Source organism: Streptomyces sp. LZ34 (assembly GCF_053890475.1).
Genome location: NZ_CM132680.1, coordinates 3,382,838 through 3,438,665 on the forward strand (window position 1 = coordinate 3,382,838; position 55,828 = coordinate 3,438,665).

Sequence of the window (55,828 nt, forward strand, 5' to 3'; positions counted from 1 at the left end):
AGGAGTACGCGATTCCGCCCGGCGCCAGCCGGGCGGAGTTGCTGGACGAGCTGCAAGAGATCACTCGAGACGACCCTGGAATGGAGGGTGCCCGACTCCGACGCATCGCGGAAATCGTGGAGCTCTTGGACGGCGAAGAAGCGGCCTACGCGTGGTGGCGCCACGCAGCGCAGGCCGGCGACGAAGTAGCGGTCGCTGTCGTCGAGGAACTGCACGCGGAGCAAGAACTCTCGGGAGAACGACCCAGCGTTTTCCCGCTGATCGGTTCGCTCGGCCCTGCACAGGGGTCTTGGCCGAGCGAGACGTGACGAAACAAGTACGCGGGCTGTAACACGAGGTTACGGCGCGCGCTTCGGGGGAGGGGCCCGGTCTCGACCACAGGGGGGATTCGAGACCGGGCCCCGCCGTATTTCTTTCCCAGCTACGCCCATACTCTCTGACGGAATCTCCTCCCCGGCCGCGTCTCCTCTATGAAACCCATCGAGGAGGCAAGTCAGTGCATAGGAATCGCGGAATCCGGCGCAGGCGATGGACGGCCGGACGGAAATACGCGAAGCATGCGAAAAAAGGGCTCGGTATCGCGTTCGGCGCCACGATCAGTTCGCTGGTCAAGCTGGGCTGGGAGCATGTACGCCGGGAGTACGGCCTGTGAGGCATCCGTGGCGGAGAGGCGCTTCGGAAGATGGCACCCGAAGCAGTGACACGGGATCGGCTGGCAGCCGTTGCACGGGCCGCGCTGGGCGGCGGGCGGCGGCTGGAGGCGGTGGAACGGGTCGCGGGCGGCAGCACGAAGGGCGTGTACCGCCTGACGATGGACGACGCGACGACGGCGATCGCCTACCTGTGGGACGAGGCCGAGAACTACTGGCCGTCGGCCGAGGGTGACGACGACCTCACCGAGCCGTTCTCGCCCGGCGTCGGGCTCGACCTGGTCATGGACCGGCTCGCGGAGGCGCTGGAGGCGATGCGGCGCCACCGGGCACCCGCGTACGGCAAGGTGGCCGTGGTCGACAGCGGAGGGACCTCACGCGGAACGTCATGCGAGGGGGTCGTTCTCAAGCGCGCGCTGCGGGACCTCGCCGAAGCGGCCTCGCGCGACCCGAGGGTCGCCGGCGCCCGCGACCGGTTGGAGGAGCGACTGCGGAAACTGGCGGCGCGGGTACGGCCTCGCGCGGAGTACGCGGTCGTGCACGGCGAGCTGGGACCAGGACATGTGCAGGTGGACGCGGACGGGCGTCCCGTGGTGATCGATATCGAGGGGCTGATGTACTTCGACGTCGAGTGGGAACATGTCCACCTGCGGATCCGCCTCCACGACGCGTACCGGCCACTGGCGGTGGGCGGACTGGACGAGGGCCGGCTCGCCCTCTACATGCTCGCGCAGCGGCTCTCGCTGACGGCTGGCCCGCTGCGCCTGCTCGACGGAGACTTTCCCAACCGGACGTTCATGGCGGGCATCGCCGAGTACAACCTGAAGCAGGCGCTGGCACTGGTTGGTGTCTGAGCGCCCCCGGCCTCTGATTCGGCGGCGACGGCGGACGGGCCATGGGTCTGTCGACCGGCCACAAGTCGAAGGCTGTCGCGTAGCCGGCGTCGACCAGGTGTCGGTCTGGCAGGAGGTCGCGCTCGGCGAGGTGTGCGTGGATCGGGGCGCCCAGGCGCACGTCCTGGACGGTGGAGTCGGTGGTGGCGACGTGCGTGAGCAGGGCCGCAAGCAGGCTCAGCCCGTCGGCGCCGATCTGCTCGATCAGCTCGGTCTGCTTCGTCTTCCCCCTTGGGCAGGCGGGTGTCTTCGAACCGGATCGCGCCCTTCGGAAACGCGGCCCGCGCCACCCGGGCCGTCTCCTCAGGGACCCCCGTCGATCTTCCCGGCGTGCAACGACACCGACGCCCTCCTTCGGCCCAGTGGCTTCGTTCGCTTCAAGTAGCAGCGAATGCCTGCCGGTTTGGGCAGCGGCTCCGGCACTCAGGCAACCGCAGGCTCGTTCCCGGCCGCACGACGGCGATTCCAGTACGCGACGGTCAGTACGGCCAGCAACGGCCCCCACAAGACCAGCGGCGCGTAGCAGAAATAGAACCAGGCAGCCTCCCAGCCACTGGCCCGGCTTGGGGCGTCGGCCGAAAGGGCGTCGCCTCGGATCGTGGTGCCCCTGATCTCGGAGACGATGAACAGGAGGGTGAACAGGAGGGTGAGGATCGTGGCCCCGATGGTGGCCGGGATGACCGCCGCCTTCATCGGGACCCGGCGGCCGCGCAGGAACGGAATCCAGCGCGGGAACACCTCGCCCCAGCGGGCGATCAGGCCGAACGCGGTAAATGCGAGGACTTCGGACAGGACCGACAGGAAGACGAGGTACGCCCGCTCGCCGATCCCGATCCCGTCGTCGAATGCGGCCGGGAGCCGCCAGATGCCGGCAGGCAGGACGGTGAACGGCACGGCGTAGGCCGCGAGTTTTATTCGTCGAGACACTCCGCCGACGGGCTCGTGGGCCGTCCGCCATGCGGCGCGGAGTCGTCCGGGGCGGACGGCAGACGGTTCTTCGGCGTGCCGGGGCGGCTGCATGTTCGGTCCTCGGTTCCGTGGGCGGGGGCTGACCCGTTCGGTAATGAAGATCCCAGTCGCGGGGTCGTTGGGAATCGCTCTGCGGGCGGACTCGGCTCCGCCGTACGTCGACGGAGAGGTGCGACCGAAGGATGACGGCAGGCAGCGTGGAGCCGTCACGAAGCCCTCTGCCGGAGCCGCTCAGGATTGCCCGTTCGTCCCCTCCTGGTGGAACAGGCACGGAGCGGGATCGACCACAGAGCAGAAATTGGGCCAGAACCACGGCTCATGAACAGAGCCGGCCCAGGATTCGCCAACAGTGTCCTTTAACTGGCGGGTACGACAACGGCCCCGCGCCTCAAGTGGCCGCCTCCCAGGGCCATCTGGCCCGTCTCCGCACCTCGGTCACCCCTCGCCCAGCTCCGCGTACCGCGCCGCGAGCCGCTGCGCGCCCGCCTCCGTCAGGGTGCCGTGCAGCCGCAGGCGGGCGACGCCGCCGTCCGGGAAGATGTCGATGCGGACGTGGGTGGCGGGCGGGGCCGCGGGGAGCCGGAAGCGGTGGATGGTGTCGGGCTGGAGGGCGGTGCGGGGCAGGAGTTGGGTCCAGCCGGGGGCCGTGTGGTCGGCCGGGTCGGCGCCGGAGGTGGCGTCGAGGGCGTAGAGGGCCGCCCAGCCCGGCGCGTTGCCCTTGTAGCAGCCGGTGTCGATCTCGACGGCCCGGATCCGGGCCTGTTCGGTGAGCCGGTAGCGGACCCAGTCGTGGCCCTGGTCGCGGCGGCGGCGGGTCTCCCAGCCCTCGTCCATCTTGCGGGAGCGGCCGGGTTGGATGGAGTTGGCGGGCGGGGAGTAGAAGCGGTCGGAGGCGTCCTCGGCCGCGCCGCCGTTCTCCAGGGCGGCCACGTCGAAGGTGCCGAGCGCGGTGAGCCAGCCGGGGTCGGGGGCGGCCTCGCCGTGGACGCGGAGGCGGGCGATCCCGCCGTCGGGGTGCTGCTTGAGCCTGAGGTGGGTGAAGCGGCGTGCCACCGCGACCGCGAAGCCGTTGGCCGCGTGGCCGCCCACGGGGGTGCGGGGGACGAGTTCCGTCCACTCCACGTCGTCGGCGAGCAGTTCCTCGGGGGACGGGGTGCCCTCCAGCGACGTCGCCTCGACGCCGACCGACTGCGGGTAGTTGCCGCGGAAGTGGGCGGTGTCGACGACGATGCCGTGGATGACGCCGGGCGCGCCGAGGCGGATCAGGGCCCAGTCGTGGTCGTCGGCGGCGGGGTGCGGGTGCTCGGCCGAGGCGCCGCGCCGCCGGCGGGTCTCCCAGCCGTCCATGACCTTGCCCTTGTGGCCGAAGGCCTCGGGGTCGAAGTGCGGGGCCTCGGGCCGCAGCAGGTTCTCGCGCTCGGCGAAGAACTCGTCGTTGGCCGCGATGACGCTTCCGCCGAGCCGCCGGTCGGCCAGGTCCGCGAGGTGGGTGAAGGGGAGGTCCGCGGCGCGGTAGTCGGCGTACGGGTCGCCGCCGCCGTACGGGCTCGCGTCGCCGGTGAAGCGGGGGATCGGCGCGGTCATGAGCTGTGCTGCCTTTCGAGGAGTCGGCCGGTGGGCTCGGTGGGTTCGGCCGGGGCGCCGTGGTCGGCGATCTTCCGGCCGCGCAGCCAGGTGGACCGTACGACGCCGTGGAGGGCTTTCCCGGCGTACGCGGTGACCTGATTGCGGTGGTGGAGCGCGGCCGGGTCGACGGTGAAGGTCGCCTCGGGCGCGAGGACGGCGAAGTCGGCGTCGCGCCCGGGCTCGATGGCGCCCTTGTGCGCGAGGCCCACCAGTGCGGCGGGGGCGGTGGACATCCAGCGCGCGAGATCCGGGAGCGTACGGCCGCGCCGCCGCGCCTCGGTCCAGACGGCGGGGAGGCCGAGCTGGAGGGAGGAGATGCCGCCCCAGGCCTGCCCGAAGTCGCCGACCTTGAGGTCCGCGGTGCACGGCGAGTGGTCGGAGACGACGCAGTCGATGGTGCCGTCGGCCAGGCCCTGCCACAGCGCGTCCTGGTTGGCGGCCTCGCGGATGGGCGGGCAGCACTTGAACTCGGTGGCGCCGTCGGGGACTTCCTCGGCGGTCAGGGTGAGGAAGTGCGGGCAGGTCTCCACCGTGACCTCGACGCCCTCGCGCCGGGCGGCGGCGATCAGCGGGAGGGCTTCGGCGGAGGACAGATGCAGGATGTGCACGCGGGCGGCGTGTTTCCGCGCGAGCTCGATCAGTCCCGCGATGGCCCGGTTCTCGGCCTCGCGCGGGCGCGAGGCGAGGAAGTCGGCGTAGCGCGGGCCGCTGGGGCTCGGGGCCCGGTCGATCAGCTGGGGGTCCTCGGCGTGGACGATGAGCAGGCCGCCGAAGCCCGCGATCGCGCCGAGCGCCGCGTCGAGTTCGGCGGGGGCGAGCTGGGGGAACTCGTCCACGCCGGAGTGGAGCAGAAAGCATTTGAAGCCGAGGACACCGGCGTCGTGCAGCGGCTTCAGGTCCCGTACGTTGCCGGGGACGGCGCCGCCCCAGAAGCCGATGTCGATGTGGGCCGAGGCGCGGGCGACGGCGCGCTTGATCTCCAGCGCCCGGACGGTGGTGGTCGGCGGGACGCTGTTGAGCGGCATGTCGACGAGGGTGGTGACGCCGCCGGCCGCGGCCGCGCGGGTGGCGGACGCGAACCCCTCCCACTCGGTGCGGCCGGGGTCGTTGACGTGGACGTGGGTGTCGACGAGGCCGGGGAGGAGGACGTCGTCCGCGAAGTCCTCCAGGCGGGCCGCGGGTGGGACGGCGGTGTCGTACGGCAGGACGGCCGAGATCGTTCCGTCCGCCGTGGAGACGGCGACCGATGCCGCGCGCATCCCCTCCGGGGTCACCACGCGGGTTGAGCGCAACACCAGGTCCGGATCCGCGTCTGACACCCGCGCCCTCCGTTTCTCGGCAGATCTCGGCAGACTCTTCAGATCAGCATGATTCTTCCGCGAAGCGGAAAGAACTTTCTGTTACAGGAGTCTTCACTGAGCCGCCCGCCGGGTCAAGACCCCACCGACCGTGGCCCCGGCACAAGACGATCGTCCATAGAATGGAAGGCGATTTTCGGAGCGCAGAACGTGGCCGGCCGGGGGCAGGTAGGCTGCCCGTTGGCCGGTCGGCCGGGGCGAGTCAGCCGCGCGAGGGCCGGCCTCATCCGCCGCGAAAGGAACCGTCGACGTGCCGTCCGCCGAGCCCAAGACAGCCGCTGCCAACTCCGGCGGCGTCCAGTCCCTCGAGCGCGCCTTCGATCTGCTCGAGCGGATGGCCGACGCCGGGGGCGAGGTCGGGCTGAGCGAGCTCTCCGGCAGCAGCGGGCTTCCGCTGCCCACCATCCACCGCCTGATGCGCACCCTGGTCGCCTGCGGCTATGTACGCCAGCAGCCGAACCGCCGCTACGCGCTGGGCCCCCGGCTGATCCGGCTCGGCGAGAGTGCCTCCCGGCTGCTGGGCACCTGGGCCCGGCCATACCTGGCGCGGTTGGTGGAGGAGACCGGCGAGACCGCGAACATGGCACTGCTGGACGGCGACGAGGTGGTGTACGTCGCGCAGGTGCCCTCGCGCCACTCGATGCGGATGTTCACCGAGGTCGGGCGGCGGGTGCTGCCCCACACGACCGGCGTGGGCAAGGCGCTGCTCGCGGACACGCCGGCCGATGAGGTGCGCGCGCTGCTGGCCCGGACCGGCATGCCGGCCGCCACCCAGAAGACGATCACTTCGCCGGATGTCTTCCTGGAGGCCCTGGGCCGGGTGCGCGAGCTGGGCTACGCGGTGGACGACAACGAGCAGGAGATGGGCGTGCGCTGCCTCGCGGTGGCCGTGCCCGACTCGCCCACGTCGGCCGCCATCTCGATCTCGGGCCCGGCCGGGCGGGTGACGGACGAGGCCACAGAGGACATCGTGCCGATCCTCAAGGAGGTCGCGGCCGAGCTGTCCTCCGCGCTCGCCAGCGCGGGGTCTGCCTGACCGGACGGGCCACGCCCGACAGCGTCGGTACGGGGGCGCCGCCGGTGCCGTACCGAGCCGCACCGACGGCGCATCCCGTCCCTCAGCCCCTCCCCCCTGCCTGCGGCACGTCGCCGAAGAGGTCGATCGCCGCACGGACCCCCTTCAGCGCCGGCGCCAGTGCGCTCACCGAGCCGAGCGCGCCCGCGATGAGCAGCAGCGCACGGCGCAGCCGGGACACCTCGGGCACTCCCTCTCGCGCCATGGCGTCCAGCGCGGCGAGCTCGTCGTCCGCTATGGCCCGGTCCGGCAAGTCGGCCGGGTGGGCCGCGAGTTCGCGCCGCAACCGGGCGGCGGCCCGGCGCAGCTCCGCCGCTCTGGGATCCTCCTCGGTGCCGGCCACTCGCCTGTCTTCCACGACCGCGGAGCCCTCCACTGACCAGGCGCCAGGTGTCACCCGGCGCCTCATGTGATCGTCGGACATCACTGCCCTGCTCGCCCTCGCGCCCCTTTGCACGAAGCCTGCCCCCTTCTCCCCATGGCCCCTGGACGCGTCGATCGGACGCGAAGGGCCGCGGATCAGTTAACGCCACTCTGTGCGCGACACGCCATACGGAGAGCGAAAATCAGACCGGGTGCGATAGAGGAGAGAAAGAGGAGACAAGAGGGGGATCACGAAGGGATGAGCGGCAAGCAATGCCCACAGATCACACATCGCATGATAAATCGCAGGTCGTCGGGTTGCTGCTGGCCGCCGGCGGGGGCAGGCGGCTGGGCGGGCGGCCGAAGGCCCTGCTGGTCCACCGAGGCAGACCGCTGGTCGAGCATGCGGCGCGGGCGCTGCGGGAGGGCGGCTGCGACCGGGTGCACATCGTCCTGGGCGCGGCCGCCGAGGCCGTACGGGCGAAGGCCGAGCTCCCCGGGTGCACGCTGGTCGACAACCCGGACTGGGCCGAGGGCATGGGCTCCTCGCTGCGGGCCGGCCTCGCCTCGCTGACCGGTACGGGGGCGGGGGCGGCGCTGGTGATGCTCGTGGACCAGCCGGGGATCGGGGCCGCGGCGGTGGCCCGCGTGGCGGCGGCGTACGACTCGCCGTCGTGCCTGGCCGCGGCGGTGTACGGCGGGCGGCGGGGCCATCCGGTGCTGTTCGGCGCCGAGCGGTGGGCGGATGTCGCGGCGAGTGCGGTGGGCGATCGCGGGGCACGCGCCTACCTGAAGGCGCATCAGTCGGGGGTCACGCTCGTCGACTGCTCCGATATCGCCCGGCCCGACGACATCGACACCCCGGAGGACCTGGAGCGGCTGGAGTGAGCGACAGGTGAAGTGAGCGCGTGTGTCCAACAGAACGTTGAAGTTCCGCCATGAGGAAATTAGTATCCACTAGACAGAAGACAACAGGCAGAAGTCTATGTATGCCACCGTGTGTCGCCCGAGGAGTGACCGCCCATGTCCGCACCAGCACCGTCCCCGCTGGCCATCGTCGACGCCGAGCCGCTCGAGCGGCAGGGAGAGGTGCTGACCGACTCGGCCCTGGCCTTCCTGGCCGAGCTCCACCACCGCTTCACCCCGCGCCGCGACGAGCTCCTCGCGCGCCGCGCCGAACGCCGCGCCGAGATCGCCCGAACCGGCACCCTTGACTTCCTCGCGCAGACCGCACACATCCGCGAGGACCCCGACTGGCGCGTCGCCCCCGCCCCGGCCGCGCTCGACGACCGCCGGGTGGAGATCACCGGCCCCACCGACCGCAAGATGACCATCAACGCCCTCAACTCGGGCGCCAGGGTCTGGCTCGCCGACTTCGAGGACGCCTCCGCGCCGACCTGGGAGAACGTCGTCCTCGGCCAGCTCAACCTCAGCGACGCCTACGAGCGCCGCATCGACTTCACGACCCCCGAGGGCAAGGCGTACGCGCTGCGCCCCGCCGAAGAGCTCGCCACCGTCGTCGCCCGGCCGCGCGGCTGGCACCTGGACGAGCGCCATCTGCGGGCCGGTGACCGCGCCGTGCCCGGCGCCCTCGTCGACTTCGGGCTCTACTTCTTCCACAACGCCCGGCGCCTGCTCGACCAGGGCAAGGGCCCGTACTTCTACCTCCCCAAGACCGAGTCGCACCTCGAGGCCCGCCTCTGGAACGACATCTTCGTCTTCGCCCAGGACTACCTCGGCATCCCCCAGGGGACCGTCCGCGCCACCGTGCTCATCGAGACGATCACCGCCGCGTACGAGATGGAGGAGATCCTCTACGAGCTGCGCGACCACGCCTCCGGGCTGAACGCGGGGCGCTGGGACTACCTCTTCTCCATCGTCAAGAACTTCCGTGACGCCGGGGCCGACTTCGTCCTCCCCGACCGCAACGCCGTCACCATGACCGCCCCCTTCATGCGCGCCTACACCGAGCTGCTGGTCCGCACCTGCCACAAGCGCGGCGCCCACGCGATCGGCGGCATGGCGGCCTTCATCCCCTCCCGCCGCGACGCCGAGGTCAACGCCGTCGCGTTCGACAAGGTCAGGGCCGACAAGGACCGCGAGGCGAACGACGGCTTCGACGGCTCCTGGGTCGCCCACCCCGACCTGGTCCCGATCGCCCGCGCTTCGTTCGACGCGGTGCTCGGCGACAAGCCGCACCAGAAGGACCGGCTGCGCGAGGACGTCCGGGTCACGGCGGCCGAGCTGATCGACATCGCCTCCCTGGACGCCAAGCCCACCTCGGCGGGGCTGCGCAACGCGGTCCAGGTCGGCGTCCGCTACATCGAGGCCTGGCTGCGGGGCCTGGGCGCGGTCGCCATCTTCAACCTCATGGAGGACGCCGCCACGGCCGAGATCTCCCGCTCCCAGATCTGGCAGTGGATCAACGCGGGGGTCGTCTTCGAGAACGGCGAGAAGGCGACCGCCGGTCTGGTCCGCGCCATCGCGGCGGAGGAGCTGGCGGCGATCCGCGAGGAGATCGGGGCGGCGGCGTTCGCGGCGGGCAACTGGGAGCAGGCCCACGATCTGCTGCTCAAGGTCGCGCTGGACGAGGACTACGCCGAGTTCCTGACGCTGCCGGCGTACGAGCTGCTGCACTGAGCCCCGGACGGGCGGGTGCGCCCGGGCCGGCTTTCCGGCCCGGGCGCACCGTCACGCGTCGCAGTGGGCGGACGGGAGCCTGCCGTCGTCGCCCGCGATGATCACCTCCGCGGTGCCGTCGTCACCCCCGGCGTACGCGGCCGTGCAGACCAGCTGGCGCACGGCCGTTTTCTTGAGGTCGCGCACCGCGAACGGAACGCTGACCAACACCTGGTTCGGGCTCGACTTCATTCCCACAAACCCCAACCCCTTCGCTGCCCGGGGCAGCTCCGTGTGGAGCCCGGCCGCGCGCGCCTCCGCGCTCGGGCCGGCGAGCAGCACCGAGAGGACCTTCTGGCCGGGCACCGGCCCGGCGTACTTCCCGTCCTGGTCCAGGAAGATTCCCCTGGACACCGGCGTCAGACGGCCCTCCGGGGAGACGAAGAACAGGAGCAGCCGCTGCTCCGCGGCGGGGAAGACGGTCACGGTGGCCGGACCGCCCGCCTCGATGACGTCGCTCTGCCGCACCCCGCAGCCGGTGAGCAGCGCGGCCGCGGCAACGCACGTCGCCGCCGCGAAGCCCAGGCGCTTCACACCGTCACCTCTTCGCCCGTCAGCGGTATCTCCACCGTGAAGACGGCACCCCCCTGCGGGCCGTTCGCCGCCCGGATAGTACCGCCGTGCAGCCGTACGTTCTCCAGGGTGATGGCGAGGCCGAGGCCGCTGCCCTCCGACCGGGTGCGGGCGGAGTCCGCCTTGTAGAAGCGGTCGAAGACATGCGGCAGCGCCTCCGGGCGGATACCGGGGCCGCTGTCGGCGACCTCGGTGACCAGCCGGACCCCCGCCGCCCCCGCCGCCCCGGCTGCGTATGGCTCCGTCCGCAGCCTCACGGCGACCGGCGCGCTCCCGTGCCGGAGCGCGTTGCCGACGAGATTGGCGACGACGACGTCGAAGCGGCGAGGGTCGAGCCGGGCCCGGATGCCGTCGGGCAGCTCGGTGACGACCTGTTCGGGGTCGGTCCAGTGGCGGCTGGTCAGGCTCTTGCGAATGGTCTGCGCCACGTCGACCTCGTCGGTGTTCAGCTCGGCGGCCCGGGCGTCGAAGCGGGAGATCTCCATCAGGTCCTCGACGAGGACCGCGAGCTTGCCGGTCTCCGCGCTGATCAGCCGGACGGCGGCCGCGGTGTCGGGGGCCAGCCGGGCCGCGTCCTCGTCCAGGACCTCGGTGACCGCGAGCATCCCGGCGAGCGGGGTGCGCAGCTCGTGCGAGACGTCCGAGGCGAAGCGGCGGGCGCGCGCCTCGGCGTCCTGGAGTTCGCCGACGGACCGCTCCAGCGCGACGGCGGACTCGTTGAAGGTGCGGGCGAGGTCGGCGAGTTCGTCGCCGCCCTTGACCTGGATCCGGGTGTCGAGGCGGCCCCGGCCCATGCTCTGCGAGGCCTTCCGCAGGTCGCGCACCGGGCGCAGCACGCTGCGCGCGGCCAGCAGCGCGGGGATGAGCGCCACCGCGAGCCCCGGCAGGGCCCCGTCGCGGGCCGCGGTGACCATGGCCCGGACATTGGCCTCCTCGTCGGTCAGCGGCATCACGGCGTACAGCACCAGACCGGTGGGGCGTACGGTCTTCCCGGTCTGGAAGACGGTCGGGATGGCGACGGTCAGCCAGGGGACGCCGTGCTTCTCGACCCGCTGGAAGCTGCCGCGGGGGCCGGCGAGCGCGGCGCGGCGCAGCTGTGGGGTGATGACGGTGGAGACGGGGCTGGTGCCGGAGGAGACCCGGACCGAGCCGTACTCGGCGAACACCACCCAGGGGTGGGGCTTGCCCTGCCGGGCGAGCCGGCGCAGCTGCTCCTGGAGGGACTGCGGCTCGACGGGGAGCGGGGTGGTCATGTCGTTGACCCGGTCGCGGAAGGAGGAGACCGCGGTGTCCTGGGCCTGTTCGAGGATCGCGGTGCGTGCCTTGCGGTAGGTGAGGGTCGCGGTGGTGCCGGCGCTGACCGCGGCGACCAGCAGGAAGGCGAGCACGAGCCGGGTGCGCAGCCCGATGCGGGCTCTCCAACGGGTCATCGGGGGCTCACAGGGGTCCGAAGCGGTAGCCGAAGCCCCGCAGGGTCTGTATGTAGCGCGGACTGCCGGGCACGTCCTCGATCTTGTGGCGCAGCCGCCGCACGCAGGCGTCGACCAGGCGGGCGTCGCCGTGGTAGCTGTGCTCCCAGACCTGTTCGAGCAGTTGCTGACGGCTGAAGACCTGCTCGGGCGCGGCGGTCAGATACAGCAAGAGCTTCAGCTCGGAGGGCGCGAGCGCGAGGCGGTCCCCGGCCTTGGACACGGCCAGCCCGGCGCGGTCGATGGCGAGGTCGCCGTGGAACTCGACGGCGGGGCGGCCGCCGGGCTCCTCGATGCGGCGCAGCACGGCCCGGATGCGGGCCTCGATGACCTCGGTGCGGGCGGGTTTGACGATGTAGTCGTCGGCCCCGGCCTCCAGCCCGACCACGACGTCGAAGTCGTCGCCACGCGCGGTGAGCATGATGATCGGCAGCTGACTGGACTCGCGGACCTGGCGGCACACCTGGACTCCGTTGACGCCGGGCAGCATCAGGTCCAGGAGCAGCAGGTCCGGCCGGAACTCGGGGATGGCGGTGAGCCCGGCCTCCCCGGTGGCGGCGGTGCGCACCTCGTGTCCGCGGCGGCGCAGGCCGAGTTCGATCCCTTCGCGGACGGAGGGGTCGTCTTCGATGAGAAGGACGCGTGGCATGTGCGGAGTATTCCATTTCAGCTGGTGTTTCAGCCGGTGTTTCAGCAGGTGAGGGCGGCCGTCGGTGAGGCGCGGCGGCCGGTCAGGCGCGGCGGCTCAGTTTGCGGGACACGGCCTTGAGGGCGGCCTCCAGTTCGGTCAGCCGCAGCGGGCCCGCCAGGATCGCGAAGGCCAGCAAGATGGCCACCACGCCCGCCGTCGCGGCGGCGACCGGGCCCAGCGAGGCCGTGCGGGTGGCCGCGAACTGGCCGCAGTCAGTGGCCAGTACGGCGGCCAGCAGCAGCCGGGCCAGGGCGGCCACGGACGGCGAGCGCCACAGCCCGGGGCGGCGCGCTCTCGCCCGTCCCCGCCTGGCCGGCGTCGGCGCCGGCGCCGGCGCCGGGGGGAGCCTGCGGTTCAGCACGTACGCGGTGGCCGCCCAGCCCGCGAACAGCGCCACCGAATACGCCCCGGCCATGCCGGTCACCGCCCAGCGCGCGGGCAGCAGCAGATACGCGGCCGCGGACAGCCCCGCGTTGAGCCCGGAGATCACCAGGTTCAGCAGGAAGGGCGTGCGAGTGTCGGAGAGCGCGTAGAAGGCGCGCGAGAGGACGTACTGCCCGGAGAAGGCCACCAGCCCCGGGGCGAACGCCATCAGCGTCCCCGCCATGACCTCGATGTCGTCCGCGCCGGTCCTGCCGTACTGGAAGACCACCGCCATCACCGGCCCGGCGAGCGAGAAGAGCGCGCAGGCGGCCGGTACGACGGCGGCGGCGCTGCTGCGCAGGGCGTACGAGACGTCCCGCCGCACGGCCGCGGTGTCTCCGTCGGCCGCCGCCCCGCTCATCCGCGGCATCAGCGCGGTGACCAGCGAGACGGTCACGATCCCGTGCGGCACGGCCCACAGCAGATACGCGTTGTTGTACGCGCTGAACCCGGCGCCGTCGGTCCCCCCGGCCGCCGCACGCTCCCCGGCCATCGTGGCCAGCCAGGTCACCACCCAGTACGCGAGCTGGTTGGTGAACACCAGCAGCACCAGCCACCCGGCCGAGCGCAGCGGCCGGGAGAGCCCGCTGCCCCGCCAGTCGAACCTCGGCCGCCAGCGGAAGCGCGCCGCGCGCAGCGACGGCAGCAGCGCCAGCGCCTGGACGGCGATGCCCGCGGTCGTGCCCCAGCCGAGCAGCGCGGTCTCCGCGGAGGTGAGCGTGGCTCCGGTGCCGGCCGTGCCCAGATACAGGCCGAAGACGGCGATGACGACGACGTTGTTGAGGACGGGCGTCCACATCATCGCGCCGAACCGGCCCCGGGCGTTGAGGACTTGCCCCAGCAGGGTGAACAGCCCGAGGAAGAAGATCTGCGGCAGGCAGTAGCGGGCGAAGGCGACCGTCATCGTGGCCTGCGCGCCCGTGTAGTCGGTGTAGGCCGCGACGATGGCGGGCGCGGCGAACACCGCCCCGGCCGTGATCAGCAGCAGGGCCGCCGTGCAGACGGTCAGCAGCCGGTCGGTGTACGCGACCCCGCCGTCCGCGTGCTCCTTGGCGGCCTTGACCAGCTCGGGCACGAAGACGGCGTTGAGCGCGCCGCCGAGGAGCAACGTGTAGACGATGTTGGGTACGGAGTTGCCGACCGCGTAGCCGTCGGCGGCCAGCCCGACGCCGAGCGCGGCGGCGACGACGGCGGAGCGTACGAATCCGGTGGCGCGGGACACCAGGGACCCGGCGGCCATGACGGCCCCGCTGCGCAGCACGGAGGCGGGCCGCGCGACCGGCTCCGCCGACGTCTTGCTCTCCTCGCCCGCCTCGGCCGCCGGGTTCGCGGGGGCGCTCATCGGCGGGCCAGGTACAGCTGGAAGGCGCGGTGGAGCGCGTGGTTGGCGGTGCCGCTCAATGGTGTCTCCCACTCCCCCAGCGTCTCGACGACCTGGCCTCCGGTGCCCAGCTTCCAGCGCAGCAGCCCGAACGGCCGTTCGTCGGGGTCGAGTGTGGAGGGTACCCCGCGCATGTCGTAGACCTCCGCGCCCTGGGCGTGGGCGTCCAGCATCATCTGCCACTGGAGGGCGTTGGAGGGGCGCACCTCGCGCCGGTGGTCGGCCGAGGCCCCGGTCTGGTACCAGACCCGCCGGCCCACCGTGATCATGGTGTGGGCGGCGAGGATCTCGCCCTGGTACCGGGCGAGGTAGAGCCTCATCCGCCCCGGCGCCTCGGCGTTGAGGGCCGCGTACTGGCGCTCGTAGTACGCCAGTGAGCGGCCGAGGCGGAAGCCGTCGCGCACCTCGGTGATCCGCAGCAGCCGGTAGAACTCGGGGAGTTCGGCGGCGCCGCCCAGCTCCACCCGCACGCCCGACTTGTGGGCCCGGCGGATGTTGCGCCGCCACTCCTGGTTCAGCCCGCTCCACAGGTCCTCGCGGGTGCGTCCGGCCAGCGGCACCCGGAAGACATAGCGGGGCTGCGCGTCCCCGTCCCCGTCCCCGTTGTCGCCGTCGCCGCCGCAGCGCCGCCAGCCGCGGGCCCGCAGCCGCTCGGTCACGGCGGTGCCCAGCGGGTCGACCTGGCAGGTGAGGACGTCGGACAGGCGGCGCCCGGGGCCGGTGGCCGCCTTGAGCGCGGCGGCGTTCCAGCTGCGGTAGGCGGGCGCGGGCCCGATGCGCACGGCGAACACGCCGGAGGCGCGCAGATGGCGCAGCAGCGGGTCGAGCCAGCCGTCGATGTCCGGGTCGGTCCAGTCGGCGACGGGGCCCTCGGGCAGATAGGCGAAGTACTTCCGGGTGCCGGGCAGCTGGCGCAGCAACACCAGCGCGACGCCGCTCAGCTCCCCCGCCCCGGGGCCGGTCTCCGGCCCCCAGCCGAGCAGCTGGGCCCGCCAGCCGTCCTTCACCGCGGCCCAGGACGGGCACTGCAGAAAGCCGGGGCCCAGGGCGGAGCCGGTGCGGGATGCCAGGAAGGCGCGGTACTCCTCGGGGCTGATGGGCCCCAGCCGGGCTTCCTGCGGACGAGGGCCCGCCGTCACGAGCAGCGCTGACACTGCGCCTCCTCGGGTGCCGTTGATGGGAACGCGAGGAAGATTCACAGCCGTCCATGACCGTGCCGCGCGGCGAATGTGACCGGACGATGACCGTTCTTCTGCAGCTGCTGTCACATGGCCGCGAAGGCCGATTCCCGTGCTTTTCGCGGCTTAGAGTCCCGAGCGTCCCGGCATCTCCCCGACCTTCACGGAGGTTTCCGTTGCGCCAGATACATGTGCGTTCCGCCGCCGCTGCCACGGCCGCCGCCGCCCTGCTGACCGCCGCGCTGACCGGCTGTTCCTCAGACGGCTCGGCCCCGGCGAAGGCGGACGCGAAGGTCGGCGGCGGGGGCTCGGGCGGCAAGGCGGTGACGGTCACCGTCACGCCCCGGCGGGCGGGCGAGCCGGTCGAGGTCGCCGCGAGCGGCGGCACCCTCGCCTCGGTGACCGTCACCGACGGCCGCGGTGGCAGGCTCACCGGCGCGGTGTCGCACGACCGCAGGACCTGGACCTCGGACCGCAACGCCGCGCCCGGCACCACCTACACCGTCAAGGCGGCCACCCGCGCCGAGGGCGGCACGGCGGGAAACGCGGAGTCGTCCTTCACCACCGCCGCCGCCGGCCTGGTCAACAAGGTGGACTGGCGGCCGGGCGGCGACACCACGGTCGGCGTGGCGCAGCCGATCTCCCTGGTCTTCGACCGCCCGGTGGCGAACAAGGCCGCGGTCGAGAAGCAGCTCAAGGTCACCACCTCGAACAACACCGAGGGCTCCTGGGGCTGGATGAAGGACTGGTCCGGCAAGGACCGGGTGGACTGGCGGCCCAAGGAGTACTGGCGGCCCGGCACCCGGGTCACCCTGGACGCCCGGCTGAACGGCACCGACTCGGGCGGGGGCGGCGGCTGGTTCGTACGCGACTACAGGCTCGGCTTCACCATCGGCGCCCGGCAGGTGGTCAAGGTCGACCTCGACAGCAAGCGGCTCACCCTGGAGCGCGACGGCAAGACGGTACGGACCTTCCCGGTCTCCGGCGGCACCCCCGGCGCCGACACCGGCTCCTGGCGGGGCACGGAGGTGCTGATGGCCAAGGAGGGCACCATCCGGATGAACTCCGAGACCGTCGGCCTCGGCGACGCCTACGACGAGACGGTCGACTACTCGATGCGGCTGACCTGGTCGGGGACGTACGCACACGCCGCGCCCTGGAACGCCGCCTACTTCGGCAAGGCCAACAAGAGCCACGGCTGCATCGGCATGAGCGACGCCGACGCCGCATGGCTCTACGAGCACGCCCGGGTCGGGGACCCGTTCGAGGTCAAGGGCGCGGAGACCAAGGGCCAGGTGGCCCTGAACAACGGCTTCGGCGACTGGAACGTCGGCTGGGAGGAGTGGCGGGCCAAGAGCGCCGTGCGCTGACCTATCGGCGGTGACCTGCGGGGTTCAGCCGTCGGCTGCGATCCGGGCGAGCCGGCGGGCCTCGTCGCGGGCGCGCCGGGCGATGTCGTCCTCGTCGGCGGTGAGCAGCCGGCCCGACTCCACCACCGGGCGGCCGTCCACGAGGGACAGGGTCACCGGCGCCGGTGGGCCGAGGACCAGCGCCGCGACCGGGTCGGCGATCGTGGAGTGGCCGAGGCCGTCCAGCTTCCACAGCACCAGGTCGGCCAGCTTGCCCGGCTCCAGGGAGCCGGTCTGGTCCTGGCGGCCGAGCACCCGCGCCCCGCCGTAGGTGCCGAGCCGCAGTGCCTGACGGGCGTTCAGCGCCGCCTCGCGGTGTCTGCCCAGCCGGTTGATCAGCAGGGCGTTGCGCAGCTCGGTGTGCAGCTCGCCGGACTCGTTGGAGGCGGTGCCGTCCACGCCCAGGCCGACCGGTACCCCGGCGGCCAGCAGGTCGGGGACGCGCGCGATGCCGGCGGCCAGGCGGGCGTTGGACGAGGGGCAGTGCGCCACGCCCGTGCCGCTGCGGGCGAAGGCGGCGATGTCGGCGTCGTTCATATGGACGCAGTGCGCCATCCACACGTCCTCGCCCAGCCAGCCGGCCGACTCGAAGTAGTCGGTCGGGCCCATCCCGAACAGCTCGTGGCAGAACTTCTCCTCCTCCACCGTCTCCGAGCCGTGGGTGTGCAGCCGTACGCCCTTGCGGCGGGCCAGGGTCGCGGCCTCGCGGAGCAGTTCGGTGGAGACCGAGAAGGGCGAGCAGGGCGCGACCGCGATCCGCAGCATGGAGTCGAAGGAGGGGTCGTGGTGGGCGTCGACCGCGTCCTCGGTGGCGCGCAGCGCCTCCTCCGTGGTCTCGACGGCGAAGTCCGGCGGCAGCCCGCCGTCCGAGACACCACGGTCCATGGAGCCGCGCGCGGCCGTGAACCGCACGCCCAGCTCCCTCGCCGCGCGGATCTCGGCGCCCAGCAGGTCGCCCGTGCCGCGCGGGAAGACGTAGTGGTGGTCCATGGCGGAGGTGACGCCGCCGCGGACCATCATGGCCAGCGAGGCGCGCGCCGCCTCGTACACCATCGGCTCGTCGATCCGCGCCCAGGTCGGGTAGAGCGCGACCAGCCAGTCGAAGAGGTTGTGGTCCTGGGCCAGGCCGCGGGTGAGCCACTGGTAGAAGTGGTGGTGGGTGTTGACCAGGCCGGGGGTCGCCAGGTGGCCGGCGCCGTCGACCCGGCGGACCACCCCGTCCAGGCCGGTGGGCGCGGGGCCGGCGGCCACCGACTCCAGGCGGTTGCCCGCGACGACGATGTGGCCATCGGCGTACTCGGTGTCGTGGGCGTCCACGGTCGCGATGGCGCAGTTCTCGATGACGATGCGGTTCGGCTCCGCGGTGTGGTTCACGTCGATCGGGCCCTTCAGTCGGTGGCGATCCGGGGCCGGACGCCGTCCCGCAGGACCGTGGCCTCGATGAGGCCGTACGGCCGGTCTGCGGCGAAGTACACCTCGTTGTCGTTCTTCAAACCGAAGGGCTCCAGGTTGACGAGGAAGTGGTGCTTGTTGGGCAGCGAGAGCCGTATCTCGTCGACCGCGGGCCGGTTGCCGATCACGCGCGCGCCCATCTGGTACAGCGTCTGCTGGAGCGAGAGCGAGTACGTCTCGGCGAAGGCGGCCAGCAGGTCGCTTCTGGCCCCCTCGTATCCGCGCTCCCAGTCCGGCGCGGGCTCGCCGTCGGCGTCGGCGTCGGAACGCCAGCCGTAGCGCCACCGGGCGCGCACCTCGGTGGCGAGGATACGGTCGCGCGTCTCCGGCAGCGTGGTGTATTCGTCCTTGACGAAGCCCGAGAACTCCGAGTCGGTGGAGTTCATGACGGTCAGGTCCGTCAGCCCGGAGATCACCTCCCACCGCTCGCCGTCGAAGGTGACCTGGGCGGTGCGGGTCTCCTGCCCCGTGCGGACGAAGGAGTGGCGGGCCGCCGCGTCGGTCTCGATCCGCTCCCAGCCGTACTCCTCGATCCGGATGCGGGCGGTGTGGATGGCCTCCTGGCCGGTGACGAAGTGGCGGGCGAGCAGGATGCCGAACTGCTCGGGCGAGGCGATGCCGTGTTCCTTGGCGAAGGCGTACACGGTGTTCTTGGTGGTGTCCGTCGGCAGGACGTTGGCGTTGCTGCCGGAGAGGTGGACCTCGTCCATGTCTCCGGAGAGCGCCACCGACACGTTCAGGTCCCTGATGTGGTGGACGGCGCCGTCGCGCACGATCCGGACGACGCGGGTTTCCGCTTTGCCGTACTGGTTCTGGCCGAGCGTGGGCATCGGTGCTAGCTCCCTCGGTATACGGAGTAGCCGAACGGGTTGAGCAGCAAGGGCACGTGGTAATGCTCCCCGGGCTCGACGGCGAAGACCACCGCCACCTCCGGGAAGAAGGCTCCGGCGCGCCCGAGGTACGGCTCGACCTCGAAGCGCAGCCGTGCGTGCGCGGTGCCCTCGGGGAGGGCGGGCAGGTCCTTGCAGCGGCCGTCGGCATCGGTCCTGGAGACGCCGTGTGCCGCCCAGGCCGCGCCGCTCCCCCGGCGGACGGACAGTTCGACGGCCACCTCGGCGGCCGGGCGGCCGAGGGTGGTGTCCAGGATGTGCGTGGACACGGAGGTGTGCGTACCGGGCGCCACTGCTGCCTCCTCTTCCTCGTCTCCCTCGTCCGCGTTCATGAGCCGGGCCAGCCGAATGCGATTGATCTTGCCCAGCTCGGTGCGGACGATCTCGCGTTCGGTGTCCGCGTCGTTGCCGATCCGCTCGTTGAGAGCAGCGAGCATCTCCTCGCCGCCGCGCCCGGTGGCGCAGATCAGGAAGACATGCCCGTGGCGCTCCTGATAGGCGAGGTTCAGCTCCAGCAGCTCCGCGCGCTCGGCCTCCGCCACCCCGCTCTGCTCGCGCGCCGAGGCGGCGTCGCCGGGCTTCGGCCGCCCGATGGGCGGGTGCCCGGCCATCGCCTCGGCGAGGTCGGCGGCGGTCAGCCCCGCCATGGCCTCCTGGGCGGCGGCCAGCAGCGCGTCGACGCTGCCGTACGGCCGTCCGGCGGCCACCGCCGCCGCCCATGCCCGGCTGGCGCACACCTCGTACAGCAGCGCGGCCACGCCCGGCCCGTCCGCTGCGTTGAACCGGGCCAGTCCCGGCGGAGCGCTGGAAGTCACACCCGCAAGCTAGGAGCCGCCCCCGCAACGCGTCAACAGTTTGTTGAAAACTTCAGGTTACGGCGAGGCCCCCGGCCCGGAAAACCGCGTGCCGAGCGGCCGAGCAGGATGGGCCCCATGAGCGATGACGCGGGCGCGGTGAGCGGGCGGGAGGGGCCGGCCCGGAGCGCCCGCCGGCCCTGGTCACGGGGGCGGGCCGACGGGAGGACATCGCCGCGGCCGTCACCCTGGGCCTGGCGGAGCCGGCCGGGATGTGGCGTTCAGCCACTGGAAACGTCACCGCGCTGGTGCTCTGCCATTGCGAGTCCGTCGACTCGGGACTGCTGAACACCTCCGTCGAGAGCTTCGACCTGCACTTCGCGGTCAACGCGCGGGCGACCTGGCTGCTGATCAAGGAGTACGGCCTGAGGTTTGGCTGGTCCGCCTGGGCGGGGCATGCGAACGCCGCCCGCATCAAGCGGGTGCGCATGACCAAGATCTTGAGCGCCCGCAGATTGCCGCAAGGGCCTTCCACCGTCACGGCCTCCAGCGGGACCGTGTCTCACGTCACGAGTCGTTGACCTGCGGCTATTCCGTCCGCTCGGCGTTCTCGCGGTTGAGGTAGTTGTAGACGGTGAAGCGGCTGACGCCGAGCGCGGTCGCGACCGTCTCCACGCCGTGGCGCATGGAGAAGGCGCCGCGCTGTTCGAGGAGGCGGACGACCGACTGCTTGGTCCTGCGGTCCAGGTCGGCGAGCGGGACGCCGTGGCGGCGGCGGAGGTCGGCGAGGATGTGGTCGAGCGAGTCGGAGAGGTGCGGCAGCCGTACGGCCACGACCTCCCGGCCCTCCCAGGAGAGGACCACGTCGTCGTCCTGGGCGTGGTCCGGGGCGATCAGCTCGCCGCCGATGGCGTCCACCAGCGGCTCGACCGCCGTGACGAAGGGGTCGTCGGCGGGACGGGTCACCTGCCGCCCTCCCCCGCCTCGTCCATGGCCGCGGCCGTCTCCGGGATGACGTTGACCTGGAGCGAGATCCGGGTCGCCCCCGCCTCCAGGGACTCGCGGAGCAGTTCGTGAACGGCGGCCAGAACGTGCTCCGCGCCGCCCTCCGCGGTGTTCCCGAACGGGCCGACGTCGATGGAGTCCAGCGGGGCGCCCTGGACGATGTCGCGGGCCACCACGGCGTGCGGCGGCACCTCGTCGAGGTCGAACGGCTCGGTGGTGAACTCAACCCTCAGTCTCACGCCGCCAACCTACTGCGCCCGCACACGAGACGTCACGAGCGTCCCACGCCGGTCGGCCCACCGGGCGCAGAACCCGCAAGTCGCTGCCCGGGACCGCCCACTTCATGGAGCATGGACGCATACCTCTCCCCTGGCCCCCGGCGGGCCGCCACCGACCCTCGGAGCAACAGATGACAGACAGCGTGCCGGTGCGTTGCCCCACGTGCCGCCGCGAGCAGTCGTTCACTCCGCCCACCTACCCGTGCTCGTGCGGGGCGCCGCTCACCCTCCCCGTGCTGCGTAACGGCGCCCCGGAGGAGATCGAGCACCGCACCTGGGAGGACACCTGGGTGGCGGCCAACTGCGCCATGTGCGGGCGGCAGGGCCACTGGCCCCACCCGGAGTTCGGCTGTGCGTGCGGGGCGCTGGTCCGCGTCCCGGTGGCGCCGGCGCCCGACCCCACGGAGCGCGCTCCGGCCACCGCCAGGGGCGGCGGCCCGGCAGCTCCCGCCACCGCGCCGCCGGGGCGGGCCGTGCTGCGGCCCGCGTTCCGGCCGGTGACGATCCGCACGGCGCGGGACGCGGTGACCGCCGCCGCGCAGTACCTGAAATGGCTCGGCTTCGGCGGCGTGCGGCGGCCGGAGGGGCAGGACGCGTCCGGAGTGGACCTGTGCGGTCCTGGCGTGGTCGCCCAGGTGGACCCGACCACCCGGCCCACGGCGCTGCGCGATATCGAGTGCCTGTGGCTGAACGGGCTCAACGAATCCGCCGTCAGCGTCTTCTTCTCGCTCGCGGGCTACGCCAGGGACGCGCGGGCGCGCGCCGACGCGCTGCACATGCCGCTTTTCATCATGGACCTGACCGGCACCCCACAGCCCGTCAACGACCCAGCGGACACGCTGATCCGGGTGGGGCCATCAGAGCGGTAAAGGCGTGCCCCGCGTTCGGCCCTTGTTCATTATGACCCGGCGGAGGGCCCTCGGGCCTCCCCTCCGCGGATGATCTTCAAGTCTCCGGAGCGCCCTACGGTGGTGGTCGACCCCATTCGGCGGTCGACTCCCTTTCCGTAACTTCCGCGACTTCCGCGACTTCCACGACGCCACGGAGCGATACCCCATGCCCGCATCCACCTCTGCCTCCCCTGCCTTCCCCGCCGAGCTCACCGTCGAGCGCGACGGCGTGACGCTGGCCGTGCGCGACCACGGCGGCACCGGCACCCCGCTGCTGTTGCTCCACGGGGCCTCCCGCACCCTCGCCGACTGGTCGGTCGCGGCGGCCGACCTCGCCACGGACCACCGGGTCGTCTCGATGGACCTGCGCGCCCACGGCCACTCCGGCCCCGGCGCCACACCCTGGACGTTCCCCGCCGTGCTCGACGACATCGAGGCCGTCCTGGAGGCCCGCGGCATCCAGGAGGCCATACCGGTCGGCCACTCCCTCGGCGGCATGGCCGCCGCGCTGTACGCGGACGCCCACCCGCACACCCCCGCCGCGGTCAACCTCGACGGCGTCGGCCAAGGCCGCCCCGAGCAGTACGCGGGCCTCGACCGGGACACCGTGCTCCAGGGCCTCGCCCGCGCCCGCCAGTTCTCCGAGGCCGCGATGGGCATGACGTTCGCGCCGGACGCGCTGGAGACGACCGTGTTCGCCCAGCAGGCGGCGATGGCCGAGGCGCTGGGGATCGCGCCCGAGGTGCTCGACGAGGGCGTCCGGCGCGCCCTCGTCGAGACCCCGGAGGGGCAGCTCTATCTGCGGCCGGGACGGGAGCGGGGCCTGGAGATGCTCGACCGGATGAAAGAGCTCGACCTCTTCCCGGTCTACCGCCGCCTCGACCGCCCGGTGTTGCTCGTCCGCGCGGGGCGGCTGGTGGCGCAGGGCGGCCCGCTGGCGTGGTTCGACGAGCTGATGGCCGCGTACGTCCAGGGCCTCGACCACGACCTGGGCCGGCTCGCCGCCGCGCACCCCCACATCATCCTCGGCATTCTCGACGCCTCGCACGCGATGCTCCTGGAGCGCCCGGGCGCGGTCGCCGGGCTGATCCGCTCCTTCACCACCGGCCTGTGCTCGCGCTCATGACGGACCGACTCCGCGGATCCGTGATCGCCCACGAGCCGGGGGTCAGCCCTCGGTGAGGGTCGCCTCGATGCTGCTGGACCGTGGCCACCGCGGGTCCTGCCCGGCCAGCCGCGCGTACACCCGCTGCCAGGCCCCGTCCGGGTCGTCGTCCCCGTCGAGGTGGGTCGCGACGAGCTCGGCGATCCGCTCGGTGGCGGCCCTGGCCTGGGGTGGCGCGTCGGGGCGGCGGAGGGCGCCGCCGAGGTAGCCGAGGACGCGGTCGGCGGGGGCGGCGACGGAGACCAGGTCGTCGGCCGTCAGCAGGCCGTCGGCCAGCATCCGGTCGGCGCGCAGGGTCATCGCCCGCCAGTCGGAGGACCCGAGGCCGCGCCGGGCCATGCCGCGGGCGATCTCGGCGTCCCGGACGGGGCGGCGGCGGTAGCTGCCACGCCGGTCGCCCAGGATCGCGTCGGCGTGGCGGGCGGCGACGGCGGAGGGAGTCGTGGCGTGGGTGACCACCGCCGACCAGAACTCGAACGGCTCGCGGGCGTGCTCGGCCTCCAGATACGCCCAGTCGATGTCCGGGAAGAGGGCGAGGAGCCGCTCGGTGTCGACGAAACCGACGGTGGAACGGACCCTGCGCAGCCGGCTCGCCAGCTTCGCCGTCGTCAGCTCGCGCCGGGCCCGCTTTTCGAGCGCGGCGAGAGGGTCGGCGGAGGCGAGGGCCTGGTGGCACATCTTGGTGACGGCCGGGCCCACCCGGCCGGTGGCCAGCAGCGCGGACAGGCGGTGGGGGCCGCCGCGGCGCAGCAGGTTCAGGCAGCCGAAGAGCTGCTCGGGGGTCTTGAACCGCCCGCGGTCGTGCGTGAACGCGGCCTCGATCAGCTCCGGTTCGGCCGCGTGCAGCAGGTCGGGGTAGGCGTTGCCCGGCACGCGGCGGAGCCGCATATCGGCACTGCGTGACTCGTACGGGGCGAGCGGCACCGAGCCGTCCAGCACCTGCCTGGCCTCCGCCGGGCCGAGGTACACATGCGGGGCGAGCAGGGCGAGGTGGACCTCGGGGTCGCCGTGGGCGAGCAGGGCGCGGTGGGTGGGCGGGTCCGCGTCGATCCACTCCGCCAGCATCACCAGCGCCTCGCGGTCGCCGCACCGCTTCAGGTGCTCGACGACCGTCTGGGGAGCGGCCTGCCGCTGGGCGACCACGTAGAGCGCGAGGAGCCAGCCCGTGTGGTCGGGCAGCAGCGGCATGAGGGCGTCCAGGATCTTGGCGTCGGGTGCCCGCCGCAGCACCTCTGCGGCCGGCCAGGTCCACTCGCGCCAGCGCAGCAGCTTCTCCCGGTCGCGGCCGGTGACCTTGGCGTACGGGACGATCCGCCGGGGGTCGGGGGTGGTGTCGGCGGCGCGCGCCAGCAGATCGGGCCAGGTGGCGTCGCGGTCCGCGCCGGGGAGTGTGCGCACCTCCTCCACGGCGGTCATCAGCCGCAGCCAGGCGTCCGTGTCGGTGCCGAGGGCCCCGGCCAGGAAGGCGCACAGGGTCCGCTCCAACCCGTGCATGGCCGGGGAGTCGGAGTCATTCCACACCGGCATGGTGTACCGGGCGGGGATGGCGGCGAGCAGGTCGGGGCCGGTGACCGTGCCCGCGAGCCATGCCGTGTCCAGGTCGCCACGGAGCGTTTCGTTGATCCCCAGCTTGTCGCTCCAGACGCGGTCCTCGCGGAGCCTGTTCGGCACCCGGCGGGTGTCGGGCTCCGGCACCAGCCGCAGCGGGTCGGCGATCCCGCAGCCGTCCCAGGCGTCGCGGGCCCAGGCCGGGAACCGAGCGCCCGGCCAGAAGGTGACATGCGTGGCGGCCAGTCGACGCACCACCCCTTCGTCCGCGGGCAGCGGGGGCGCACCCCGGGAAAGCCCGCGCAGTGTGTCGATCCCGGCCAGCGCCGAACGCCGTCCCGTCATCAGTGCCCCCCGTGGTGCCCCGCCATACCGCTTGCCGTGCCGATAACAGTCCATCACGTGGCACTGACAGAGCCGCCGACCGGGCCAAGGGCAGGAGAGGGCAGGGAGCAGGGGTTCGGCTTCGATGCCGTGCGGCAGCGGGTGAGGCTGCCGCCGGACATGCTTCTGGTGCCGGGCGCGTCAGCGCAGGGGGGTGGCCTGGGCGTTGGCGTCCGTCCGGGCGTCCCGCAGCCGGACCGCGTCGGCGATGCCCGCCTCGCGCAGCTCGACCTTGCGGACCTTGCCGCTGACGGTCATCGGGAAGGCATCCATGACCCGCAGATAGCGGGGCACCTTGTAGTGGGCGAGGCGGCCCCGGCAGAAGCGGGCCAACTCGTCACGGGTGAGGGTCTTGGCGCCGTCCCGCAGGATGACGCAGGCCAGGATCTCCTCGCCGTACTTCTCGTCCGGCACGCCGACGACCTGCACATCGGCGATCTTCGGATGGGTGTAAAGGAACTCCTCGATCTCCCGGGGATACACGTTCTCCCCGCCCCGGATGATCATGTCCTTGATCCGGCCGACGATGCGGACGTAGCTGTCCTCGTCCATCACCGCGAGGTCGCCGGTGTGCATCCAGCGCCCCGAGTCGATGGCCTCGGCGGTCCGCTCCGGCTCCTCCCAGTAGCCGAGCATCACCGAGTAGCCGCGGGTGCACAGCTCGCCGCGGGTGCCGCGGGGCACCGTCACGCCGGTCACCGGGTCCACGACCTTGATCTCGATATGCGGCAGCACCCGTCCGACCGTGCCGGTGCGGTGGCGCAGGTCGTCGTCGCGCCGGGTCTGGGTGGACACCGGTGAGGTCTCGGTCATGCCGTAGCAGATGGACACCTCGGCCATGTGCATCTCGTCCACGACCCGCCGCATGACCTCCGCCGGGCAGGGGGATCCGGCCATGATCCCGGTGCGCAGGGAGGAGAGGTCGTACGAGTCGAAGTCGGGCAGCCCGAGCTCGGCGATGAACATGGTCGGGACGCCGTACAGCGAGGTGCACCGCTCCTGTTCGACGGCCCGGAGCGTGGCGGCCGGGTCGAAGGTGGGGCCGGGGATGACGATGCAGGCGCCGTGGCTGGTGGCGCCCAGATTGCCCATCACCATGCCGAAGCAGTGGTAGAAGGGCACGGGCAGGCACACGCGGTCCTCGTGGGTGTAGCCGACGACCTCCCCGACCGAGTAGCCGTTGTTGAGGATGTTGTGGTGGGAGAGCGTGGCGCCCTTGGGGAAGCCGGTCGTGCCCGAGGTGTACTGGATGTTGACCGGATCGTCGCAGGTCAGCCGGGCCTCGCGCCCGGTCAGCCGCTCGCGTGACACACCGGCGCCCGCGCGCACCAGCCCGTCCCAGGTGCGGTCGCCGATGTAGATGACATCGCGCAGCGCGGGACACTCGGAGCGCACCTGTTCGACCATGCGGCGGTAGTCGCTGGTCTTGTGCTCGATCGAGGAGACCAGAACGGAGATGCCGGCCTGCCTGAGCACGAACTTCAGCTCATGGACGCGGTAGGCGGGGTTGATATTGACCATGATCGCGCCGATACGGGCGGTGGCGTACTGCACCAGCACCCACTCGGCGCAGTTGACGGCCCAGATCCCGACCCGGTCGCCCTTGCCGACGCCCTTGGCCATCAGCCCGAGCGCGACCTCCTCGACGGCCCGGCCGAACTCGGTGTAGGTCCAGCGGCGGCCGCTGGGGAGGTCGACGAGCGCCTCCCGCTCGGCGAACCGCTCTATGGCGCGGGCCAGGTTGGCGCCGATGGTGTCGCCGAGCAGCGGGATCTCGCCCGCCCCGCTCGCGTACGACAGGGCGGCGGCGGTCGCGGGGGCAGAGGGGTCGGCCGGGGCGGCGGTGACAGTCGGGCCTGACGGGCCGGAGGAGCCCGATGAGCCTGATGAGTCCGATGAGTCCGATGGGCCTGATGGGTCGGCCGGGCGGTCGGTCATGAGTACTCCTCGTGATCGCGTGGTGAGTGCGGGTCGGTCATGAGGTGGTCTCCTCATCAAACTCGACACCATCGCCGCGCAGGGTGCGCTCGCGTAGCTCTATACGGCGGATTTTGCCGGACACGGTCTTGGGAAGTTCGGCGAATTCCAGTCGGCGGACACGCTTGTAGGGCGCAAGAACCGCCCTGGAGTGAGCGAACAGGACCTTCGCGGTCTCGGACCCCGGCTCCCACCCCTCGGCCAGCACGACATACGCCTTCGGCACCGCCAGCCGCAGCGGGTCGGGGGCCGGGACCACGGCGGCCTCGGCGACCGCCTCGTGCTCCAGGAGGGCGCTCTCCAGCTCGAACGGCGAGATCTTGTAGTCGGACGCCTTGAAGACGTCGTCGGCGCGGCCGATGTAGGTGATGTAGCCCTCGGCATCGCGCGATCCGATGTCCCCGGTGCGGTAGTAGCCGCCCGCCGTCGCCTCGGCGGTGCGCTCCTCGTCACCCTCGTAGCCGGTCATCAGACCGACGGGCCGGCCGGCGGGACCCGACAGATCGAGACAGATCTCGCCCTCGTCGCCCGGCTGCCCGGTGACCGGGTCGAGAAGAGTGACGGCGAAGCCGGGGCTGGGGCGGCCCATCGAGCCGACCTTGAGCGGCTGGCCCGGGGGGTTGGCGACCTGGACGGAGGTCTCCGTCTGGCCGAAGCCGTCCCGGATGGTCACCCCCCAGGCGCGCCGGACATGCTCGATGACCTCAGGGTTGAGGGGTTCACCGGCCGCGGCGGCCTCGCGAGGCGGGGTGCGCAGCTGGGTCAGATCGGCCTGGATGAGCATCCGCCACACGGTGGGCGGGGCGCAGAAGGTGGTCACCGCGCAGCGGTCCATCTCGGCCATGAGCCGGGCGGGGTCGAAGCGCGTGTAGTTGTGCACGAACACGGTCGCCTCGGCGTTCCAGGGGGCGAAGAGATTGGACCAGGCGTGCTTGGCCCAGCCCGGCGAGGAGATGTTGAGGTGGACGTCGCCGGGCCGGAGCCCGATCCAGTACATCGTCGACAGATGGCCGATGGGGTACGAGGTGTGGGTGTGCTGGACCAGCTTGGGGCGGGCGGTGGTGCCCGAGGTGAAGTAGAGCATGAGGGGGTCGGTGGCCAGGGTCGGGCCGTCCGGCACGAAGGATTCCTCGGCGGCCTCGGCCGTACGGGTGTCCCCGCCGGTGTCCGTACCCGCGTCCGCGTAGGCCAGCCAGCCGTCGGGGGCGCCGCCGACCGCGATGCGCGTGTAGTCGCCGGGCACCTCGGCGAACTTGGCCGCGTCCTCGGCCCGCACGATCACATGCGCGGCACGGCCGCGCTCCACCCGGTCGGCGAGGTCGAGCGGGCCGAGCAGCGGGGTGGCGGGGATGACCACGGCCCGCAGCTTCATCGCCGCCAGCGCCGTCTCCCACAGCTCGGCCTGGTTGCCGAGCATGACCACGATGCGGTCACCGGCCCGCACGCCCTGGGCGCGCAGCCAGTTCGCGGCCCGGTCGGAGCGGCGGCGCATGTCCTGGAAGCTGATCCGGGTCTCGAGGCCGTCTTCCTCGACGATGTGCAGCGCGGTACGGTCGTTGCCCTGAGCGATCTGGTCGAACCAGTCGAGCGCCCAGTTGAACTCGTCCGGGCGCGGCCAGCTGAAACCTTCGTACGCCGCCGCGTAGTCGTTCCGATGGGCCAGGAGGAAGTCCCGTGCCGCCCGGAAACTCTGAGTCGGGCCGTTTGCTGTCACATCTCCTCCTGATTGCCGTACCGCTCGCTAGCATCGTGCGACGGGTGATCTGAGTCTCACCACCCCCGGACGGGGGTGGGGGTATTTCGGGGAGGTGGCTGTGGCGGAATCGGACCGGACGGTGGATGTGCGGACGACCCTGCTGCGGATGCGGCGGCGCGGCGGGCTGCCCGTGGCCTTCGGCGGGCTGTTCTCGGGCGCGCGACAGTTCCGCATCTCCGAGCTCACCGGCACCACGACGAACTCCCTGCGCGGACTCGCCGTCACCCCCGGCAACGGGCTGGGCGGCAAGGTCCTCACCATGTCCCGGCCGATCTCGGTGGTCGACTACCCGACCTCGCGCGCCATCAGCCATGAGTACGACGCGGCGGTCGGCGCCGAGGGCCTGCGCTCGATGCTCGCGGTGCCGGTGGTGGTCCGCGGCCGGGTGCGCGGGGTGCTGTACGGCGCGCTGCGCCAGCCGCTGGCGCTCGGCGACCGGGCGCTGAACGCGGCGATGGCGGCGGCGCGCGAGCTGGAGCAGTCGCTGGCGGTGCACGACGAGGCGCAGCGGCTGATGACCGTGCCGCAGCAGCAGCCCGAGGCGGATCCGGCGCTGTGGGAAGAGGTCCGGGAGGCGCACGGCGACCTGCGGGCGCTGGCCCAGCAGGTGGCCGACCCGCGGCTGCGGGAGCAGATCCTCAGCGCCTGCGGGCGGCTGGCCAAGGCTTCCTCGGGCGGCGCGGGGAACGGGGCGGCGCGGCCGGGGGTGGAGCTGTCGCCGCGCGAGGTGGATGTGCTGGCGTGTGTGGCGTCGGGGGCGACGAACTCGGCGGCGGCGGACCGGCTGGGGCTGCGGCCGGAGACGGTGAAGAGCTATCTGCGCTCGTCGATGCGGAAGTTGGGGGCGCATACGCGGCTGCACGCGGTGGTGGAGGCGCGGCGCGCGGGGCTGCTGCCGTAGCGGCTCCTCTCCGCTGCCCGCCCCTCCCCGCGGCCCGGCCCGGTCCGGGTCATTTGGGACGTATATCCTTCCCTGAGGTCAGTGCTCCGCGCCCGCGCGCCCATGGCTTGAGGAGGTATGCCCGGCTGCCCGCCCCAGCGCCTGCTACCCGTAAGGAAGGCCCATGTCAGAGCACCGTCCCCGGCCCTCTCGCTCGCCGCGGAAACCTTCCTGGCTGCGTCCCGCCCAGGGCCGTGGCGGCTCCGGCACCCCCCGGCCCGGATCGGCGCCGACCACACCGCCGAACGCCGAGCCGCGCCCCGCGGCCTCGAGCGCCCAGGCCGCGGCGGAGGACGACCACAGCGTGGTCGACGCGGCGGTCTACCGGGACGGGCGCCGGGTCGGCACGCCCGACTCCCTGGCCGCCACCTACCGGCGGCTGCGCGAGGAGCCGGGGAGCATGGCCTGGATCGGGCTGCTGCGGCCCAGCGAGGCGGAGCTGCTCTCGCTCGCGGACGAGTTCGACCTGCACAAGCTGGCCATCGAGGACGCGCTGGAGGCCCACCAGCGGCCCAAGCTGGAGCGCTACGGCGACACGCTGTTCGTCGTACTGCGCGCGGCCCGCTACCTCGACGCGCCCGAGGAGGTCGACTTCGGCGAGCTGCATGTCTTCGTCGGCCCCGATTTCGTGATCACGGTACGGCACGGCGCCGCCCCCGGCCTGTCGGCGGTGCGCCGCCGCATGGAGGCCACGCCCGAGCTGCTGGCGCTCGGGCCCGAGGCCGTGCTGTACGCCATCCTGGACTCGGTCGTGGACGGCTACGCCCCGGTGGTCGAGGGCGTGCAGAACGACATCGACGAGATCGAGACCGAGGTGTTCCGCGGCGACCCCGAGGTCTCCCGCCGTATCTATGAACTCTCGCGCGAGATGGTCGAGTTCCAGCGCGCGACCCGGCCGCTGGTGGGGATGTTGCACGGCCTGATGGCCGGGTTCGACAAGTACGGCACCGACGAGGAGCTTCAGCGCTATCTGCGCGACGTCGCCGACCACGTCACCCACACCAGCGAGCGCGTGGACGGCTTCCGCTCGGCCCTCACCGACATCCTCGCGGTCAACGCCACCTTGGTCACCCAGCAGCAGAACGCGGAGATGCGGGCGCTGGCCGAGGCGGGCTTCGAGCAGAACGAGGAGGTCAAGAAGATCTCCGCCTGGGCGGCCATCCTCTTCGCCCCCACCCTCGTCGGCACGATCTACGGCATGAACTTCACGCACATGCCGGAGCTGCACTGGGTGTTCGGATACCCGTTCGCGATCCTCCTGATGGCCGTGGTCTGCGTGAGCCTGTACCTCGTCTTCAAGCGGCGCGACTGGCTCTGAGCCCTCGGCGTCGCGACGGTCTCCTCGGCCAAGTCCGACGCCACGCCGGTCAGTTGGTTGGAGGATGCGCGGGCGTTCACGATACTTACCCAAGTGAACCCACATTCCACTCATAGCTCACGTCAACGCACGGCCGCGCTCGGCGCCATAGCCGCCGCGGGCGCACTCGCCTTCGCGATGACGTCCGCCGCGCCGGCGAGCGCCGAGCCCCGGCACACCAGATCGCTCGACTACGTCGCCCTGGGCGACTCCTACGCCTCGGCGCCCGGCGTCCCCGAGCAGATCGACACCGCGTGCGCCCGCTCCAACAGCAACTATCCGCATCTGGTGGCCGAGCGGAACACGGCACGCCTGACGGACGTCACCTGTTCGGGGGCGACCACAGCGGACCTGGCCCTCGCCACGGACACGGCTCCGGCCCAGTACGACGCCCTCAACCGCGACACCGACCTGGTGACCGTGAGCATCGGCGGCAACGACATCGGCTTCTCCGCTGTACTGGGACGCTGCGCCACGCTGGGCGCGGGAGACCCGTCCGGAAGTCCATGTCGCGACGCTCTCACCGAGGGCGGCAGTGACCAGGTGGAGCAGAGCATCGCCGCCACGGCGCCGAAGATCTCCCAGGTGATCGCCGAAGTGCACCACCGGGCCCCGCGCGCCGAGGTGGTCATGGTCGGCTACCCCTCGCTCTTCCCCGACAGCGGAGTCGGCTGCACGAGCCCCAGCGTCCCCTTCGCCGCCGGCGACTTCGGCTACCTGCGGGACAAGACGAAGTCCCTCAACTCGATGATCGCTCACCGCGCAAGGCTCGACGGGGCCGCCTACGTCGACACATACAAGCCGACCATCGGCCACGACATGTGCCGGCCCGTCGGTGAGCGCTGGATCGAGAGCCTCGCTCCCCAGACTCCGGCGGCGCCCGCCCACCCGAACGCACAAGGTGAGCAGGCCATGGCGGCGGCCGTGAACCGCGCCCTGGCCCGGTGCGGTGTCGTCCGTCAGGTCTGATGCCAGGTGGACCCCGGGCTCCACGCCGGGGGTCCACCGCTCAGCGCCTTGATCGGCTCGATCACCCCGCCACCGGCTCGAACCGCACATCCCGCTCCCCCGCCGCCGCGTCGGTGGCCGCCAGCAGCCGTGCGCCCTCGGCCTCCAGAGCCTCCCGATCGGCGGCGCCGAGTCGTACGAAAGGCGTCACGCGCAGCGCCGCCACGCCGCGGGCGCGCTCGATCTTCCAGATCCCGGCGACGAAGCCGTCCACCAGGATCGTGCCGCGCACGATGGCGTTGTCGCCCATCACCGGCCGCCGGTACTCGTCAGCGAGGATGCGGGCGCGATCGGCGTGCGAGAGCAGCAGGTTGTCGAACTCGGCGACGAAGCGGGCGGGGACGGGTGTGTCGGGGTCCGGCAGCGACGCGCCCGCCGGGTCGTAGAGCTCGCGCCCGCTCTCGTCCCGGTACCTCCGCAGGGCGGGCCCCAGCCGCTCGACCACCTCGCGCAGCCCGGTCAGCCCGCACCACTTCTGGATGTCCGCCACGGTCGCGGGCCCGAAGGCCGCGAGATAGCGCAGCACCACCTCGTCCACGGAGGGTTCGGTCTCCATCGGCCGCCCCAGCCAGTCCTCGACGGTCGCGTACCGGGGCCCGCCGCTCTTCCCCCACAGCCCGCGCGGCGGCACCTGCAACAGCGGCGCCCACACCCGCACCGCGTCGGCCAGCGCACCGGGGTCCGCGTCCGGCCATCGGGGGCCGAGCTCGACGCGCAGCTCGGCCGGGCTCAGGGCGCCCCGCCCGAGCAGCTTCCGCCCGGCCGCCACCAGTTCGTCCCGCGCCACGCCGGGCAGCCGGCCCGCGAAGGGCGTACCACGGAGCTGCTTGTCCAGCATCGGCTGGACGAGCGGCCGCAGCCGTAGCGCGTCGGCCGCGGTGACGAGGTGCACGGTGCCGCGCATCAGCACCATCCGCACCACCTCCCGCTCCCGCGTCAGCCGTGCCAGCTCCTCGAACGCGAAACCGTCCAGGCGCGTCCACAGGCCGATATACGGGGCGCCGGGCGCCTGGGACTGCATGCCGACAAGCCGCTCGATCACCTCGAGGGCGGTGAGGGACCCCGAGCGGTTCAGCAGCAGCTGGCGCTCCAGCAGCGCCCGGTTGAGCGCTCGGGGACCGAGCATGTCGTTCGTCATGCCGCTCACGCTACGAGGCCTTGCGGTCAACTTCTGTCCTCGTCCGGCCGTACGCTCACGGGACAGCGCCATGCACGACGAGTCAACTGCTGCTCGAGTACCGCTTCTAGGCTTTTTTTCGAGCGGAACGGAGAGCCGAAGGGCGGCGAGGATCGATGCAAAAGCAGGCGCGCATACCGATGGCCGACGTGTGGGGGTGGCAGCTCCACGCAGCCTGTAAGGGGATGGCCAGCTCCGTCTTCTACGCGGCGTACGGAGAGCGGGGCCGCCAGAAGCGGGCCCGGGAACAACGGGCACGGGACGTGTGCGGCAGCTGCCCCGTGCGGCGGCAGTGCGCCGAGTTCGCGCTGGCCACCGACGAGACATACGGCGTGTGGGGCGGGTTGACGGAGGCGGATCGAGCCACGCGTCCCCGTGCCGGTCGCCTTCCGGTGAGGCGTGCGGCGTAAGCCATAAAAGCCGGCCGCTTCACGCACGCCAATAGGCGCGGAAGTCCGCGCCGTTATTCAAAAACTCACATCATGAGAGGGATGACGGGCATCATGGCCAACTCCAACGTGCAAATGAACGAGCCGTTTGCCGCGGAATCGAAGGTCGCCGATCTTCTGGGTGCCGCCGCCTGGCGGTTTCTGGTGGCCGGGGGCGTGGTCGCCACGGCCGTCGGAGTGGTGACCCTGAGCTTGCCGGGAGCGACTCTGGCGGTCGTGGGTGCGCTCTTCGGCATCTACCTGCTCGCTTACGGAGTCACCCAGCTCGTCGGGGGGTTCGGGCCGCATCTGCCCGTCTTCTCCCGGGCCCTGCACGTGCTCAGCGGAACGCTGAGTGTGCTGCTCGGATTGATGTGCTTCCGCGGTCCGGAGCAGTCGGTGCTGCTGCTCGCGGTGTGGATCGGTTTCGGCTGGCTGCTGAGCGGGGTCACCTTGACCGCGGCCGCCGTGTCGGGCCCCGCTCGGCCGATGCGCGGGTGGAGCGGGTTCCTCGGTGTGCTGACCGCGCTGGCCGGCCTGATGGTCGTCCTCTGGCCCTTCGCCTCCATCGCCGCCCTCGCCCTGGTGGCGGGCGTCTGGCTGGTCGTCATCGGCGTGACGGAGGTCGTGCACGGCATCCAGGTGAGGCGGCACACCTCCGCGCCGTGAACGTGCGGCGCCGGGCCTGGACCAGGTGATCCTGGGCACGAGTTATCGAAAGACGACCGCTTGGCACACTATTTCGCGCACTCCTGATCGAATCCGTGCGGTTATGCCGCGCCTTGTCTCTCCTCTCGCCCTGCCCTGAGAGGGCACAACTAGTGATCCTCCGGGCCGAGTTGTGCTTCGATGACGTCGGCACGGACAGCGCGAACAGGCGAGCGACGGCGACAGGAGTATGCGCATGGACCGGCGAGGGTTCCTCAGAGGCGCGGCCGCGGTGTCCGCCGCGGGGCTGGTCCCGGCCGTGGGCGGGACGGCCACGGCCACCGCGGCGGCGCAGCCGCTGGCGGCCTCGGACTGGCTGTCCGGGATCGCCGGCGCCACCCCCGTCCAGCGGCTGACGCTGCCGGGCACCCACGACTCCGGCGCCCGCTACGGCGGCCCCTGGACGGAGTGCCAGAACACCACCATCGGGGACCAGCTGAACAGCGGCATACGCTTCCTCGACATCCGCTGCCGCGCCTTCGAAGGCGCCTTCCCCATCCACCACGGCGCCTTCTACCAGCACCTCAACTTCGACGACGTCCTCACCGCGTGCCGCTCCTTTCTGACCGCACACCCCTCGGAGACCGTGCTGATGCGCGTCAAGCAGGAGTACTCCGAGGAGAGCGCCGCCGAGTTCCGCCGCATCTTCGACACCTACCTCGACGGGAAGGGCTGGCGGTCGCTGTTCCGCCTGGACGCCACGCTCCCGACGCTGAGCCAGGCCCGCGGCAAGGTCGTCCTGCTCGCCGACTCCGACAACATGCCGGGGGTGCGGTACGCCGACGCGGCGCTCTTCGACATCCAGGACGACTACATGGCCGAGCCGTTCGGCAAGTGGCCGAAGATCCAGGCCCAGTTCCGCAAGGCCGCCGCCCAGCCCGGCAAACTCTTCCTCAACTACGTCTCCACCGCCGCCCTGCTCCCGCCCCGCTCCAACGCGGACCGGCTGAACCCTCAGGTCAAGAGCTTCCTGGAGAGCTCCGAGGCCAGCGGCTGGACCGGGCTCGGGGTGGTGCCGATGGACTTCCCGAACACCGTCTCCGGCCTCGTCGACACCCTCATCCGGCACAATCCGGCGGCCTGACCCGCTGCCAGTCGAGGGGGGCGGGGGCCGTGCCGCGCCGGTAGTAGTGGACCGTGGCCATTCCCAGCAGCGGTCCCCACAGGAGCAGCGGGGCGTAGGCGATGTTGAGCAGCCAGGTGCCCCACGTGGTGGCCGGGACCCGGCGGCCGTGCAGGAACGGGATCCAGCGCGGCCAGATCTCCCCCCAGCCGCGTACGAGCCCCAATGCGAGGAGGGCGAAGAGTTCGGAGACCACGCTGAGGCCGATGAGGAAGAACGACCCCTGGCCGGGGGCGTCCATCTGGTCGTACTCGGACTGGGCCAGCCCTACGGGGATGCCGACGGCGATGGCGGCGCGCCATAACGCGGAGGGCACGTTGGTTAACGCGGCGCCCAGCGCGGCGAGTCGGGCCCAGCGCGGAACATTCGGCAGTGCACGGGTGGCGACCATGAGGATCAGGCTGGCCGAGAGGCAGGCCGTCGCACGTCCCCTCACGGTCCCGTCCGCCGTACCTCTCGGGGTGGACACCCGGGCTCCGGCATAGCCCTGAGGTCGGTGGGAATGGCCTAGGGGCCCACGACGCCCGCGTCGTGGGCGATCAGCCCCGCCTGGGTGCGGTTCACACAGCCCAGCTTGTCCAGGAGCCGCGACACATAGCCCTTGATCGTGGCCTCCGAGAGGTACAGCCGCGCCCCGATCTGCGCGTTCGACAGCCCCTCACCGAGCCCGGCGAGCACCTCGGCCTCCCGCTCGGTCAGCGATTCGACCAGCCGCCGCGCGCGGTCGCGCGCCGAGTGGCCGTCGGAGGAGGCCGCGATCAGTCGGCGGGCGGCGGCCGGGGAGAGCACGGTGTGGCCCTCGGCGGCCACGCGCACCAGGCCGATCAGGTCCTCCGGTGGCGTGGTCTTGACCAGGAAGCCCGTCGCGCCGGCCCGCAGCGCGCGCAGTACGTACTGGTCGGCGTCGAAGGTCGTGAGGACCACGACGACCGGCGGGTCGGCGAGCTCCCTGATGCGCTCGATCGCGGTGAGCCCGTCCACGCCCGGCATACGCAGGTCCATGAGCACCACGTCCGGCCGGTGGCGCTCGACCGCCTCGGCGCCGGCCGCGCCGTCGTGTGCCTCGGCCACGACCTCGATGTCCTCGGCCGAGCCGAGGATCGTGCGCAGGAACACGCACACCATCGGCTCGTCGTCCACGACCACCACCCGGACCACCGGCCTCACCCCACCGTCTCCGCGGTCGGCACATACGAGGGCAGCGTGGCCTCGACGCCGAATCCGCCGTCCGGCTCGGGCCCGGCGCGCAGCGTTCCGCCCACCAGCTCCACGCGCTGCCGCAGGCCCGCGAGGCCCAGGCCCGAGCCGGTGTCGGCCAGGGCGCGGTGGGGACCGGCGGCCGGCGGCGTGTTGCGGACCGTGAGCCGCAGATGCGCCGCGCCGTACCCGACCCGTACGGTCACCCGGGCGCCCGGGGCGTGCTTGCGCACGTTGGTCAGCGCCTCGCGCACGATGCGGTACGCGGTGCGCCCGACCACCGGTGAGGCGAGCGCCCGGTCGCCCTCTTCGATCAGCTCGGCCGGGGTACCCACCGCGGTCGACTCGGCGACCAGCGCGGGGAAACCGGCCACCGAGGGCGTCGGGTCCCCTTCGGGGGCGGTGCGCAGGATGCCGACCAGGTCCCGCAGCTCGTCCAGGGCCTGGCAGCCCGCCGCCCGCAGCTCCTCCGCGGCCTGCCGGGTCGCCTCGTCGGGCGCCGTGATCCGCAGCGCCCCGGCCTGGAGCACCATCAGGCTCACCCGATGGGTCACCACGTCGTGCATCTCCCCCGCCAGCCTCGCCCGCTCCTCGGCACGGGCCCGCTCGGCGAGCAGATGGCGCTCCCGCTCGGCCCGCTCGGCGCGTTCGGTCAGCGCCAGCACCAGCCGTCTGCGGGCCTCGAAGTACAGCGTCAGCAGCGGTCCGAGGGCGGTGCGCAGCACCCCGATGGTGATGACCGTGACCGACGGCTCCCACACGCGCGCCACGATCGCCGTGAAGACGGCGAGCGCGACGAGCGCCGTCAGCCGGGACCACCGCTTCCGCCCGTAGAAGGGAGGACCGTACGCCGCGAGCGCCGTCGCGAAGGGGGCCCACACATTGCCCGGGTGCGCCGGAGTCAGCACGCCCACCGGCGAGATCAGCAAGGACACCGCGAGGGTGAACCCGCCGAGGACGGCCATGACCGTCAGCGGCGCGTGGCGGCGGGCGGCCAGCGAGAGGCAGGCAAGGGCCTGCACGCCCAGCATGGCCCAGGCCAGCGGGCCCGGGTGGGCGGGCCACCAGGTCGCGTGCAGCAGTGTCGTCCCGGTGTCGAGCAGCGCGAAGCCGACCGCGATCGCCACATCCAGGGCGACCGGATGCCTACGGTGCCACGGTCCGGCAGTCATGCGGCCTACGGTAGGACACCGCCCGCGCCCGGAAGGCGGACGGTGTCCCATGGCAGACGTCCGTCGGGGGCGGGCCCTACGAAAGTCGTATGCCGCCCCTTACGGCCATGCCTTCGTCGCCCCCGCCGCCGACCACTCGCCCTGCCGCCCGCCGCACTGACCACCGCGCAATGGACGCATTGCAGGCGAAAGTAGGCGGCGACGGCGGTCAGCGGTCGATGCTGGCCATGTTCGCCTCGTCGTGGCGCTCGCCCGACGCCGGGGTGAGGTTGTTCAAACGGTCGAGCTGAGCGGCGCTGAGTTCGATGCCGTCGGCGGCAGTGTTCTCCTCGACGCGCGAGACCCGCCGGGTTCCGGGGATGGGGGCGATGTCGTCGCCGCGGGTCAGCAGCCATGCCAGCGCGGTCTGCGCCGGCGTTGCTCCGATCTCCTCGCCGATGGCCTGCACTTCGTCGACGATGCGCAGGTTGCGCTGAAAGTTCTCGCCGGTGAAACGCGGGTTGGTCTTGCGCCAGTCGTCATCGGCGAAGTCGTCGACAGAGCGGATCTGCCCGGTCAGAAGGCCGTGTCCCAGCGGCGAGTAGGGCACGAAGCCGATACCGAGCTCGCGCAGCAGCGGGAGAATCCCGGCCTCGACGTCGCGGGTCCACAGAGAGTATTCCGTCTGCAACGCTGCCACTGGATGCACGGCGTGCGCACGGCGGATCGTGGCGGGGCCGGCCTCGGACAGCCCGATGTAACGCACCTTGCCCTCGGCAACCAGATCGGCCAGCGCGCCGACGGTCTCCTCGATGGAAATGTTCGGGTCGACGCGGTGCTGGTAGTAGAGGTCGATGTGGTCGGTGCCGAGCCGCTTGAGCGAGCCCTCGACAGCGGCCTTCACGTTGCCGGCACTGCTGTCCGTAACGCCGGGACCGCCACCGGAGTGGGAGACCAGACCGAACTTCGTCGCCACGACAACATCGTCACGCCGGCCCTTGATGGCCTTGCCGACAATCTCTTCGCTGTGGAAGGGGCCGTAGATCTCGGCGGTGTCGATGTGCGTGACTCCGAGGTCCAGCGCACGGTGGATGGTGCGGATCGACTCGGCGTCATCGAGTCCCCCGCCCGTCGTGTAGGTGCCTGCCATGGTCATGGCGCCGAGGCCGATGCGAGAGACATCCAGCCCACCCAGCGATACGTGCTTCATCACATACTCCTTGTCGTGGCGGCCGTCAGGCCTGGTCGGTGGGCATGACCCCGAGAGAGGGGTGACCCTGCGAATTCCGTGATCAGTCAGCTCAGTGGGCCCGCTGTCCAGGCAACCACCCGACAGACCCGCGCGGACCCCCGTACGGGGTACCGCTCCACCAGGGGTCTGCCAGTACCTCCTTTCGCGGGCTGAGAGGCACGGGGTCCGCCGTACGGTGTATCCATGGACCGCAGCAGTGAGATCCGCGAGTTCCTGCGTACCCGCAGGGCCCGGATCACCCCCGAACGGGCCGGCCTCACCCCTCACCAGGGCGCCCGCCGGGTTCCGGGACTGCGCCGCGAGGAAGTCGCCCAGCTGGCCGGAGTCAGCGTCGACTACTACATCCGCCTGGAACGGGGCCACACCTGAGGTGTCTCGGAAGCCGTGTGGGAGGCCGTCGCCCGCGCGCTGCAACTGGACGACGCCGAACGCGCCCACCTCTTCGACCTGGCCCAGCCCACCAGCGGCCGGACCCGCCGAAAGCGGTCGCTCGCCCCGCAGAAGGTCCGCCCCGCCCTCTACCGCACCCTGGACGCCCTCAGCGTCCCCGCGATCGTCCAGGGGCGGCGCATGGACATCCTGGCGGCCAACCGGCTCGGCTACGCCCTGATCACCGACTTCCAAGCCCGGCCCCACCGCGACCGCAACGCCGCACGCTTCGTCTTCCTCGACGCGGCCGCCCGCACGCTGTACACCGACTGGGAACGGGTGGCCGCCGACTGCGTCGCCACCCTGCGCCTGTACGCCGGACGGCACGCGGACGACCCACAGCTCACCGAACTGATCGACGAGCTGTCCCTGCACAGCGACACCTTCCGCCGGCTGTGGGCCGACCACGACGTCCTCGCCCACACCACCGGTGCCAAACGCCTGCACCACCCGCTCGTCGGCGACCTCACCCTCGACTACGTCGTCCTGGCCGTCGAAGACGATCCCGAGCAGACTCTCGTCATCTACACCCCAGAACCAGCCTCACCCACTGCTGAAGCCCTCAACATCCTGGCCAGTTGGACCGGCACCTCCCCCACCGGCCGACCCGCTCGCGCCCGGCGAGATCAACAGTGAAACCGCGGACGGTGTCCGGCGGCAGACGTCCGTCGGGGGCGGGCCCTACGAAAGTCGTATGCCGCCCCTTACGGCCATGCCTTCGTCGCCCCCGCCGCCGACCACTCGCCCTGCCGCCCGCCGCCCCGGCCGCCGTGCAATGGACACATGACTACGCAAGGGCAGGCCGCCGCGGTGGTGGTGGCGGACCTGCGGAAGAGTTACGGAGCCGTGGCGGCCGTGCGCGGGGTGAGCTTCACCGTCGCGCACGGGGAGATCTTCGCGCTGCTCGGGCCGAACGGCGCCGGCAAGACCACCACGCTGGAGATCCTCGAGGGCTTCCGCGCCCGGGACGCGGGGCGGGTCGGCGTGCTCGGCCTCGACCCCTCGGACCCGGCCGTCGGGCGCCGGCTGCGTGAGCGGATCGGGCTGGTGCTGCAGGACATCGCGGTCGAGCCGTACCTGACGGTCCGGGAGACGGTGGCGCGTCACGCCGGGTACTACCCGTCGCCGCGCGACGTCGACGAGGTCATTGGCCTGGTCGGCCTCGCCGGGCAGGAGCGGCGGAAGGTCAGGGCGCTCTCGGGCGGGCAGAAGCGGCGGCTGGACCTGGCGCTGGGCCTGATCGGCGACCCGGACCTGCTGTTCCTCGACGAACCGACGACCGGGTTCGACCCAAGCGCGCGCCGGAGCGCCTGGCGGCTCGTACGCGGCCTGCGCGACGCCGGGACCACCGTCCTGCTCACCACGCACTCCATGGAGGAGGCCCAGGAGCTGGCCGACCGGGTGGCGGTGATCGCCGACGGCCGGGTGGTGGCCGAGGGGACCCCCTCGTCCCTCGGGGGCCGCGACAGGGCCCGCGCGCGGATCCGCTTCGCCCTGCCCCAGGGGTGCACGACGGCCGATCTGCCGGTCGCCGCCACCGCACCGGGCGACGGCGGCCTGGTCACCGTGGAGACCGGGGAGCCGACCGAGGCGCTGCACCGGCTGACGGGCTGGGCGCTTGGGCGCGGCGTCGCGCTCGACGGGATCACCGTCGAGCGGCCGAGCCTGGAGGACGTCTACCTCCGGCTGACCGGCCGGGGCGCACCGGAGTACGTGAGGGAGGCGAGCGGGCGATGAGCGCCGATGCCCACCGGCCCCCGCGCCGCGCCCTGGCCCTGCTGTGGCACCAGATCCGCTACGAGCAGCTGTCCTTCTGGCGCAACCCGCAGAGCGCCTTCTTCACCTTCGTCTTCCCGGTCGTGGTCATCGCGGTCTTCGGCGCGATGTTCGGTGGCGGCGGCACCGACCCGTACTTCTACGGGCTCTCGGCGCTGGGGTACTACGTGGCCACCATTGCCGCGGTCTCCGTCCTGGGCTCCTGCTACAGCCAGCTGGCCATCGTGCTCGCCACGCGGCGGCAGAACGGGATCCTCAAACGGGTGCGGGCCACACCGCTGCCGGCCTGGGCGTACTTCCTCGGTCTGCTGGCGCACTGCGTCATGCTGAGCGTGGTGGACGTGCTGCTGATCGTCGGCGTCGGGCGGCTGTACGGGGTGCCGCTCCCCGGTCTCGCGCGGTGGCCCGCGATCGTGGTGACGCTCGTGCTGGGCGCGGCCTGCTTCTGCGCTCTCGGGGTCGCGGTGGCCTCCCTGATCCGCAATGCCGAGGCCGCGCCCGCGGTCGTACAACTCGTCGTGTTCCCGCTGATGTTCATCTCCGGCACCTATCTGCCGATCCACTCCGGGACGGTGAACCAGGTGGCCGGCGCGCTGCCGGTGCGGCCGTTCAACGAGACCCTGCTCGGCGCTCTGGCCCAGCACTCCGGCTCCGGCTTCGCGTGGCGAAGCCTCGGCGTGCTGCTCATCTGGGGCACCGCGGGGGCGGTCGTCGCGGTCCGCCGGTTCCGCTGGGACCCCCGGCCGGAGTGACCGTACCGGGGGTGCCGGCAGCTGAGTGACATTCCGTCACAGGGCGGGGCGGGCGAAGCGGACCAGCTCAAGGGCCTGCTCGGGGAACCACTCGCCCGCCTCCGGGTCGACCGCCCCGCGCTCCGGGTCGTGGGGCCCCGCCGTGCCGCGCAGGCACTGGCCGTCCGACTCGCCGGGGGTCTTCACCCACAGCGCGGCGTCCTGGAGCGGGTCACCCGTCCTGGTGGTGGGACGGACGCCCAGGCCGCGGCCGGGAGGGTTGCACCAGGACTGCGGGTCGGCGTGGCTGCCGGCCCGGGGCGTCCACGGGCCGCGGCCGTTGCGGCTGGTGTCGGTGATGAAGTGCTTCATCTCGTCGGGCTCGTTGAGCACGTTGATCTCCAGCCACCGCTCGGCGCGCAGCCGCGGCCACCGCTGGTCGGGGCACTCCGCCGGGTTACCACCGTCGGCCACATAGGCCAGGCAGGAGGAGATGAGCCGGCCGTACCAGGCGTTGTCCTCGTCGGTCTGGTAGGCGGAGACGTTGAGGGAAAAGCCGGTGGCCTGGTCGACGCCGGCCTGGAGCAGCCGGCGCACGATGCTGCTGACGGGGTGCCAGGCCGCGTGGCCGGCGTCCAGGTAGACCTTGGTGCCGGGCAGCGGTTCCAGGGTGTCGACCGCGTAGTTGAGCTCGGCGTAGCGGGCGGCGTTGCGGGCCCTCTGCTCGGCGGGGATGAGGGCGGGCGGCTTCCCGGGGGCGTCGGTGGGGGCCTCCGCGTGGGCCTCGGCGTGGGGGGTTGTGGGTTTGCTGACGGGTTCGTCGGTGGCGTTGCCGGGTTTCTCGACGGGGTTCCCGTCGGGGTTCCCGTCGGGGTTCCCGTCGGGGTTCCCGTCGGGGTTCTCCGCAGGTCTCCCGGTGGGCGTGTGCGCGGGCGCGTCGGCGTGCTCCTCCTCCGGCAGGTCCGTGACCGGGTCGATGTCGGCGGGCGCCGCGGCCCGGGTGCCGCTCTCCATCGCGACCTGCGCCTCGGCCTGCGCTTCAGCCTGCGCTTCGGCACGTGCGAGCGCGCCACCGAGCACCCCGGCCCCGGCGCCGAACAGACGGCTGTCGAAGGCCTCGCCCTCGAATGCGTCACCGCCGTCCGGGGCGCCGTCCGGGGCGCCGTCCGGCTCCCCTTCGAATTCGTCGGCGAAGTCCGCGTCGCGCCCGGCGGCCGCGCCACCCGCCCGGCCGCAGTCGGAGGGCAACAGGGCGAGCGAGTCGGGTTCCAGGACGATGAGGGCCCGGCGGCGGCCGATGCCCCGGGCGACGGCGTCGATCCACGCCCGGTACTCGGCGGTGCCCTCCGCACCGCCTGCCGAGTAGCTGCCGCAGTCACGGCCGGGCGTGTTGTAGAGCGCGAGGACGGGCACCTGGCCCTCACGCACGGCGCGCCGGGTGGTCTCACGGACCAGCTGCTCGACCTCTTCCGGGGTCTCGTCCCCGAACCAGACCGCGTGCGGCGTACGGACCATCGCGAGCAACCCGGCGGCCGCGCCGCGGTCGCCGTGCCTGACCAGCCGGGTCACCTGATGGTAGGGGCCCGTCCCGGCCGGCGGGGTGTACAGGCGGTGCAGGGCCCTGGCCGGGGAGGGCTCCCCCGGCGCCGCCGCGTACCCGGCGGCGGCGGTGGACAGGGGCAGCACGATCGCGGCCAGAAGGGCCATCGGCTTGGTGGGGATCGTCCGTCTTCTACGCACGTGCGCACTCCTCGAGCGGCGGTTTCGGAGGGTCGATTTCTGAGGCTCAATCAGAAACCGGGACCTCGCAACGCGTACGTCCGCCGAGTGGCCGAACCGCTCCCCCACCTATGGGTGGCGCTCCGTCAGGCGACCGAGCCGATCCGCCCCATGCCCACCGCCGCCGAAAGGTCGTGGTGGATGGGGATGTGTGCCCCCGTCAGTGGCACGCCGCTGCCGCCCCGCCGGGCGGCGACGATCTCGCTCGCGATGGACAGGGCCGTCTCCTCGGGTGTCCGGGCGCCGAGGTCCAGGCCGATCGGGGAGCGCAGCCGTGCCAGCGCCGGCTCGCCGAGCCCGGCCTCGCGCAGCCGCCGCAGCCGGTCCTCATGGGTACGGCGCGAGCCCATCGCGCCGACGTACGCGACGGGCAGCCGCAGCGCCCGCTCCAGCAGCGGGATGTCGAACTTGGCGTCGTGGGTGAGCACGCACAGGACCGTACGGGCGTCGACCTCGGTGGCGTCCAGATAGCGGTGCGGCCAGTCGACGACCACCTCGTCCGCGTCCGGGAAGCGGCGGGCGGTCGCGAAGACGGGCCGGGCGTCGCACACCGTCACGTGGTAGCCGAGGAACTTCCCGATCCGCGCCAGCGCGCCCGCGAAGTCGATCGCGCCGAAGACGATCATCCGGGGAGGGGCCACGGCGGACTCCACGAGAAGGGTGACCGGCTCGCCGCAGCGGCCGCCGTCCGCGCCGACCTCGACGGTGGCGGTGCGCCCGGCCTCCAGCAGCGCGCGGGCCTCGTCCACCGCCGTACGGTCCAGGGCCGGGCCGAGGGTCCCCTCGTACGAGCCGTCGGGGCGCACCAGCAGCGCGCGGCCCAGCAGCTCCGGCGGCCCGTCGGCGACCCGGACGAGCGCCGCCGGGCGACCGCCGGCGCCGGACAGCGTGGCGGCGGACAGCGCGACGGCCGACAGCGCGGCAGCCGACAGCGCGGCGGCGATGACCGGGCGCAGCCGGGTGTCGCCCGCGGGCACCGGGGTGACCAGGATGTCGACGGTCCCGCCGCAGGTCAGGCCCACGGCGAAGGCGTCCTCGTCGGAGTAGCCGAAGCTCTCCCGTACGGCCCGGCCGGTGCGCAGCGCGTCCCGGCACAGGTCGTAGACCGCGCCCTCCACACACCCGCCGGACACGCTGCCGACCGCCGTGCCCGCGGCGTCCACGGCCAGCGCCGCGCCCGGCTGCCGGGGCGCGCTGCCGACGGCGGCCACGACCGTGGCGACGGCGAAGTCGCGCCCCTCCTCGCACCAGCGGTGCAGCTCGGCAGCGATGTCCAGCATGGTGCTCAGCTCCAGGGTCCGTCTTCAAAGGGGGCGTCCGGTGGCGGGTCGCACCCACCCGTTCCGCCCCCGTCGCCACGTCTATCCATAACCCTCACGTATCTGTCAGATGTTCCGGGCGGACGGGGACGCGTCCCAGCCGCAGGCCGGTCGCCGCCCGGATGGCGGCGACGACGGCCGGAGTGGAGGACAGGGTGGGGGCCTCGCCGACCCCGCGCAGCCCGTACGGCGCGTGGTCGTCGGCGAGTTCGAGCACCTCCACCGGGATGCTCGGCGTGTCGAGGATGGTGGGGATCAGATAGTCGGTGAAGGACGGGTTGCGGACCCGCGCGCCGTCCGAGACCACGATCTCCTCCATGACCGCGAGCCCCAGCCCCTGCGCCGTACCGCCCTGGATCTGGCCGACCACGGACAGCGGGTTGAGCGCCTTGCCGACGTCCTGGGCCGCCGCGAGTTCGACGACCTTGACCAGGCCGAGCTCGGTGTCGACGTCGACGACCGCCCGGTGGGCGCAGAAGGAGTACTGGACATGGCCGAAGCCCTGCCCGGTCTCCGGGTGGAAGGGCTCGGTCGGGCGGTGCCGGAACTCCTTCTCGAGGTCGATCGCGTCCTCGCCCAGGATCTCGGCGAGATCGCCGATGACCTCGCCCGCCTCGGTGACCACCTTGCCGCCCGCCAGCAGCAGCTCCGCGCCCGCCCAGCCGGGGTGGTCGGCGCCGAACCGCGCGCGGCCGCGCCGGAACACCTCCTCGCGCACCGCCTCGCAGGTGTGCTTGATCGCGCCGCCGGTCATATACGTCTGGCGGGAGGCGGAGGTGGAGCCCGCCGAGCCGACCTGGGTGTCGGCCGGGTGGAGCACGACCCGGGCCACGCCGAGCTCGGTGCGGGCGATCTGGGTGTGTACGGTCACGCCGCCCTGGCCGACCTCGGCCATGGCGGTGTGCACCAGGGCGACCGGCTCCCCGCCCAGCACCTCGAGCCGCACCCGGGCGGTGGAGTAGTCGTCGAAGCCCTCGGAGAAGCCGACGTTCTTGATGCCGACCGCGTAGCCGACGCCGCGCACCACGCCCTCGCCGTGGCTGGTGTTGGACAGCCCGCCGGGCAGCGCCCGTACGTCGAGGGATTCGCCGGCCCAGGGGCGCTCGGGCGGCATCGGGCGCGCCTTGACCCGGCGGAGCAGCTCGGCGACCGGGGCCGGGGAGTCGACGCGCTGGCCCGTGGGCAGGGCCGCGCCCTGCTCCATGGCGTTGCGCTGCCGGAACTCCACCGGGTCCAGGCCCAGCTCCGCCGCCACCGCGTCCATCTGCGCCTCGTAGGCGAAGCAGGCCTGCACCGCGCCGAACCCGCGCATCGCGCCGCAGGGCGGGTTGTTGGAATAGAGCGCGAGCGCCTCGATGTCGACGTTGTCCACGGCGTACGGGCCGATGGACAGCGAGGCGGCGTTGCCGACGACGGCCGGGGAGGAGGAGGCGTAGGCCCCGCCGTCGAGGACGATGCGGCACTGGACGAAGAGCAGCCTGCCGTCGCGGGTCGCTCCGTGCTCGTAGCTGAGCTTGGCGGGGTGGCGGTGGACATGGCCGAAGAAGGACTCGTACCGGTTGTAGACGATCTTGACGGGCCGGCCGGTGCGCAGCGCCAGCAGGCACGCGTGCGCCTGCATGGACAGGTCCTCCCGGGCGCCGAAGGCCCCGCCGACGCCGGACAGGGTCAGCCGGACCTTGTCGGCGGGCAGCCCCAGGACCGGGGCGAGCTGGTCGCGGTCCACATGCAGCCACTGGGTGGCGATGTAGAGGTCGACGCCGCCGTCCTCGGCGGGCACGGCGAGGCCGGACTCCGGGCCGAGGAAGGCCTGGTCCTGCATGCCGACCTCGTAGTCCCGGCGCACCACCACATCGGCGCGGGCCCTGGCGGCGGCGACGTCGCCGCGTTTGATGGGCTGGCGGTGGACGATGTTGGGGTGCGGGGCGTGCCCGGCGTGGCGGTCCGTACGGCCGGGGTGGAGCACCGGCGCGCCGGGCGCGGTGGCGGTGGCCTCGTCGGTGACCAGCGGCAGCTCGGCGTACTCGACCTCGATCCGGGCGGCGGCGCGGCGCGCGGTCTCGGGGTGGTCGGCGGCGACGATCGCGACGGCCTCGCCGTGGTAGCGGACCCGGCCGGCGGCGAGCACGGGCTGGTCGTGGATCTCCAGGCCGTAGTGGGTCTCGGCGGGGAGGTCGGCGTACGTCATGACGGTGTGCACGCCTGGCATGGCCAGCGCCTCGCCGACGTCGATGGAGCGGATCTCGGCGTGCGCGTGCGGGCTGCGGAGGGTGAAGCCCCACAGCATGTCCTCGTGCCACAGGTCGGAGGCGTACGCGAACTCGCCGGTCGCCTTGAGGGTGCCGTCGGGGCGCGGCGTGGACGCGCCGATGGTGCCGGGGGCCGTGTCGCCCTGGCGCGGTCGGGTGGGGGTGGGGGTCGCGGAGCGGCCGGGGCCCATGGGCTACCTCGCCTCCGTGGTGCGCGCGGCCGCCAGGCGGACCGCGTCGAGGATCTTCTCGTAGCCGGTGCACCGGCACAGGTTGCCGGAGAGCGCCTCGCGGATGTCGGCGTCGGAGGGGTCGGGGGTGCGCTCCAGCAGTTCGTCGGCGGCGACCAGCAGACCGGGGGTGCAGAAGCCGCACTGGATGGCGCCGGCGTCGATGAACGCCTGCTGGACGGGGGCCAGCGGGGGCTGCTGCCGCGCGGCCGCGGTCGTCTCGGCCGTCTCGTCTTCGGCGGTACGTCGGCCGCGGGCCTCGGCGTACTCCGCGAGCCCCTCGACCGTGACCACCTCGCGGCCCTCGGCCTGACCGGCCGCCACTAGGCAGGCGCACACCGGCACGCCGTCGAGCCGGACCGTGCAGGATCCGCATTCGCCCTGCTCACAGGCGTTCTTGGAGCCCGGGAGACCCAGCCGCTCGCGCAGCACATACAGCAGCGACTCGCCCTCCCACACGTCGTCGGCCTGGAGCGGCCGCCCGTTGACCGTGAACGTCACGCGCATCGTGCGCCTCCCGCGCTCGTGCCGCCGCCGGCCGTATCGCCGCCCGTGCGGAACGCCTCCCAGGTCCAGCCGAGCGTGCGGCGGGCCATGACGGACACCGCGTGGCGGCGGTACGCCGCGCTGCCGCGCACATCGTCGATCGGGTCGCAGGCGGCGGCGCACAGCTCGGCGAAGCGGCGGGCGATCGACGGGGTGACGGCCCGGCCGCCGTCCCAGAAGCCGCCCTCGGCGAGCGCGGCGTTCAGAAAGTCCTCGGCCGCCCGCGCCCGTACGGGGGTGGGCGCGGCCGATCCGATGCCGGTCCGCACCGTGCGGGTGTCCGGATGCAGCGCGATCGCGAAGGCGCATACGGCGATGACCATGGCGTTGCGCGTGCCGACCTTGGAGAACTGCTGCGGCCCGGCGGCCTTGCGGATGTGGACGGCCCTGATCAGCTCGTCGTCCGCCAGCGCGTTGCGCTTCACACCGGTGTAGAACTCCTCGACCGGGATGAGGCGGCTGCCGCGCACCGAGGCGGCCTCCACCTCGGCCCCGGCGGCGAGCAGCGCGGGGTGCGCGTCACCGGCGGGGGAGGCGGCGCCGAGGTTGCCGCCGACGCTGCCGCGGTTGCGGATCTGGGGCGAGCCGACAGTGTGCGCGGCGAGCGCGAGCCCCGGCAGCTCGCCCCGCAGCCGCTCGATGATCCGCGCGTACGGGACGGAGGCGCCCAGCCGTACGGTCTGATCGCCGGTCTCCCACGTGTGCAGCTCGGCGATCCTGCCCAGGTCGAGCAGGTGGTCGGGGCGGCGGCGGTCGAAGTTGATCTCGACCATGACGTCGGTCCCGCCCGCGATGGGCACGGCCGTGGGGTGCTCGGCCTTCGCGGCGAGCGCTTCCTCCCAACTGGCGGGGCGCAGAAATTCCATAGGCGTTCCCTCTTGTCCTCTCTCCGAGGTCTCCCCCCAGATCTCTGCACACGGCTTACCGCCAGTAGACCGAGGTGTGGGCCACCTGGTGCAGTCACCGAAGCCATGAAGCAGTTGGCTGGCCAGCGGCCTGGTCTTGTAGATTCGAACGAAAGACGGGGAGTGGAAACCTCGGCGGTATTCACCGGAAACGGCGAGGACTTCCACCGGCAACACACGAGGATCGGCTGGCGACGACATGCGGCTGCGCGCACTGCTGGAGACCGACGCCCTGGGCCTGCGCCTGCTCGGCGGCGAGGAGGAACTGGACCGCACCGTGCGCGGCGTGATGACCACCGATCTGCGCGACCCGAGCCGCTATCTCTCCGGCGGCGAGCTGGTTCTGACCGGCCTGGCGTGGCGGCGGGAGCCGGAGGACTCCGAGCCGTTCGTACGGATCCTGGTGGCGGCCCAGGTCGCCGGGCTCGCGGCGGGCGAGGCCGAGCTCGGCTCGGTGCCCGAGGACCTGGTGCTGGCCTGCGCGCGGCACCGGCTGCCGCTGTTCTCGGTGGTGGAGGACGTGTCGTTCGCGTCGATCACCGAGTATGTGGTGCGCCGGGTCTCCGGCGAGCGGGCCGGGGACCTGGCGGCCGTCGTCGACCGGCACCGGCGGCTGATGACGTCAGGGCCCGCGGGCGGCGGCCCGGAGGTCGTGCTGGATCTGCTCGGCTCCGACCTGGACCTGCCCGCCTGGGTGCTCTCCCCCACCGGCCGCCGGATCGCGACGCCGAGCGTCGCCGCGGGGGCCGGCTCCGGGAGCGTGCCCGAGCTGCCGCCCGCGGTGCGCGCGCGGCTCGCGGGCGAGCATCTCGCCGCCCGGCGCTCCGGCCGCCGCGGCCCGCACCGGGTGACCGCCGCCGACGGCGCCGCGTACTCCCTCTTCCCCATCCGCAGCAGTGGCCGCACGCCGTCGGGCGCCGGGGACGTACGCGAGACCGTGCTCTCCGACTGGCTGCTGGTGGTCGGGGCGGACGCGGGCGACTGGCCGGAGGAGCGGCTGGATCTGCTGCACGGGGTCACCCAGCTGATCGCGGTGGAGCGGGACCGCAGGGACGCCGCCCGCACCGTACGGCGCCGGCTGGCCCAGGAGGTGCTGGAGCTGGTCCAGGCGGGCGCGCCGCCCGCCGAGATCGCCGCCCGGCTGCGGGTGGCCGTCCCCGTCCTGCTGCCGGGCCTGGGCACGGCCCCGCACTGGCAGGTGGTGGTGGCCCGGGTGGAGTGGGCGGGCGAGGGGGCGCCGGGCGGTCCGGTGGCCCAGTCGCTGCTGGAAGAGGTGCTGGTCGACCCGGAGGCCACCGGGCCCGAGCCCTCGGACCGGATCGCGGTGGCGCACACCGGCGACGAGGCGGTCGCGCTGGTCCCGCTGCCCGCGCTGCCCGACGCCCCGGCGGCTGGTGGCGAGGACGGCGGCAGCGGCGGCGACCTTGGCGGGGCGTACGGCTTCGAGGCGGGGCTCCAGGCCGACGCGCTGCTCGCCGCCGTCCGTGAACCGCTCTCCCGCGGGCTCGACGGCGACGGGCGGTTGACGCTCGGCGTCAGCGCCGTCGTCCACTCCGCCGATGGGCTGCGCGGCGCCCTGGAGGAGGCACGGCACGCCCGGCGGGTCGCCGCCGCCCGGCCCGGCCGGGTGTGCGCGGCGGGCCACCAGGAGCTCGCCTCGCACGTCCTGCTGCTCCCCTTCGTCCCCGACGACGTCCGCCGCGCCTTCACCGCCCGGCTGCTCGACCCCCTGTACGACTACGACCGCCGCCACCGCGCCGAGCTGGTCCCCACGCTGGAGGCGTTCTTGGACTGCGACGGCTCCTGGACGCGCTGCGCGACCCGGCTGCATCTGCACGTCAACACGCTGCGGTACCGGGTGGGGCGGATCGAGCAGCTGACGGGGCGCGATCTGGCGCGCCTCGAGGACAAGCTGGACTTCTTCCTGGCCCTGCGGATGAGCTGACCGACCGGGCGCCGGTCGGCCTGTGTGCCTGTCGTTCGCCCGTTCGGCGGTTCGGCTGTTGGTCAAGCGTTGTTCAGTTTCCTTGGCCGTTTGTGAATTCATTCACACCGACCTCTTGGCCGCGCCCACGCATTCATGCTGAGATTCGGATCACAGCTTCCGGCTCGATGGCGCGCTTGGGGAGGGCAATGTGGCGGACACCGCCATGTCACCACCTGGATCATCGGATTCCGATTCCGATCTCCACCCGGGTCTTGTGGACGACCCCTTGGACACGGCGGTGTGGCGGCTACGCTCGCGCGGCTGTTGGCACGACGCCGCCGCCCTGCTCCAGCCACGCGCGGCGGGCGACGCCTCGGCCGCGCTCAAGCGCACTGCCGTACTGACCGAGCGCTGCATGTACACCTCCGAAGGGTGGGAGACGGCCGAGGACGCCCTGCGGGCGGCGGAGGCGCTCGCGCTCACCGACGACGAGCGGGGCGCCACGGCGTGCGAGCGCGGCTATCTCGCGTACGCGTCCACGCTGCTCGGGGTGCGCGACCGGGCCGACGAGGCGCGGACCGCGCTCGGGCGCGCCGCCGCGCTGCTCGGCCCCGGCTCGCGGACCCGCCCGCTGCTGGACTTCCGCCGCGGCCTGATCTCCCAGCACCTGGCGCAGAACCCGACCGGCGCCCAGGCCGCCTTCCAGCGCGCACACGCCGGGGCCGCGGCCCACGGCGACGAGCTGCTGCGCTCGTTCACCTGGCGCCACCTGGCCGCGCTGGCGGAGCACGAGGGCGATGTGGCCGAGGCGCGGCGCGGCTTCGCCGAGTCGCTGCGCATCCGCGAGGAGCTGGGCTATCTGATCGGCATCGCCCCGGCGCTGGCGGCGCTGGCCGAGGTGGAGGAGGAGCCGGAGGCGACCCGGCTGCGCACCGAGGCGATCCGCCTGGTGCGGCTGCTGGGCGGCGTACCGGTGTGGCTCGCGGAGCAGTTAGAACGAGCGCCCTCCGCGACGGCGTAGCGCGCGGGAGCGTCCTTCAGCCCGTCCGGCGCCGCCGGGCGGGCTGAGGCATCGGCGTACTCCTACGCCCCCGTAACACCCCGCCCCGTAACACCTGGCTCGGGGAGACGGCTGCTTACGCGCCGCCGTTGAAGTGGTCGCGCACCAGGGACTCGACGGTGTCGAGATCCCGCGCGGTCAGGGCGTCGAGCAGAGCCAGGTGCTCGGCCGCGTCGGCGACGAGGTCGGCGGTGCGGACGATCTGGCCGCCGGCCAGCGGCCACTGCGCCCGCCGGTGCAGTTCGTCGGCCACCACGACCAACTGTTGATTTCCGGCCAGGCTGAGAACCGCCTGGTGGAATGTGCGGTCCGATTCCAGATACGCCGCGCGGTCCCCCTTCGCCGCCGCCACCGCCGTCGCCTCCGCGAACGGTCGCAGCCCCGCCCACCGCTCGGGCGCGACCGCCTCGGCCAGGCTGAGCAGCACGGGGACCTCCAGCAGGGCCCGGACCTCGGCCAGCTCGGCCAGCTCGCGCGCGCTGCGCCGGGCCACCCGGAATCCCCGGTTCGGCACCACCTCGACGGCGCCTTCCCCGGCGAGTTGTTGCATGGCCTCGCGTACGGGCGTGGCCGACACGCCGAAGCGCTCGGCGAGGGCCGGTGCGGAGTAGACCTCGCCGGGGGCGAGCTCGCCGCCGACCAGCGCGTCCCTCAGGGCGTCCAGGATCTGCCCGCGCACCGAGTGGCGCCGGGGCGGCTGCCGTGAGGCGGGCCCGCCGGGGCCGGGGATGCCGGGACCCGGGTGCGGCTCCGCCGCCGTTTCGGCTCTGGCCTGCTCCACCTCGGCTCCTCCTGACGTCCGCCTGAAACGATATGCGGAGGCCGCGCGAGGTCAAACCCCTCGGACGCCGTATTTAAGGCAACCCTAACGGAACGGACCACATCGAGCGTCCTGACGCAAGCTCAGCAGTCTGTTTACGCTCGATCCGGTTCCATGAATAGAATGCAAGCCGCTTGCACAGCGCGAGCGTTCGAACCGTATCGCACCTATCCGCGTGTCCCCCCGCCGATTTGGCGCCCTCTTGTCCAGAAACCGCTCGGGGCAAGCCGGGTTTCCGCCAAGATGTCGCGCGAGTAGGCCGGGTACTACGGCCAGAACTTCACGGAAGCGAGGCAAGGGACACCGGATGAGACTTACCGACATATCGAGCTGGGGCCTCCCAGCCGTCGTGGTGCTCGTCGGCGTCGTGGGAGCGGTGACAGTGCTCGCGCGCGGCCGTAACGCCAAGGACGACAACGCCACCGACTCCTGGGAGCGCAGCGAGGAGCGGCGGCGGCGCAAGGAGGCCATCTATGGGATGGCCTCGTATGTGCTGCTGTTCTGCTGCGCCGGAGTGGCGGCAGCACTCTCCTTCCAGGGTCTGGTGGGCTTCGGACGGGAGAACCTCGCCCTGACGAACGGCTGGGAGTACCTGGTGCCGTTCGGGCTCGACGGCGCCGCGATGTTCTGCTCGGTGCTCGCGGTGCGCGAGGCCAGCCACGGTGACGCCGCGCTCGGCTCCCGACTGCTGGTGTGGCTGTTCGCGGGCGCCGCGGCCTGGTTCAACTGGGTGCACGCGCCGCGTGGCATGGGCCACGCGGGGGCGCCGCAGTTCTTCGCCGGCATGTCGCTGTCGGCTGCGGTCCTCTTCGACCGCGCGCTCAAGCAGACCCGCCGGGCCGCGCTGCGCGAGCAGGGCCTGGTGCCGCGGCCGCTGCCGCAGATCCGCATCGTGCGCTGGCTGCGCGCGCCCCGCGAGACCTTCGCCGCCTGGTCGCTGATGCTGCTCGAGGGCGTCCGCACCCTGGACGAGGCCGTCGAGGAGGTTCGCGAGGACCGCAAGGAGAAGGAGCACAACCGGCACCGCAGGCGGGACCAGGAGAGGCTGGACCGGGCCAGGATCCGGGCGCTGAACCGGCAGCACCGCACATGGGGGCGGCGCGGCGGCCGCCAGGTGGAGGTCACCGGGTCCTCCCCGCAGCCCGCACTCACATCGGAGCCTGCTATACCGGAGAACTCGCTGGAAACCTCTTCCTCGCTGGACAAGGGACAGCTGCCCGCGCCCGCGTCCCGGCCCGCTCTGCGGTCCGCGAGCGACCGTGACGGCGCCACCGCCGGCCTGGGCGACCGCGAGGCCGACCGCCCGCGCACCATCGACCTCACCGCCGAGGACGACACACTCACCATGCCGCGGCTCGACTCCCTCGAGGAGAAGCTCGCGCAGATCGAGCGAGCCTTCGGCTGACCGCCGGGTGGGCGGGACGGGGAGCCGGTCTCCCCTCCCGCCCCCGCCCAGATCTCCTCCCCCGCCCGGACGGCACCCGCACCGCCCCTCTCGCGCGGTCTCACCCGCACCGCGCGTCGAGTTCGAACCAGACCGCCTTCCCCACGCCATGGGCCCGCACCCCCCAGGCGTCCGCGAGGGTATGCACCAGCAGCAGGCCACGCCCGGACGTGCCCTCCTCGACCGCATGTGTACGCAGCGTCGGATGGCGGGCGACGAAGTCCCGTACCTCGACCCGTAATCGGCCGCTGACCAGCGCGCCGGGCCCGCCGCCGAGCGTGGCCGTGAGGTGCGCCCCACGGTCGGTGTGCACCAGCGCGTTGGTCACCAGCTCGCTGGTGAGCAGCTCGGCCAGGTCCCTCCGGCCCGGCTCGCCCCAGTGCCGCAGCAGATCGCGCAGGTCCGCACGGACATCCGCCACCCGGGACCGCTCGCCATTGTGTAATCGCCTGCTGAGGCCCGGGCCCCGCTCGCTCTCGATGGCCACCGCCCCCGCTTCCGGCCGCCCGGCCGTCCCGCCCCGCCGTGAAGGCTGACGCTTCATCCTCCCCCGCCCCGGCCACACAGGGGCGGCCAGCGTCGAAATGTCGTCGAACACGCTCACGGAATGCATTCCCGCGTGTGGACGCCCACACACCGCGGGAAATGATCGGGAAGCCGAAACCGAGCAGCGAGAGCGCCGATCCCGAGGAGAGCCGCGCATGCACGACGACCGATCGCTGGTGGAGGGACGCCTTGACCGGGCGCTGCGCCAGTTCATCAGGCCCGCCCAGTACACGGCGCGCGCCCCGCTCACGCTGTCCGCGTGGCGCACCCCCGGTGAGCCGGTGCCGGTGGGCGACGCGCTGAAGGGGACGTACGAGCCCTTCGAGACCGGCACCGAGTGGGGCTCGCCGTGGTCGACCTGGTGGTTCCGGCTGGCGGGCGAAGTGCCGCCGGAGTGGGCGGGGCGGCGGGTCGAGGCCGTCCTCGACCCGGGCTTCACCGGTGACGGGCCCGGCTTCCAGGCCGAGGGGCTGGTGTACGACGCGGAGGGGGTGCCGATCAAGGGCATCCACCCGCGCAACCGCCATATCCCCGTCGCCGCCCCGGCGGCCGGCGGCGAGCCGGTGCGGCTGCTGCTGGAGGCGGCCGCCAACCCGGCCGTGCTGCGCGACGGGTACGAGCCGACCCTGCTGGGCGATGTGCTGACCGCCGGGGACCGGCCGCTGTACCGCTTCGCCTCGGCCGACCTCGCCGTCCTGGACGAGGAGGTCTGGCACCTGGTGCTGGACATCGAGGTGCTCTCGGAGCTGATGCGCGAGCTTCCCGCCGACCGGCCGCGCCGCCACGAGATACTGCGCGCGCTGGAGAACATGCTGGACGCGCTGGACCTCCATGATGTGCCGGGCACCGC

The 55,828-nt window shown here is 72.6% G+C and carries 52 protein-coding genes (2 of these 52 cut by a window edge); 23 read left to right on the forward strand and 29 right to left on the reverse strand.

The window, feature by feature from the left end:
• Both ACWY4P_RS12885 and ACWY4P_RS12890 read left to right on the forward strand, forming a co-directional pair.
• Positions 1–308, forward strand: the 3' portion of a protein-coding gene (locus ACWY4P_RS12885; RefSeq protein ID WP_456210676.1) for a hypothetical protein. It extends 190 nt beyond the left edge of the window; 308 of the gene's 498 nt are visible here — the last part of the coding sequence; its start codon lies off the left edge, out of view; its stop codon occupies positions 306–308.
• A gap of 374 nt (positions 309–682) precedes the next feature.
• Positions 683–1,504, forward strand: coding sequence for a phosphotransferase (locus ACWY4P_RS12890; protein WP_456210677.1), 822 nt, complete (start codon positions 683–685; stop codon positions 1,502–1,504).
• Positions 1,505–1,966: 462 nt separating this feature from the next.
• Here ACWY4P_RS12890 and ACWY4P_RS12895 read toward each other — a convergent pair whose 3' ends face one another.
• From ACWY4P_RS12895 to allB, 3 genes are all read right to left on the reverse strand, one after another.
• Entirely contained in the window at positions 1,967–2,563 is a 597-nt protein-coding gene (locus ACWY4P_RS12895; protein ID WP_456210678.1) for a hypothetical protein, read from the reverse strand.
• A 384-nt stretch (positions 2,564–2,947) separates the two neighbouring features.
• Positions 2,948–4,096 (reverse strand): allantoicase, encoded by a 1,149-nt coding sequence (gene alc, locus ACWY4P_RS12900; protein ID WP_456210679.1) that lies wholly within the window; start codon positions 4,094–4,096, stop codon positions 2,948–2,950.
• Positions 4,093–5,397, reverse strand: coding sequence for an allantoinase AllB (allB, locus tag ACWY4P_RS12905; protein WP_456212906.1), 1,305 nt, complete (start codon positions 5,395–5,397; stop codon positions 4,093–4,095). Before allB ends, alc begins: the two co-directional genes overlap by 4 nt.
• A gap of 349 nt (positions 5,398–5,746) precedes the next feature.
• Between allB and ACWY4P_RS12910 the strand changes: the two genes are divergently transcribed.
• Positions 5,747–6,532 carry an IclR family transcriptional regulator gene (locus tag ACWY4P_RS12910; RefSeq protein ID WP_456210680.1) on the forward strand — a complete coding sequence of 262 codons (786 nt, stop codon included), beginning with the start codon at positions 5,747–5,749 and terminating at the stop codon, positions 6,530–6,532.
• 82 nt (positions 6,533–6,614) lie between these two features.
• Here ACWY4P_RS12910 and ACWY4P_RS12915 read toward each other — a convergent pair whose 3' ends face one another.
• Positions 6,615–6,980 carry a DUF5955 family protein gene (locus tag ACWY4P_RS12915; protein ID WP_456212907.1) on the reverse strand — a complete coding sequence of 122 codons (366 nt, stop codon included), beginning with the start codon at positions 6,978–6,980 and terminating at the stop codon, positions 6,615–6,617.
• 227 nt (positions 6,981–7,207) lie between these two features.
• Here ACWY4P_RS12915 and ACWY4P_RS12920 point away from each other — a divergent pair, with 227 nt between their 5' ends.
• Together ACWY4P_RS12920 and aceB are read left to right on the forward strand one after the other, a co-directional pair.
• Positions 7,208–7,822 carry a nucleotidyltransferase family protein gene (locus ACWY4P_RS12920; RefSeq protein WP_456210681.1) on the forward strand — a complete coding sequence of 205 codons (615 nt, stop codon included), beginning with the start codon at positions 7,208–7,210 and terminating at the stop codon, positions 7,820–7,822.
• 135 nt (positions 7,823–7,957) lie between these two features.
• On the forward strand, positions 7,958–9,574 hold the full coding sequence (gene aceB, locus ACWY4P_RS12925) for a malate synthase A (RefSeq protein WP_456210682.1): 1,617 nt from the start codon (positions 7,958–7,960) through the stop codon (positions 9,572–9,574).
• A gap of 51 nt (positions 9,575–9,625) precedes the next feature.
• On the opposite strand, the gene ACWY4P_RS12930 is transcribed toward aceB, so the two are convergent.
• The 5 genes from ACWY4P_RS12930 to ACWY4P_RS12950 form a co-directional block, all read right to left on the reverse strand.
• Positions 9,626–10,147, reverse strand: coding sequence for a hypothetical protein (locus tag ACWY4P_RS12930; RefSeq protein WP_456210683.1), 522 nt, complete (start codon positions 10,145–10,147; stop codon positions 9,626–9,628).
• The gene (locus tag ACWY4P_RS12935) at positions 10,144–11,616 is read right to left on the reverse strand and encodes an ATP-binding protein (protein ID WP_456210684.1); all 1,473 of its coding nucleotides are present in this window, start codon (positions 11,614–11,616) and stop codon (positions 10,144–10,146) included. Before ACWY4P_RS12935 ends, ACWY4P_RS12930 begins: the two co-directional genes overlap by 4 nt.
• Before the next feature lie 7 nt (positions 11,617–11,623).
• The gene (locus ACWY4P_RS12940; RefSeq protein WP_456210685.1) at positions 11,624–12,304 is read right to left on the reverse strand and encodes a response regulator; all 681 of its coding nucleotides are present in this window, start codon (positions 12,302–12,304) and stop codon (positions 11,624–11,626) included.
• An 82-nt stretch (positions 12,305–12,386) separates the two neighbouring features.
• Positions 12,387–14,111 carry a murein biosynthesis integral membrane protein MurJ gene (gene murJ / locus ACWY4P_RS12945; protein ID WP_456210686.1) on the reverse strand — a complete coding sequence of 575 codons (1,725 nt, stop codon included), beginning with the start codon at positions 14,109–14,111 and terminating at the stop codon, positions 12,387–12,389.
• A complete protein-coding gene (locus tag ACWY4P_RS12950) occupies positions 14,108–15,304 on the reverse strand; it encodes a lipid II:glycine glycyltransferase FemX (RefSeq protein ID WP_456210687.1) in 1,197 nt (398 codons plus the stop codon). Before ACWY4P_RS12950 ends, murJ begins: the two co-directional genes overlap by 4 nt.
• Before the next feature lie 200 nt (positions 15,305–15,504).
• On the opposite strand from ACWY4P_RS12950, the gene ACWY4P_RS12955 reads away from it, so the two are divergent.
• Positions 15,505–16,698 carry an Ig-like domain-containing protein gene (locus ACWY4P_RS12955; RefSeq protein ID WP_456210688.1) on the forward strand — a complete coding sequence of 398 codons (1,194 nt, stop codon included), beginning with the start codon at positions 15,505–15,507 and terminating at the stop codon, positions 16,696–16,698.
• A gap of 24 nt (positions 16,699–16,722) precedes the next feature.
• Here the strand turns inward: ACWY4P_RS12955 and ACWY4P_RS12960 are convergent, their stop codons facing one another.
• The 3 genes from ACWY4P_RS12960 to uraD are packed head-to-tail and all read right to left on the reverse strand — an operon-like array spanning position 16,723 to position 19,894.
• Positions 16,723–18,111, reverse strand: coding sequence for an 8-oxoguanine deaminase (locus ACWY4P_RS12960; RefSeq protein ID WP_456210689.1), 1,389 nt, complete (start codon positions 18,109–18,111; stop codon positions 16,723–16,725).
• Between the two features lie 14 nt (positions 18,112–18,125).
• Positions 18,126–19,019, reverse strand: a complete 894-nt coding sequence (gene pucL / locus ACWY4P_RS12965) for a factor-independent urate hydroxylase (protein WP_456210690.1) — start codon at positions 19,017–19,019, stop codon at positions 18,126–18,128.
• Between the two features lie 5 nt (positions 19,020–19,024).
• A complete protein-coding gene (gene uraD / locus ACWY4P_RS12970) occupies positions 19,025–19,894 on the reverse strand; it encodes a 2-oxo-4-hydroxy-4-carboxy-5-ureidoimidazoline decarboxylase (protein ID WP_456210691.1) in 870 nt (289 codons plus the stop codon).
• 251 nt (positions 19,895–20,145) lie between these two features.
• Here uraD and ACWY4P_RS12975 point away from each other — a divergent pair, with 251 nt between their 5' ends.
• A complete protein-coding gene (locus ACWY4P_RS12975; protein WP_456210692.1) occupies positions 20,146–20,454 on the forward strand; it encodes a hypothetical protein in 309 nt (102 codons plus the stop codon).
• Between the two features lie 7 nt (positions 20,455–20,461).
• Here ACWY4P_RS12975 and ACWY4P_RS12980 read toward each other — a convergent pair whose 3' ends face one another.
• Complete coding sequence (locus tag ACWY4P_RS12980; RefSeq protein ID WP_456210693.1) at positions 20,462–20,839, reverse strand: helix-turn-helix domain-containing protein; 378 nt, start codon at positions 20,837–20,839, stop codon at positions 20,462–20,464.
• A complete protein-coding gene (locus tag ACWY4P_RS12985) occupies positions 20,836–21,117 on the reverse strand; it encodes a hypothetical protein (RefSeq protein WP_456210694.1) in 282 nt (93 codons plus the stop codon). The genes ACWY4P_RS12980 and ACWY4P_RS12985 overlap by 4 nt, the downstream gene beginning before the upstream one ends.
• A 170-nt stretch (positions 21,118–21,287) precedes the next feature.
• On the opposite strand from ACWY4P_RS12985, the gene ACWY4P_RS12990 reads away from it, so the two are divergent.
• Positions 21,288–22,025, forward strand: coding sequence for a hypothetical protein (locus ACWY4P_RS12990; RefSeq protein ID WP_456210695.1), 738 nt, complete (start codon positions 21,288–21,290; stop codon positions 22,023–22,025).
• Positions 22,026–22,212: 187 nt separating this feature from the next.
• A complete protein-coding gene (locus ACWY4P_RS12995; RefSeq protein WP_456210696.1) occupies positions 22,213–23,172 on the forward strand; it encodes an alpha/beta fold hydrolase in 960 nt (319 codons plus the stop codon).
• A 42-nt stretch (positions 23,173–23,214) separates the two neighbouring features.
• Here the strand turns inward: ACWY4P_RS12995 and ACWY4P_RS13000 are convergent, their stop codons facing one another.
• From ACWY4P_RS13000 to ACWY4P_RS13010, 3 genes are all read right to left on the reverse strand, one after another.
• Positions 23,215–25,104, reverse strand: coding sequence for a hypothetical protein (locus tag ACWY4P_RS13000; RefSeq protein ID WP_456210697.1), 1,890 nt, complete (start codon positions 25,102–25,104; stop codon positions 23,215–23,217).
• A gap of 180 nt (positions 25,105–25,284) precedes the next feature.
• Entirely contained in the window at positions 25,285–27,081 is a 1,797-nt protein-coding gene (locus tag ACWY4P_RS13005) for an AMP-binding protein (RefSeq protein ID WP_456210698.1), read from the reverse strand.
• A 37-nt stretch (positions 27,082–27,118) separates the two neighbouring features.
• Complete coding sequence (locus ACWY4P_RS13010; RefSeq protein WP_456210699.1) at positions 27,119–28,834, reverse strand: AMP-binding protein; 1,716 nt, start codon at positions 28,832–28,834, stop codon at positions 27,119–27,121.
• Between the two features lie 100 nt (positions 28,835–28,934).
• Here ACWY4P_RS13010 and ACWY4P_RS13015 point away from each other — a divergent pair, with 100 nt between their 5' ends.
• The 3 genes from ACWY4P_RS13015 to ACWY4P_RS13025 all read left to right on the forward strand — a co-directional run bounded on the left by ACWY4P_RS13015 (position 28,935) and on the right by ACWY4P_RS13025 (position 32,142).
• Positions 28,935–29,777: a response regulator transcription factor gene (locus tag ACWY4P_RS13015; RefSeq protein ID WP_456210700.1), complete on the forward strand. Its 843-nt coding sequence runs from the start codon at positions 28,935–28,937 to the stop codon at positions 29,775–29,777.
• Between the two features lie 163 nt (positions 29,778–29,940).
• On the forward strand, positions 29,941–31,134 hold the full coding sequence (locus ACWY4P_RS13020; RefSeq protein ID WP_456210701.1) for a magnesium and cobalt transport protein CorA: 1,194 nt from the start codon (positions 29,941–29,943) through the stop codon (positions 31,132–31,134).
• A 93-nt stretch (positions 31,135–31,227) separates the two neighbouring features.
• A complete protein-coding gene (locus ACWY4P_RS13025; RefSeq protein ID WP_456210702.1) occupies positions 31,228–32,142 on the forward strand; it encodes an SGNH/GDSL hydrolase family protein in 915 nt (304 codons plus the stop codon).
• Positions 32,143–32,203: 61 nt separating this feature from the next.
• Here the strand turns inward: ACWY4P_RS13025 and ACWY4P_RS13030 are convergent, their stop codons facing one another.
• Entirely contained in the window at positions 32,204–33,319 is a 1,116-nt protein-coding gene (locus ACWY4P_RS13030) for a winged helix DNA-binding domain-containing protein (RefSeq protein WP_456210703.1), read from the reverse strand.
• A gap of 155 nt (positions 33,320–33,474) precedes the next feature.
• Here ACWY4P_RS13030 and ACWY4P_RS13035 point away from each other — a divergent pair, with 155 nt between their 5' ends.
• The 3 genes from ACWY4P_RS13035 to ACWY4P_RS13045 all read left to right on the forward strand — a co-directional run bounded on the left by ACWY4P_RS13035 (position 33,475) and on the right by ACWY4P_RS13045 (position 35,578).
• Entirely contained in the window at positions 33,475–33,768 is a 294-nt protein-coding gene (locus ACWY4P_RS13035; protein WP_456210704.1) for a WhiB family transcriptional regulator, read from the forward strand.
• 81 nt (positions 33,769–33,849) lie between these two features.
• On the forward strand, positions 33,850–34,455 hold the full coding sequence (locus ACWY4P_RS13040; RefSeq protein ID WP_456210705.1) for an HdeD family acid-resistance protein: 606 nt from the start codon (positions 33,850–33,852) through the stop codon (positions 34,453–34,455).
• A 235-nt stretch (positions 34,456–34,690) separates the two neighbouring features.
• Positions 34,691–35,578: a phosphatidylinositol-specific phospholipase C domain-containing protein gene (locus ACWY4P_RS13045; RefSeq protein ID WP_456210706.1), complete on the forward strand. Its 888-nt coding sequence runs from the start codon at positions 34,691–34,693 to the stop codon at positions 35,576–35,578.
• Here ACWY4P_RS13045 and ACWY4P_RS13050 read toward each other — a convergent pair.
• The 4 genes from ACWY4P_RS13050 to ACWY4P_RS13065 form a co-directional block, all read right to left on the reverse strand.
• On the reverse strand, positions 35,553–36,008 hold the full coding sequence (locus ACWY4P_RS13050) for a hypothetical protein (protein WP_456210707.1): 456 nt from the start codon (positions 36,006–36,008) through the stop codon (positions 35,553–35,555). The two genes, ACWY4P_RS13045 and ACWY4P_RS13050, sit on opposite strands and share 26 nt — an antisense overlap.
• 116 nt (positions 36,009–36,124) lie before the next feature.
• Positions 36,125–36,742 carry a response regulator gene (locus ACWY4P_RS13055; RefSeq protein ID WP_456212908.1) on the reverse strand — a complete coding sequence of 206 codons (618 nt, stop codon included), beginning with the start codon at positions 36,740–36,742 and terminating at the stop codon, positions 36,125–36,127.
• Between the two features lie 38 nt (positions 36,743–36,780).
• Positions 36,781–37,986, reverse strand: coding sequence for a sensor histidine kinase (locus ACWY4P_RS13060; RefSeq protein ID WP_456210708.1), 1,206 nt, complete (start codon positions 37,984–37,986; stop codon positions 36,781–36,783).
• A 208-nt stretch (positions 37,987–38,194) separates the two neighbouring features.
• On the reverse strand, positions 38,195–39,175 hold the full coding sequence (locus ACWY4P_RS13065) for an aldo/keto reductase (protein ID WP_456210709.1): 981 nt from the start codon (positions 39,173–39,175) through the stop codon (positions 38,195–38,197).
• A gap of 225 nt (positions 39,176–39,400) precedes the next feature.
• Between ACWY4P_RS13065 and ACWY4P_RS13070 the strand changes: the two genes are divergently transcribed.
• The 4 genes from ACWY4P_RS13070 to ACWY4P_RS13085 all read left to right on the forward strand — a co-directional run bounded on the left by ACWY4P_RS13070 (position 39,401) and on the right by ACWY4P_RS13085 (position 42,174).
• A complete protein-coding gene (locus ACWY4P_RS13070; protein ID WP_456210710.1) occupies positions 39,401–39,586 on the forward strand; it encodes a hypothetical protein in 186 nt (61 codons plus the stop codon).
• A gap of 15 nt (positions 39,587–39,601) precedes the next feature.
• Complete coding sequence (locus tag ACWY4P_RS13075) at positions 39,602–40,282, forward strand: MmyB family transcriptional regulator (RefSeq protein WP_456210711.1); 681 nt, start codon at positions 39,602–39,604, stop codon at positions 40,280–40,282.
• A 147-nt stretch (positions 40,283–40,429) separates the two neighbouring features.
• Positions 40,430–41,383 (forward strand): ABC transporter ATP-binding protein, encoded by a 954-nt coding sequence (locus tag ACWY4P_RS13080; RefSeq protein WP_456210712.1) that lies wholly within the window; start codon positions 40,430–40,432, stop codon positions 41,381–41,383.
• Positions 41,380–42,174: an ABC transporter permease gene (locus ACWY4P_RS13085; protein WP_456210713.1), complete on the forward strand. Its 795-nt coding sequence runs from the start codon at positions 41,380–41,382 to the stop codon at positions 42,172–42,174. The genes ACWY4P_RS13080 and ACWY4P_RS13085 overlap by 4 nt, the downstream gene beginning before the upstream one ends.
• 36 nt (positions 42,175–42,210) lie before the next feature.
• On the opposite strand, the gene ACWY4P_RS13090 is transcribed toward ACWY4P_RS13085, so the two are convergent.
• From ACWY4P_RS13090 to ACWY4P_RS13110, 5 genes are all read right to left on the reverse strand, one after another.
• Positions 42,211–43,893: a glycoside hydrolase family 6 protein gene (locus ACWY4P_RS13090; protein WP_456210714.1), complete on the reverse strand. Its 1,683-nt coding sequence runs from the start codon at positions 43,891–43,893 to the stop codon at positions 42,211–42,213.
• A 125-nt stretch (positions 43,894–44,018) separates the two neighbouring features.
• The gene (locus ACWY4P_RS13095) at positions 44,019–45,212 is read right to left on the reverse strand and encodes an XdhC family protein (protein ID WP_456210715.1); all 1,194 of its coding nucleotides are present in this window, start codon (positions 45,210–45,212) and stop codon (positions 44,019–44,021) included.
• Between the two features lie 94 nt (positions 45,213–45,306).
• Positions 45,307–47,691, reverse strand: coding sequence for a xanthine dehydrogenase subunit D (gene pucD / locus ACWY4P_RS13100; protein ID WP_456210716.1), 2,385 nt, complete (start codon positions 47,689–47,691; stop codon positions 45,307–45,309).
• A gap of 3 nt (positions 47,692–47,694) precedes the next feature.
• A complete protein-coding gene (locus ACWY4P_RS13105) occupies positions 47,695–48,237 on the reverse strand; it encodes a (2Fe-2S)-binding protein (RefSeq protein WP_456210717.1) in 543 nt (180 codons plus the stop codon).
• Entirely contained in the window at positions 48,228–49,142 is a 915-nt protein-coding gene (locus ACWY4P_RS13110; RefSeq protein WP_456210718.1) for an FAD binding domain-containing protein, read from the reverse strand. Before ACWY4P_RS13110 ends, ACWY4P_RS13105 begins: the two co-directional genes overlap by 10 nt.
• A gap of 238 nt (positions 49,143–49,380) precedes the next feature.
• On the opposite strand from ACWY4P_RS13110, the gene ACWY4P_RS13115 reads away from it, so the two are divergent.
• Both ACWY4P_RS13115 and ACWY4P_RS13120 read left to right on the forward strand, forming a co-directional pair.
• Positions 49,381–51,126, forward strand: a complete 1,746-nt coding sequence (locus ACWY4P_RS13115) for a PucR family transcriptional regulator (RefSeq protein ID WP_456210719.1) — start codon at positions 49,381–49,383, stop codon at positions 51,124–51,126.
• 205 nt (positions 51,127–51,331) lie between these two features.
• A complete protein-coding gene (locus ACWY4P_RS13120) occupies positions 51,332–52,129 on the forward strand; it encodes a hypothetical protein (RefSeq protein ID WP_456212909.1) in 798 nt (265 codons plus the stop codon).
• Between the two features lie 115 nt (positions 52,130–52,244).
• Here ACWY4P_RS13120 and ACWY4P_RS13125 read toward each other — a convergent pair whose 3' ends face one another.
• Positions 52,245–52,949: a GntR family transcriptional regulator gene (locus ACWY4P_RS13125; protein WP_456210720.1), complete on the reverse strand. Its 705-nt coding sequence runs from the start codon at positions 52,947–52,949 to the stop codon at positions 52,245–52,247.
• Between the two features lie 346 nt (positions 52,950–53,295).
• Between ACWY4P_RS13125 and ACWY4P_RS13130 the strand changes: the two genes are divergently transcribed.
• Positions 53,296–54,393 (forward strand): DUF2637 domain-containing protein, encoded by a 1,098-nt coding sequence (locus tag ACWY4P_RS13130; RefSeq protein WP_456210721.1) that lies wholly within the window; start codon positions 53,296–53,298, stop codon positions 54,391–54,393.
• 100 nt (positions 54,394–54,493) lie between these two features.
• On the opposite strand, the gene ACWY4P_RS13135 is transcribed toward ACWY4P_RS13130, so the two are convergent.
• A complete protein-coding gene (locus ACWY4P_RS13135) occupies positions 54,494–54,976 on the reverse strand; it encodes an ATP-binding protein (protein ID WP_456210722.1) in 483 nt (160 codons plus the stop codon).
• A gap of 157 nt (positions 54,977–55,133) precedes the next feature.
• Between ACWY4P_RS13135 and ACWY4P_RS13140 the strand changes: the two genes are divergently transcribed.
• Positions 55,134–55,828, forward strand: the start of a protein-coding gene (locus tag ACWY4P_RS13140; protein ID WP_456210723.1) for an alpha-mannosidase. The gene runs 2,485 nt beyond the window's last position; 695 of the gene's 3,180 nt are visible here — the first part of the coding sequence; its start codon is at positions 55,134–55,136; the stop codon falls past the right edge of the window.

Excerpts from the sequence above, each read along its gene's own strand:
- ACWY4P_RS12890 (WP_456210677.1), top strand. The coding sequence starts at position 683 with ATGGCACCCGAAGCAGTGACACGGGATCGGCTGGCAGCCGTTGCACGG.
- ACWY4P_RS12895 (WP_456210678.1), bottom strand. The coding sequence starts at position 2,563 with ATGCAGCCGCCCCGGCACGCCGAAGAACCGTCTGCCGTCCGCCCCGGA.
- alc (WP_456210679.1), bottom strand. The coding sequence starts at position 4,096 with ATGACCGCGCCGATCCCCCGCTTCACCGGCGACGCGAGCCCGTACGGC.
- allB (WP_456212906.1), bottom strand. The coding sequence starts at position 5,397 with ATGCGCGCGGCATCGGTCGCCGTCTCCACGGCGGACGGAACGATCTCG.
- ACWY4P_RS12915 (WP_456212907.1), bottom strand. The coding sequence starts at position 6,980 with ATGAGGCGCCGGGTGACACCTGGCGCCTGGTCAGTGGAGGGCTCCGCG.
- ACWY4P_RS12920 (WP_456210681.1), top strand. The coding sequence starts at position 7,208 with ATGCCCACAGATCACACATCGCATGATAAATCGCAGGTCGTCGGGTTG.
- aceB (WP_456210682.1), top strand. The coding sequence starts at position 7,958 with ATGTCCGCACCAGCACCGTCCCCGCTGGCCATCGTCGACGCCGAGCCG.
- ACWY4P_RS12935 (WP_456210684.1), bottom strand. The coding sequence starts at position 11,616 with ATGACCCGTTGGAGAGCCCGCATCGGGCTGCGCACCCGGCTCGTGCTC.
- ACWY4P_RS12940 (WP_456210685.1), bottom strand. The coding sequence starts at position 12,304 with ATGCCACGCGTCCTTCTCATCGAAGACGACCCCTCCGTCCGCGAAGGG.
- murJ (WP_456210686.1), bottom strand. The coding sequence starts at position 14,111 with ATGAGCGCCCCCGCGAACCCGGCGGCCGAGGCGGGCGAGGAGAGCAAG.
- pucL (WP_456210690.1), bottom strand. The coding sequence starts at position 19,019 with ATGCCCACGCTCGGCCAGAACCAGTACGGCAAAGCGGAAACCCGCGTC.
- ACWY4P_RS12975 (WP_456210692.1), top strand. The coding sequence starts at position 20,146 with ATGTGGCGTTCAGCCACTGGAAACGTCACCGCGCTGGTGCTCTGCCAT.
- ACWY4P_RS12990 (WP_456210695.1), top strand. The coding sequence starts at position 21,288 with ATGACAGACAGCGTGCCGGTGCGTTGCCCCACGTGCCGCCGCGAGCAG.
- ACWY4P_RS12995 (WP_456210696.1), top strand. The coding sequence starts at position 22,213 with ATGCCCGCATCCACCTCTGCCTCCCCTGCCTTCCCCGCCGAGCTCACC.
- ACWY4P_RS13000 (WP_456210697.1), bottom strand. The coding sequence starts at position 25,104 with ATGACGGGACGGCGTTCGGCGCTGGCCGGGATCGACACACTGCGCGGG.
- ACWY4P_RS13005 (WP_456210698.1), bottom strand. The coding sequence starts at position 27,081 with ATGACCGACCGCCCGGCCGACCCATCAGGCCCATCGGACTCATCGGAC.
- ACWY4P_RS13020 (WP_456210701.1), top strand. The coding sequence starts at position 29,941 with ATGTCAGAGCACCGTCCCCGGCCCTCTCGCTCGCCGCGGAAACCTTCC.
- ACWY4P_RS13030 (WP_456210703.1), bottom strand. The coding sequence starts at position 33,319 with ATGACGAACGACATGCTCGGTCCCCGAGCGCTCAACCGGGCGCTGCTG.
- ACWY4P_RS13035 (WP_456210704.1), top strand. The coding sequence starts at position 33,475 with ATGCAAAAGCAGGCGCGCATACCGATGGCCGACGTGTGGGGGTGGCAG.
- ACWY4P_RS13040 (WP_456210705.1), top strand. The coding sequence starts at position 33,850 with ATGACGGGCATCATGGCCAACTCCAACGTGCAAATGAACGAGCCGTTT.
- ACWY4P_RS13045 (WP_456210706.1), top strand. The coding sequence starts at position 34,691 with ATGGACCGGCGAGGGTTCCTCAGAGGCGCGGCCGCGGTGTCCGCCGCG.
- ACWY4P_RS13050 (WP_456210707.1), bottom strand. The coding sequence starts at position 36,008 with ATGGTCGCCACCCGTGCACTGCCGAATGTTCCGCGCTGGGCCCGACTC.
- ACWY4P_RS13055 (WP_456212908.1), bottom strand. The coding sequence starts at position 36,742 with ATGGTGTGCGTGTTCCTGCGCACGATCCTCGGCTCGGCCGAGGACATC.
- ACWY4P_RS13060 (WP_456210708.1), bottom strand. The coding sequence starts at position 37,986 with ATGACTGCCGGACCGTGGCACCGTAGGCATCCGGTCGCCCTGGATGTG.
- ACWY4P_RS13065 (WP_456210709.1), bottom strand. The coding sequence starts at position 39,175 with ATGAAGCACGTATCGCTGGGTGGGCTGGATGTCTCTCGCATCGGCCTC.
- ACWY4P_RS13070 (WP_456210710.1), top strand. The coding sequence starts at position 39,401 with ATGGACCGCAGCAGTGAGATCCGCGAGTTCCTGCGTACCCGCAGGGCC.
- ACWY4P_RS13080 (WP_456210712.1), top strand. The coding sequence starts at position 40,430 with ATGACTACGCAAGGGCAGGCCGCCGCGGTGGTGGTGGCGGACCTGCGG.
- ACWY4P_RS13085 (WP_456210713.1), top strand. The coding sequence starts at position 41,380 with ATGAGCGCCGATGCCCACCGGCCCCCGCGCCGCGCCCTGGCCCTGCTG.
- ACWY4P_RS13095 (WP_456210715.1), bottom strand. The coding sequence starts at position 45,212 with ATGCTGGACATCGCTGCCGAGCTGCACCGCTGGTGCGAGGAGGGGCGC.
- pucD (WP_456210716.1), bottom strand. The coding sequence starts at position 47,691 with ATGGGCCCCGGCCGCTCCGCGACCCCCACCCCCACCCGACCGCGCCAG.
- ACWY4P_RS13105 (WP_456210717.1), bottom strand. The coding sequence starts at position 48,237 with ATGCGCGTGACGTTCACGGTCAACGGGCGGCCGCTCCAGGCCGACGAC.
- ACWY4P_RS13110 (WP_456210718.1), bottom strand. The coding sequence starts at position 49,142 with ATGGAATTTCTGCGCCCCGCCAGTTGGGAGGAAGCGCTCGCCGCGAAG.
- ACWY4P_RS13115 (WP_456210719.1), top strand. The coding sequence starts at position 49,381 with ATGCGGCTGCGCGCACTGCTGGAGACCGACGCCCTGGGCCTGCGCCTG.
- ACWY4P_RS13120 (WP_456212909.1), top strand. The coding sequence starts at position 51,332 with ATGTCACCACCTGGATCATCGGATTCCGATTCCGATCTCCACCCGGGT.
- ACWY4P_RS13130 (WP_456210721.1), top strand. The coding sequence starts at position 53,296 with ATGAGACTTACCGACATATCGAGCTGGGGCCTCCCAGCCGTCGTGGTG.
- ACWY4P_RS13135 (WP_456210722.1), bottom strand. The coding sequence starts at position 54,976 with ATGAAGCGTCAGCCTTCACGGCGGGGCGGGACGGCCGGGCGGCCGGAA.